Genomic DNA, 55,894 nt, shown 5'->3' on the forward strand with positions numbered 1-55,894 from the left:
CACTCGACTTTGGTGACGCAGGCCAACGCCTACATGAACGCGACCTGGGCGATCTCGGTGGCGAAGGCGGGCGAGGAGGACGGCTCCGGGCTGATCGGCGGCTCCTGCATCGTCGATCCCAATGGGCGTATCGTCGCGCAGACGCAGACGCTCGCCGATGAAGTGATCGTCGCCGACATCGATCTCGATCTGTGCCGCCAGGGCAAGGACAAGATGTTCAACTTCGCCGCTCACCGGCGGCCGGAGCAATACAGGGTGATCACTGAACGTGCCGGCGTCATCGAGCCGGCCGTTCTCGACGCGGATTGATTTCAAACGGCCGGTCGCGGCGCCAGCCAAAGGAGCTGACATGACACGCCTTTCGCATTTCCTCGCCCTTGCAACCCTGGTTGCCGCGACGTCGGCACAGGCGGCCGAGCTTCCGGCGGAGATCAAGCAGGCGGGCACGCTGAAGCTCACGGTCAACTCCACCTACGCGCCGATGGAATACCGCGATCCCGCGACCAATGAGCTCGTCGGGCTCGACATCGATCTGGCCAACGAGCTCGCCAAGCGGCTCGGCGGCCTCAAGATCGTCTGGAGCGAGACGCCGTTCGCCGAGCTGATCCCTTCGCTCCAAACCAAGCGTGCCGATTTCATCATCTCCGGCATCTCGGACCGCGCCTCGCGGCGCGAGACCGCCGATTTCGTCGATTACCTCCAGACCGGCCCGCAGTTCTTCGTGATGGCGGACAATGCGGCCAAGGACGCGACCGATCTCTGCGGCAAGAAGGTCGGCACCACCCGGAGCACCAGCTTCCCGGTCGAGATCGAGAAGTGGAGCAAGCAGAATTGCGAGCCGGCCGGCAAACCTGCCATCCAGTATGTCCCCGGCGAGAACTCGATCGACGTCCGCAACCAGCTCAAGCAAGGCCGCATCGACGCCGCCGTGCAGGGCAGCGAGACGCTGCCTTACGCGCAAACGCAGGAGCCCGGAAAATACCGCGTCGTCGGCGAGCCCTTCGCCAAAGGTTACCAAGGCATCATGTTCCGCAAGGACGATGCCGCCCTGCGCGAAGTCGTGACGGAGAAGCTCGCCGCCATGATCGCCGATGGCGCCTACAAGGCGGTTCTCGATAAATGGGGCTTGGGTGCGAACGCTGTCGCCCAGCCCATGCTCAACGCGGCGCCGCAATGAAGCCGGCGCCGGCACTCGCGGAAGGTTTCCCCGATCTGTCGGGGATGAGGATCGCGCGCGAGCCGCACTGGTTTCGCTGGCTCAGCGCCGCGCTGATCATTCTGGTGCTCGCGGCCATTGCGCGCGCGTTTGCGAACGGGCAGATCGAATGGTCCTATGTCAGCCGCTTCCTGACCGCAAAAGTCATCCTCGAAGGCATCGTCAACACCATGGTGATGGCGGTGCTGGCGATGGCGCTCGGCATCGTGCTCGGCATCGTCGTCGCGATCATGCGGCTGTCGCCCAATCCGGTGCTGAAGACGGTCGCCGCCGGCTACACCTGGCTGTTCCGCGGCACGCCGCTGATCCTGCAACTCTTGCTGTGGTTCAACCTCGCGCTGGTGTTTCCAACCATCGGCATTCCCGGCCTGTGGAGCGCGCGCGCCGTCGACGTCATGACGCCCTTCCTTGCCGCGCTGCTCGGGCTCGGCATCAACCAGGGCGCCTACACGTCCGAGGTGATGCGCGCGGGAATGTTGTCGGTCGACATCGGGCAGTATGAGGCGGCGCAGGCGATCGGCATGGGACGGCTGCGCGCGCTGCGCCGGATCGTGCTGCCGCAGGCGATGCGCGTGGTGATCCCGCCGCTTGGCAACGAGTTCATCGGCATGGTGAAGGCGACCTCGCTTGCGAGCGTCATCCAGTATCCGGAACTGCTGCACAACGCCGAGAACATCTATTACGCCAATTCCCGCGTGATCGAGCTCTTGATTGTCGCCGGGCTCTGGTACCTGCTCGTGGTCTCGATCCTGACGCCGCTCCAGATGCTGCTCGAACGCCGTTTTGCGCGCGGCACATTGCGGCTCGCGCGATGACAAAGCCCCTCGTCGCGATCCGCTCCGTCGCCAAGAATTTTGGCGAATTCCAGGCTCTCAAAAGCGTCTCGCTCGACGTCTGGCCCGGCGAGGTGATGTGCCTGATCGGCGCCTCCGGCTCGGGCAAGACCACGCTGCTCCGCTGCATCAACCAGCTGGCCACGATCGATGCCGGCGGCATCTGGCTCGACGGCGAACTGCTCGGGGTGCGCCAGCAAAGCGGACGGCTGCATCGGCTCACCGAGCGCGAGATCGGGCGGCAGCGGCTGAAGACCGGCATGGTGTTCCAGCGCTTCAATTTGTTTCCGCACAAGACGGCGCTGGAGAACATCACCGAAGGCCCGCTCCAGGTGCAGGGCCGCAAGCTAGATGAGGTACGCACTGAAGCGCTCGAGCTGCTGCGCCGCGTCGGATTGTCTGCGAAGGCGGACTGGTATCCCGCCCAGCTTTCGGGCGGCCAGCAGCAGCGCGTCGCCATTGCCCGCGCGCTGGCGATGAAGCCGATGCTGATGCTGTTCGACGAGCCGACCAGCGCGCTCGATCCCGAGCTTGTCGGCGAGGTGCTTGCCGTCATGAAGGAGCTGGCGCGGAGCGGCATGACCATGATGGTGGTGACGCACGAGCTCGGCTTCGCGCGCGAGGTCGCCGACCGCGTCGTCTACATGGACCAGGGCGCGATCGTCGAACAGGGCCGCGCATCGGACGTGTTGGGCGCCCCGCGCGAGGAGCGCACCAAGGCATTTCTTTCGGCTGTGATCTGAACGGGAGCGTGTTGATGAAAAGATTTTTGGTTGCGGCGGTGTTCCTCGGCGCCATCAGTGTGCCCGCGATGGCGATCGATCTGCCCGCGGAGATCGCCAAGCGGGGCAGCATCAAGGTGGCGCTGGTGCCGAACTATCCGCCGATGGAGTTCCGCGATCCCGCGACCAACGCGCTGTCCGGCTTCGACATCGATCTCGGCGAAGCCATCGGCCGCAAGCTCGGCGTCAAGATCGAATGGACCGAGACGAGCTTTGCCGAGTTCATGCCGTCGATCTCGACCGGGCGCGTGGACGCCATCCTGTCCGGCTTCACCGACTATGCCAGCCGGCACGAGATCGCGTCCTTCGTCGATTATCTGCGCAGCGGTCCGCAGTTCTTCGTGCAGCAGTCGCGCAAGGCGGAGTTCAAGGACGCCGCAGCGCTCTGCGGCAAGAAGGTCGGCGCCAGCCGTCGCACCATGTTCCCGGCGCAGATCGCGGCGTGGAGCGAGAAAAATTGCGGCAGCAGTCCGATTCAGTTCGTCGGCACCGACGGCTCGGCCGACGCCCGCACCCAACTGAGGCAAGGCCGCATCGATGCCGCGGCCCAGGGCAACGAGACGCTGCCCTACATCATGGACCTCGAGCCCGGCACCTATGCAACGGTGGGCGAGCCCATCGCACAGCAATTCACCGGCATCGCCCTGCCGGTCAAGGAAAAGGCCTTGCAGCAGGCGATGCTGGAGGCGGTCGAGGCGCTGATCGCGGACGGCACCTATCGTACCTTGCTTGCCAAGTGGAAACTCACCGACAACGGATTAGAGAAGGCGACCATCAATGCTGGACAGTAAGGCACTCCAGAGCATCCCCCTTGTCCCGGCCAACACCGCAGATCCCGCGCCGGACTATCCCTGGCCAAAGCCGTACACCTCGGCGATGTTCCTGTCGTTCGACGTAGACGCCGAGAGCGCGTGGACCAGCAAGGACGCAGTGCACGCCCAGCGGCTCATCACCATGAGCTATGGCGGCTATGAGGCCCGCGTCGGCACGCCAAAACTGCTGGAGCTGCTCGACCAGCTCGATCTGAAAGCGACCTTCTTTGTCACGGGATGGTCGGTCGATGCGCATCCCGCGATGGCCGAGTCCATCCTTAAGGCCGGTCACGAGATCGGACATCACGGCTATCATCATCTCCTGCCCGATCCCGGCGATCCCTGGATCGAGGAGGAGCTGGAGCGCGGTTTCGAGGCGCTCAAGCGCCGGCTCGGCGTCAAGCCAACCGGCTATCGCGCGCCGTACGGCGAGTTCACCGAGGAGCTGCGCGTCGCGCTGGTGCGCCACGGCATCGTCTACACCTCCTCGTTCCGCGACGACGTCAGGCCCTATCGCCATCGTCTCGCCGACGGCAAGCCCGGCACGATCGAGCTGCCGGTCACCGCGAGCTATGACGACTGGATGCACGGCCTCTCCGCCCGCTTCAGCCCGCGCTCGATCTTCCCCAAGGAACATGTGCTCTCGATCTGGAAGGACGAGCTCGACGAGGTCCGCGACTGGGGCGCGATGGTGACGACGGTGCTGCATCCGCAATGCAGCGGCCGTCCGATGCGGCTGCGGCTGCTGCGCGAGTTCCTGACTTACGCAAAGTCGTGCCCGGACGTCTGGATCACCACCGGCGAGAAGATCGCGGAGAACTTCCTGCGCCACGAGGCCGGTAACCGCTAGGGAGCGCCATGACCCGCATCCTCGTCATCAACCCGAACTCCTCGGCGTCGGTAACGGCGGCGATCGACGAGGCGGTCGCGCCGCTGCGGATCGCCGGCGGGCCTGACATCGAGGTGGTCGGCCTCGCCGAGGGGCCGCCGGGCATCAGCTCGCAGCGCGATGCCGACAGCGTCGTCATGCCGCTGGTGAATCGCGTCGCGCGCGAGGATGCCGATGCCTTCGTGCTCGCCTGCTTCAGCGATCCCGGCCTGCATGCGGTGCGCGAGGCGGCCGGCGGTCGTCCCGTGATGGGCATCGCCGAATGCGGCATCTTTCGCGCGCTGATGCTGGGTGAACGTTTTGGCATCATCGCGCTGTCGCCCTCGAGCATCCGGCGCCAGCAACGGATGGTGCGGCTGATGGGCGTCGACGGCCGCTATGCCGGAAGCTGGTCGGTCGGCGCGAGCGCAGCCGAGACCGCAGCTGCAGATATCCGGGGACGGTTGATCGACGCCGGCCGCGCCCTGGTCACGCAATGCCGCGCCGATGTCGTGGTGATGGGCTGCGCCGGCATGGCCTCGCACCGCACGGCAATTGCGGAGGCGATTGGCGTGCCCGTGGTCGAGCCGACGCAGCACGCGGTCGCCGCTGCGATCGGTGCGGTCTTGCTCAACACGTAGAGCGCAATTATGGGACCCCGCTTTGTGACATCGCTCTGGCCGCGCGCTCGCTGCAACCTCTCCCGCTTGCGGGGGAGGTCGACGCGCGAAGCGCGGCGGGTGGGGGCTCTTTCCTCTCGGGGTCATCGCCTGCGGAGACACCCCCACCCCAGCCCTCCCCCGCAAGCGGGAGAGGGAGCACACCGCGGCCGCGGCTGCATGTCACCGCACTCAGGAGCCTCTCGTAATGTCTATCTCCCGCCGTTCGCTCCTTAGGGCTGCCGCAGCCATGCCGGCGCTGTCGCTGCCGGGTATCGTTCGTGCCGAATCCCAATCCACGCTGCGCTTCATCCCCGTGATCGACCTCGCCTTCGTCGATCCCATCTACTCGACTGCGCAGGTGTCACGGAACCATGGCTTCATGGTCTACGACACACTCTATGGCATGAGCGCCTCGCTCCAGGTTTCGCCGCAGATGCTGTCGGGCCACATCATCTCCGGTGATGGGCTGCAATGGGACCTCAGCTTGCGCGACGGCCTGTTCTGGCACGATGGCGAACGCGTGCTCGCGCGCGACTGCGTGGCGAGCATCCGCCGCTGGGCTGCACGCGATGGTTTTGGCGGTGAGCTGATGGAGGCGACCGACGAGCTGTCCGCCGCCGACGACCGCATCATTCGCTTCCGTCTCAAGCGTCCGTTCCCGCTGCTGCCGCAGGCGCTCGGCAAGGCCGCAATCAATGCCTGCTTCATGATGCCGGAGCGGCTGGCGAGCCAGGATCCGTTCAAGCCGCTGACCGAGGTGATCGGCAGCGGCCCGTTCCGCTATCTCGCCGACGAGCGCGTGCAGGGCGCGCGCAACGCCTACGCCAAATTCGAGCGCTACCAGCCGCGCACCGACGGCAAGCCGGATTGGACCGCGGGTCCGAAGATCGTGCACTATGATCGCGTGGTCTGGACCACCACGCCCGATGCCGGCACCGGCGTTGCCGCGCTGCAGACCGGCGAGCAGGACTGGCAGGAGACCACGCCGCACGATCTGTTGCCGGTGATCAAGGCCGCCGGTGACATCGAGACGCGCGTTCTCGATCCCAGGGGTTACGCCTGCATGCTGCGCCTCAATCACCTGCAGCCTCCGTTCGACAATCCAGCCATCCGCCGCGCACTGCTGGGTGCGATCGACCAGTCCGCGTTCATGACGGCAGTGGCCGGCGTCGATCCCGCCTTCCAAGTCTCGCCGATCGGCTACTTCGCGCCTGGTACCCCGATGGCGAGCGAGGTCGGGCTCGATGTGTTCCGCGGGCCCCGCGACTACGCCAAGGTGAAGGCCGATCTGAAGGCGGCCGGTTATAATGGCGAGAAGATCGTGGTACTCGTGCCCACCAACTCGCTGGCGCAGAAGCCGCTCGGCGAGATCGCGGTCGACAGCTTGCGCAAGGCCGGCATGAACGTCGAATATGCCGGGCTCGACTTCGCCGTCGTGTTGCAGCGCCAGCTCAAGAAGGACCCGATCGGGCAGGGCGGCTGGAGTGCGGCGGTCGGCAATTGGCAGGGCATCGACTGGCTCAACCCGGCCGGCAACACCAACATCCGCGGCGAAGGCAAGGTCGCCGGCTGGTATGCGAGCGAGAAGATGGGGCCCTTGCGCAGCCAATGGCTGGCGGCGTCCGAGCTCGCCGAGCAGCAGCGCATCTGCCGCCAGGTCCAGGCGGTCGCGTTCGAGGAGATTCCCTACATCCCAATCGGCCTGTACAAGCAGCCGACCGCCTATCGCAAGGCCATCACCGGCATTCTCGACGGCACCGCCGTGTTCTGGAACGTACGCCCCGCATGAGCACCATCGCAATCTTCGGCAGCTATGTGCTGTCACGGAAAGACGGCGCGCAGGATGTGCTGCGCGACCATTGGGTCCTGATCGAAGGCAAGAAGATCGCCGCGGTCACGCGCGACAAGCCGCGCGCGGATGAGGTCTACGACCGCCCGGGCCGCTTCGTGCTGCCGGGCCTGCTCAATCTGCACAATCACTGTTTTAGCGAGGCGGTAGCGCGCAGCCACACCGAGGACGGCAACGGCCGCAAGAACAACCAGAGCATCGTCTACACGGTGCTGTTGCCGCTGACCAAGCGTGGCGCCGATATCCTGTCGGCGGAAGAACGTATGGCGGTGGCGCGGCTCGGCATCCTCCAGCTGCTCAAGGGTGGCGCCACCACGGTGATGGAGCCGTTCCGCAATTCGATCCCTGAAATGTTCGACGCCGCCGAGGAGATGGGCATCCGCTTCTACGGCGCGCCCTATCTGTTCTCGACGTCCGATGCCAAGGCTGGCCCGGACGGTGTGGTCCAGTATTCCGGCGATGACGGCGCCGCGGACATGGCGACGTGGGATGCGCTCTACCAGCGCTGGAACAAGCGCGGCGACGGTCGCATCGGCCTCGCCATGAGCCCGCACGCCACCGACACCTGCGGCCCCGATCTCCTGAAAGCCTGCGCCGCGCGAGCGCGCGAGCTCGGCGTGCCCATCACGACGCATATGGCGCAGAGCCGCGCCGAGGTCGAGACCATCGGCACGCGCTATGGCGGCCGCACGCCGGCGGAGTATCTGGATTGGCTCGGCCTGCTCGCGCCCGACCTGATGGCCGCGCATTGCATGCTCAGCAGCGACGACGATCTCAAGTTGATGGCCGCGCGCGGCATGACCGTGCTGAACTGCCCGCGCGTGTTCGCGCGCGCCGGCGTCACCGCGGCCTTCAGCCGGTTCGCCGAGCATGGCGTGCGCACCGTGGTCGGCACCGACGGCTACAACATGGATCTGCTCGGCGAGCTCAATGCGGCGTCACTGATCTCCAAGATCACGTCGCAGCGCGCCGATGTCGCCAATTCGCCCGAGTTGATCGAAGCGAACACGACTGTCGCCGCCGACGTCATCAGGCGGCCTGATCTCGGCCGGATCGAGCCGGGCGCGACCGCCGATCTCACCGTCGTCGATCTCACCCATCCGCATCTCCAGCCGCTGTTCGATCCCCGCCGCGCGCTGATCGCGCTCGCCAACCGCGCCAATATCGATCAGGTCGTGGTCGATGGCCGCGTGCTGATCGATGCCGGCCGCTATCTCGGCGCCGACGAAGCAGCGATCACCGCAGCAGGCAGCGCCGCGATCGGCAAGATCTGGGATCTGCCGGAAGCGCAGGCGGCATTCAACGGCTGACGGCCGCTTCCAGAGCCACAAAAAAGGTGCGTTCCCTCTCCCGCTTGCGGGGGAGGGCCGGGGTGGGGCTCTCTCCATGCGGGGACACTCCCGATGAGGAGGGAGTCCCCACCCGGCCTTCGCCTCGGCGTCTCCTAAGAGACGGCCGCCATAGGCGGCCTACGCCTCCCCCGCAAGCGGGAGAGGTTGCCAGCGAGTCTGTGGCTGCATCGTTCCGACCCATGCCCTAGCCCTCGAACTCCATCAATTTCTTGCGCATGGTCTCCACCAGATCCAGCGCCACCGGCGACGGACTGCGCTGTGCGGGAAATACCGCCGAGAATTCGAAGTCGATGCGCGGCAGGAAGCGCCGCACGACGACGCCGCGCGTGGCAAATTCCTGCGCGGTGAAGGGATCGCAGATCGAGACCCCGAGCCCGGATGACACCATCCCGCACATGATCTCCGACAGCGTGGTCTCCACCCGCAGCACGCGGCGGACGTCGCTGCGGTGAAAGACCTGGTCGACGAGGTGTCGGCTCGACGATCCCGCCGACAGCGAGATGAACGTCTCACCCTCGAAATCGCGTGGCTCCAGCACTTCTTTCTCCGCGAGGCGATGTCCGGTCGGCAGCACCGCGACGCGCGCCAGCGCCGGCAGCCGCAGGCTCGGCAGGCCGGAATGGGCAATCGGCACCTCGGCAAAGCCGATGTCGCATTGATTGTTCAAAACCCAGTCGACCACGATCGGCGAAATCACTCCGAAGAAGGCCAGGTTGAGGTTGGGCCGTTCCATCAGGAAATGCCCGGCAAGCCGCGGCAGATAGCCGTTCGCCAGCGCCGGCAGCGCGGCGATGCGCAGCGAGCCGGTGCGGCGTCCCCGGATTTCTTCGGCTGCAGCCGTGATGCGTTCGAGACCGACGAAGGACCGTTCGACCTCGGTGTAGAGCGCCATTGCCGCGGCGGTCGGCACGAGGCCGGTGCCGCGCCGCTCGAACAGCTCCATCTTCAACAGCGCCTGAAAGTCGCGCAGCAACCGGCTGACAGCCGGCTGCGTCACCACCATCAGCTTCGCGGCCTCGGTGACGCTGCCGGTCAACATCGTCGCGCGGAAGGCCTCCACCTGCCGCGAATTGATCCGCGCCATGCCGAACATCCATAACATTTAGGCATACAGAGGTTGCCATTATTCATTGGACGATGGAAGTATAGGTTGCGATCTTTTTCATCAGGACTGGAGACAGCCCGCTTTTTCGGCAGATTGGAGGGGTTCAAGCCTCCAGATCGCGCCAAAACCCGCCGAATGGGCGCCGGAGCCCTGTTTGGAGCGGGATTGCGCGGAAGGAAATGCGGAAGAGGCTTCAGCCAGCGAGACTCGTCGGCACGTCACCTCATTCCGGTATGGAGATCGGTCCACATGAAGACTCTTCGCCTTCTGACCGCGGTCAGCATCGCAGCGCTCATTGCCGCCCCCTCAGTCGCTTCGGCCCAGCAAAAGACGCTCTACGTCGCCGGCTATGGCGGCTCGTTCGAGAAGACGATCCGCGATGAGGTGATCCCTGCCTTCGAGAAGGAGAACGGCGTCAAGGTCGAATACGTTGCCGGCAACTCCACCGACACGCTGGCAAAACTCCAGGCGCAGAAGGGCAATCAGCAGATCGACGTCGCCATCGTCGATGACGGCCCGATGTACCAGGCGATCCAGCTCGGCTTCTGCGGCAAGCTCGACGGCCTGCCGGCCGATCTCTACGACACCGCGCGCTTCAAGGACGATCGCGCGGTTGCGATCGGCATCGTCGCGACCGGGCTGATGTACAACACCAAGGTGTTCAAGGAGAAAGGCTGGGCGCCGCCGACCTCCTGGAACGACCTGAAGGACACGAAATACGCCAAGCAGCTCGTGATCCCACCGATCAACAACACCTACGGTTTGGAAGCCCTGGTGATGCTGTCGAAGATGAACGGCGGCGGCGAGACCAATGTCGATTCCGGCTTCAAGATCTTCAAGGAACAGATCAATCCGAACGTGCTCGCCTACGAGCCGTCGCCGGGCAAGATGACCGAGCTGTTCCAGTCCGGCCAGGCCGTGATCGCGGTGTGGGGCACCGGCCGCGTGCAGAGCTTTGCCAACACCGGCTTCCCTGTCGACTTCGTCTACCCGAAGGAAGGTGCCGCGACGCTGCTGACGACCGCCTGTCCGATCACCAAGCCCAACGCCTCGCCGCTGGCAGCAAGCTTCGTCAAGATGCTGCTCGACCCCAAGATCCAGCTCGTGATGCTGAAGGATTACGGCTACGGCCCGGTGCTGAAGTCGCTGGTGATCCCGCCCGAGCTCGGAAAGATGGCGCCGATCGGCGAGCGTGCGGCCAAGCTCTATAATCCGGACTGGACCGTCATCAACGAGAAGCGCGAGGAGTGGACCAAGCGCTGGAACCGCGAGGTCGAGCGTTGACCTGATCGTCGCAGCGGAGACAGCGTATGGCCTATCTCGAGCTCGATCGGGTCGCCAAGCAATTCGGGGCGCAGACTGTAGTCGACGACTTCAGTCTCGCCGTGCGGAAGGGGGAGTTCATCTCCTTCCTCGGCCCTTCCGGCTGCGGCAAGACCACGACGTTGCAGATGATCGCGGGTTTCCTCGATCCCACGCGCGGCGCCATCCGCCTCGAGGGCAAGGACCTGACCGCGATCCATCCGGCCAAGCGCGGGCTCGGTATCGTGTTCCAGAGCTACGCGCTGTTTCCGCACATGACGGCGGCGGAGAACGTCGCCTTCGGTCTCGAGATGCGCAACGTGCCGCGCGCTGAACGAGCCGAGCGCGTTCGTGCCGCGCTCGCGATGGTCGGCCTCGCCGGCTTTGAGGACCGTCATCCCCGCCGCATGTCCGGCGGCCAGCAGCAGCGCGTGGCACTCGCCCGCGCGCTGGTGATCAAGCCGAGCGTGCTGCTGCTCGACGAGCCGCTGTCCAACCTCGACGCAAAACTGCGCGAGGAGATGCAGATCGAGCTGCGCCAGATCCAGCGCACTATCGGCACCACGACGATTCTCGTCACGCACGACCAGAACGAGGCGATGTCGTTGTCCGACCGCATCGTGGTGATGAGCCAGGGCAAGATCGAGCAGATCGGCACGCCGCAGGAGACCTATGAGAAGCCGGCCTCGGCTTTCGTCTCGCAGTTCCTGGGCAAGACCAACGATTTTGCCGCGGCGGTCGATCGGACCGCCACGCCAGCGCGGGTGACGGCGGGCTCCTGGAGTGCGCCGGCACCGGCGGGCCTCAGCGGCCCCGTCACTGTCAGCATCCGTCCTGAAAGAATCGGCTTCGGCGATGCCGGCCTCAGCGCAAAGATCGTCACGCGCATCTTCCAGGGCAATCACTGGCTGTTCCAGTGCGACAGCGAATGCGGCCCCGCGATCGTGATCCGCCAGAATGACGGCAAGGCGCAGCCGGCCGAAGGCGAGGCGGTTCGCCTCGCCTGGCGACCCGAGGACATGAGTGTGCGCGCGAGGGCCCTCGCATGAGCGCGGTCGCCGAGGAGCGCAGCGCGCGTGCGCCGTGGGCGCTGACGGCGCCCGCCCTGATGCTGTTCGTCGGCGTGCTGCTGATTCCGCTGGCGATGACGGTGATGCTGTCGTTCCACGATTGGGGCCAATACAAGGGCATCGAGCCGGTCTTCATCCTCAAGAACTGGCACGAGATCGCGACCGACCCCTATTACGCCGAGATGTTCTGGCGCACCTTTCGCATCGCGATCCTGACCACGCTGCTCACCGCGCTGCTCGGGGCGCCCGAAGCCTACATCCTCAATCGCATGAGCGGGCGCTGGAAGAGCTTCTTCCTGCTTGTCATTCTCGGACCGCTCTTGATCTCCGTGGTGGCGCGCACGCTGGGCTGGGCGCTGTTGTTCGGCGGCAACAACGGCCTCGTCAACAAGCTCCTGATGTCGCTTGGGGTGATGCGTTCCCCAATTCCCTTCATGTTTACCGAGACGGGCATGATCATTGCGCTCGCCCATGTGATGATGCCGTTCATGGTGCTGTCGGTGTGGGCTGCGCTGCAGCGGCTTGATCCGCAGATCGAGAATGCCGCGATGTCGCTCGGTGCGGGTCCCGCCACCATCATCCGGCGGATCATCATGCCGCAGATCATGCCGGGTGTGCTGTCGGGTGCGATCATCGTGTTTTCGCTCTCGGCCAGCGCGTTTGCAACGCCCGCAATCATCGGCGGCCGCCGGCTCAAGGTCGCGGCGACGCTCGCCTATGACGAATTTCTCAACACGCTGAACTGGCCGCTGGGTGCGGCGGTCGCCACGCTCCTGCTGGTCGCGCTGGTGCTGATCGTCGTCGGCAGCAACGCGCTGATCGAGCGGCGCTATGCCGAGGTGTTCCGATGAGACGGAACGGCCCGCTGGCGCTGATCTTCCATACCTTCTTCGTCATCGTCATGGTGGCGCCGATCCTGGTGGTCTGCCTCGTGGCTTTCACGCCAGAAGGCTTCCTGTCACTGCCGACCAACGGCTTCTCGCTGCGCTGGTTCAAGACGATCGCGAACTATCCCGAATTCATCCACGCCTTCTGGGTCAGCCTTGGCCTCGGTGCGCTATCATCATTCGTCGCGCTGCTGTTCGCGGTGCCGGCGGCATTGGCGATCGCGCGCTATCGATTCCGCGGCCGTGATGCGCTGGCCGCGCTGTTCCTCTCGCCGCTGATGATCCCGCATGTCGTGCTCGGCATCGCCTTCCTGCGCTTCTTCACCTCGGCCGGCCTCGGCGGCAGTTTTGCCGCGCTGATCATCGCGCATGTCATCATCGTGTTTCCGTTCGCGCTGCGGCTGACGCTTGCGGCCGCGACAGGCATGGACCGCACCGTCGAGATAGCGGCGGTCTCGCTCGGCGCCGGCGGCTGGACGCTGTTTCGCCGCGTGACCCTGCCGTTGATCCTGCCCGGCGTCATCAGCGGCTGGGCGCTCGCCTTCATCCAGTCCTTCGACGATCTCACCATGACCGTCTTCCTTGCAGCACCCGGCACCGAGACGCTGCCGGTGCGCATGTTCCTTTATATCCAGGACAACATCGATCCGCTGGTGACGTCGGTCTCGGCCTGCGTGATCGCTGTGACCATGACCGCTCTCATTCTGCTTGACCGCTTCTACGGGCTCGACCGCGTGCTCGCCGGCAAAGGCGATACGGGGCGATAGGAGAACTTATGCAAACGGATTACGACGTCGCCGTCATCGGCGGCGGGTTGCTCGGCTCCGCGATTGCCTGGGGCCTCGGCCGGCTCGGCAAGAAGGTTGCCGTGCTCGACGAAGGCGACATCACCAAGCGCGCCTCGCGTGCGAACTTTGCGCTGGTCTGGGTGCAGAGCAAGGGCCTCGGCATGCCCGCCTATACGGTCTGGACCGTGCAGGCGTCGCAGGCTTGGGGCCGGCTTGCTTCCGAGCTGAAGCAACAGACCGGCCTTGATGTCTCGCTTCAGCAGAATGGCGGCTTTCACCTCACGCTCGGCGAGGACGAGTTCGGCCAGCGAACCGAGCTGGTCAAGCGGATGCACAACCAGGCCGGTGCTGCCGACTACAAGATGGAGATGCTCTCCGCATCCGAGGTGAAGAAGTCGCTGCCGCTGATCGGACCGGAGGTTTCCGGTGGCAGCTATTGCCCGCTCGACGGCCACGTCAATTCGCTGCGCACGTTCCGCGCCTTCCACACCGGCTTCAGGGCATTCGGCATCGACTATTTCCCGGAGCGTCCGGTCTCAGCGATCAGCAAGAGCGGCGGCGAATTCCGCCTGACCACGCCGCAGGGCGAGCTGCGCGCCGCCAAGATCGTGCTCGCCGCCGGTAATGCCAACCAGACGCTGGCGCCGATGGTCGGCCTCTACGCGCCGATGGGCCCGACCCGCGGCCAGATCGTGGTGACCGAGCGCACCATGCCGTTCCTGCCGCATCCCCTCACCACGATCCGCCAGACCGACGAAGGCACGGTGATGATCGGCGACAGCAAGGAAGACGAGCTCGACGATCGCGCGCTGAAGCATTCGATCAGCGCCGTGATGACCGATCGCGCGCAGCGCATGTTCCCGCATCTGTCGCGGCTCAACGTGGTCAGGAGCTGGGCCGGCATCCGCGTCATGCCGCAGGACGGTTTTCCGATCTATGACCAGTCGGAGACGCATCCCGGCGCATTCGTCGCCTGCTGCCATTCCGGCGTGACGCTGGCCTCCAACCATGCCTTCGAGATCGCGCGCATGGTCGCACAGGGCGCGCTCGAGCCGGAGCTGGTTGGTGCGTTCTCCGCCAGCCGGTTCGGCGACGCGGGGGCTGCGAACAACAGCGGCTATTAGAGAATTTTAAGGAGCCACGAGGCATCCCATGTTTAAGAGATCCGAACAGGACAAACGTCCGCAGGTGCAGATCCTCGTCGATGGCGTTGCCGTTGCCGCGCGCCAGGGCGACACCGTCTCTGCCGCGCTGCTGGCCTCCGGCTTGGACGCGCGGCGTTCGACTGCGGTGAGCGGCGCGCCGCGTCTGCCCTATTGCATGATGGGCGTCTGCTTCGACTGCCTCGTCACCATCGACGGTGTCGGCAACCGCCAGGGCTGCCTCGTGCCTGTCGCCGAGGGCATGCAGATCGAGATTCAGAAGGGCAAGCGGGAGATCGGAAAATGACTGTGGCTCCCAAACGCGAAGCCTATGATGTCGTGGTGATCGGCGCCGGGCCAGCGGGCCTTGCTGCCGCTGCGACCTCCGCCGAAGCCGGCCTCTCGACGTTGCTGCTCGACGAGAACATCGGCCCGGGCGGCCAGGTGTTCCGCGCAATTTCGTCCACACCGGTGACCGATCGCAATCAACTCGGCGCCGATTATTGGGTCGGTGCCGATCTCGTGCAGGCGCTGCGTACGACCAGCGCCGAGGTCATCCATCGTGCCACGGTCTGGAGCCTGGACCGCAACCTCGAGATCGCCGTCTCGGTCGGCGGCGCGTCCGCCTTCGTCAAGGCGCAGCGCGTGATCCTTGCGACCGGCGCACTGGAGCGGCCGTTTCCGATTCCCGGCTGGACGCTGCCGGGCGTGATGACCGCGGGTGCGGCGCAGACCATGCTGAAATCATCGGCGCTGGTGCCTGATGGCCGCACGGTGATCGCAGGGCAGGGGCCGCTGCTGTGGCTGCTCGCCGCGCAGATCCTGCGCCTCGGCGGCCGCATCGACCGCATCCTCGACACCACCGAGCGCGGCAATTACTTCGCAGCGCTGCCGCACGCCTTCGCCTTCCTGACCTCACCCTATTTCACCAAGGGCCTCGCGATGATGCGCGAGGTGAAGGCGAAGGTGCAGGTCGTCTCCGGCGTCACGGAGCTCTCGGCGGCTGGCGAGGGCCAGCTCGCCAGCGTCAGCTATGTTGCCGGCGGCAAGCGCGACACCATTCCCGCGGATTTGCTGCTGCTGCATCAGGGCGTCGTGCCCAACGTCAACCTCGCGATGTCCGCCGGTGTCGAGCATCGCTGGGACGATCTGCAACTCTGCTGGTCGCCGGTGCTGGACGCGAGCGGCAATTCGTCGGTCGCCGGCATTGCGATCGCCGGCGACGGCGCCGGCATTGGCGGTGCCAATGCCGCCGTGGTGCGCGGACGCATCGCGGCGCGCGCGGCAGTCGAAGCGTTGGTACCCGCGGCTGCCGCAAAACTTCCGTCGATGACAGCGTTGCGTACCGATCTCGCCAGGGCCGAGCGCGGCCGCGTCTTCCTCGACACGCTGTTCCGCCCGGCGCCGCAGTTCCGGATTCCCTCGGGCGACACCATCGTCTGTCGCTGCGAAGAGGTGACCGCAAAGGACGTCCTCGATTCCGTCGCGATCGGCGCGACCGGGCCGAACCAGCTTAAGGCCTATCGCCGCACCGGCATGGGTCCGTGCCAGGGTCGGCTCTGCGGCCTCACCGTCACCGAGCTGATGGCGCAGGCGCGCGGCAAGACTCCGCAGGAGATCGGCTATTACCGGCTGCGCGCGCCGGTGAAGCCGATCACGCTCGCCGAGCTCGCGGCCGTTCCGAAGAGCGAGGCTGACGTCAAGGCGGTGGTGCGCGGATGACAAGATGCGTGGATGCGATCGTCGTCGGCGGCGGCATCCACGGATGCTCCACCGCGCTGCATTTGTGCCTCGCCGGCCTCAAGCCGGTGCTGATCGAGAAGGATTATGCCGGACGCCACGCCTCCGGCGTCAATGCTGGCGGCGTCCGCCAGCTCGCGCGACACATCCCGGAGATTCCGCTTTCGATCCGCTCGATGGGAATCTGGGAGAAGATCAGGGATCTGCTCGACGACGATTGCAGCTTCGAGAGCCACGGCCAGGTGCTGGTCGCCGAGAACGAGGAGGAGCTCAGCGTTTGCCGCGCGCGCGTGGCCGAACTCAATGCGCTCGGCTTCACCCACGAAGAACTGATCGACGCGACTGAATTGCGCCGGCTGGTGCCGGCGGTGGCTGAAAGCTGTCCCGGCGGCGTGGTCTCACGCCGCGACGGTGCCGCCAATCCGGCGCAGACGACGACGGCGTTCCGCCGCAGGGCCGGACAGCTCGGCGCGACCGTGCGCGAGGGCGTCGCCGCCAGCAACATCCGCTACAGCGATGGGCTCTGGCACGTCGATGTCGGCACCGAAACCTTTGCTGCGCCGGTGCTGGTCAACGCCGCCGGCGCCTGGGCCGGCAAGATCGCGGCTGCGCTCGGCGAGCCCGTGCCGGTCGAGACCGTGGCGCCGATGCTGATGATCACCTCGCGCGTGCCGCACTTCATCGACCCCGTCGTGATCCTGCGTGGGCGAAAGTTGTCCTTCAAGCAGTTCTCCAACGGCACGGTGCTGATCGGCGGCGGCCATCTGGCAACGCCTGATCAGGATCGCAACGAGACGGTGCTGGACTGGAAGAGCCTCGCCATCAGCGCCCGCACCGTGTTCAAGCTGTTCCCGGTGATGCGCAGCGCCACGATCGTCCGCGCCTGGGCCGGGATCGAAGCGAAGATGAAGGACGATATTCCCGTGTTCGGGCCGAGCAGCCGTCACAAGGGGCTCTATCACCAGTTCGGCTTCTCGCTGCACGGCTTTCAGCTCGGCCCCGGCGCCGGCGCTGTCATGGCCGAGCTGATCGTCAACGGCGGCACCCAGACCCGCGTCGGTGATCTCGGCATCGACCGCTTCCATCCCACTACGCTCTAGCAACAAGAGGACATCATGAGCATCAACCGCAGCATCCGCACGCCCATCATGCACCGGGTCGTCGAGGCCAACGGCTTCGTCTTCCTCGGCGGCACCATTGCCGACGACACCTCGGTCTCGATGGGTGACCAGACTCGCAACATCCTCGGCAAGATCGCCGGCTATCTGAAGGAAGCCGGCACCGACAAGAGCCGCGTCGTCAGCGCCTCGATCTTCGTCACGGATCTCTCCAAGAAGAAGGAGATGGACGCGGCCTGGACCGAATTCTTCGGCGACAATCTGCCGACCCGCGCCACGGTCGGCGTTGCCGATCTCGGCGGCAGCGCGCTGATCGAGGTGGTGGTCACCGCACTGAAGGGCTGAACGCGACAGGGACGTCGGCGCTCTCCGGCGCCGGCGTCCCTCGCGCGGTGCCTTGATCTCGCCCTTGGAAGGTAATACTTAGAGGCTCCCTCAATCAGGACATTCGAGAGCCATGGATTTTACCCCGACCGCAAAGCCCATCCGCCTTGCTCACGGGGAATTCCATGCCTGCTTCAATCATCCTGTCGAATCTGTCGCTGTCCACGCCTGACGGCCGTTCTCTCTTTTCCAACCTCGATCTGACGTTCGGCGCCGAGCGGACCGGCCTCGTCGGCCGCAATGGCGTCGGGAAAACCACGCTGCTTGCATCGATCTCCGGGGAGCACCGTCCCCCCGCGGGACATGTCGCCGTCACCGGATCCGTTGGCTTGCTGCGCCAGGATGTCCAGCTCTCAGCGGGCGCGACGGTGGCCGATCTGTTCGGAGCGCGGGATCAACTCGCGTTGCTTCGCCAGGCTGAGCGCGGCGAAGCTTCGGCCGACGACCTCGCCGAGGTCGATTGGACTCTCGAAGCGCGCTTGCAAGTCGCCCTTGCACGTCTCGGGTTCGATCTCGCTCCCGAGACCGAACTGGAGCGGCTGTCCGGCGGCCAGATCACGCGGATTCGGCTCGCCGCATTGGTCTTTGCCGAGCCGGACTTCCTGCTGCTGGACGAGCCAACCAACAATCTTGACCAGGACGGCCGCAAAGCGGTGATCGATCTCCTCGCGGCCTGGCGCGGCGGCGCGATCGTCGTCAGCCACGATCGGCGCCTGCTCGACACGATGGACGCGATTGTCGAGCTGACGTCGCTCGGAGCCACGCGATACGGCGGCAATTGGAGCCGTTACCGCGAACAGAAAGCCGTCGAGCTCGCTGCCGTCAGGCACGACCTCGCGCATGCCGAGAGACGGCTATTCGAGATCGACGGCAAGGCGCAGGAGGCCGCGGAGAAGAAAGCGCGCAAGGACAGCGGCGGCAGGAAGAAGCGTGCCAAGGGCGACATGCCGCGCATCCTGGCCGGGGCGCGCAAGGATCGCAGCGAGGATACCGGCGGCAAGACCGCACAAATCGCCGAGCGGCAGCGCGCGGAGGCGCTTCAAGCCGTCGACGAGGCGCGCCGGCGCGTCGAAATTCTTCAGCCGCTCTCCGTCAAGCTGCCCGCGACCGGCCTGCCGGCCGGCAGGGAGGTGCTTTGGCTCGACGGCGTCAGCGCCGGCTACCGGCCGGAGCAACCGGTCCTGCGCGATCTCTCATTCGCCGTCGTCGGTCCGGAGCGCGTCGCGCTGGTCGGGCCCAACGGCTCCGGCAAGACGACACTGCTGAAGCTGATCGCGGGCGAGCTGCGTCCGCTCTCGGGCACCCTGCGGGTCAGGCCGGATTTCGCGCTGTTCGATCAGAAGGTCAGCCTGCTCGATCCCGCGTTCTCCATCCTGGACAATTTTCGGCGCCTCAATCCGAAGGCGGGCGCGAACGAATGCCATGCCGCGCTGGCGCGGTTCATGTTTCGCGCCGACGCCGCCTTACAGGCAGCCGGAAGCCTCAGTGGCGGGCAAATGTTTCGGGCGGGCCTCGCTTGCGTGCTGGGCGGGTCATCGCCGCCGTCGCTGCTGATCCTGGATGAGCCGACCAATCATCTCGACATCGAGTCCATCGAAGCGGTCGAAGCAGGCTTGATGGCCTATGACGGCGCGCTGCTCGTCGTCAGTCATGATGAAGCGTTCTTGCAGGCGATCGGGGTCACGCGACGGCTCGATCTCGCCGCCAAGGTCCTGCGCACTCATGGCGGGATCGTCTGATCCCGCCCGGCGGTCCTGATATGGCAGTGATTTTCAAAAACCCGACGCCCTGCCCCCAGCGCGTCGGGTGGAAAAAATGAGTATCAATCCGTGATCCCAACGCAACTGTTGTGACGCGTCCCGCAGCAATTGACCACTCCGGGAAACTACCGCGTCGGAATCGCGCTGAGCCGGCCGGTTTGCAACCTACGATGCTGCACTCCCGCCGGGCTCGAGCGCTTCGCCGATCTCGAGCGGATGGGCCATGGTCTCGTGCAGCGCCTCGCGATCGAGCTCGCCTTCGGAGATGCTGATGACCACGCAGGCGACGCCGTTGCCGATCAGATTGGTCAGCGCGCGGCATTCGCTCATGAACTTGTCGATGCCGACCAGGATCGCGATCGACTGGATCGGGATGTCAGGCACGATCGAGAGCGTAGCGGCGAGCGTGATGAAGCCCGCTCCGGTCACGCCCGAGGCGCCCTTCGAGGTGATCATGGCGATGCCGAGGATGCCGAGCTCCTGCCAGATGGTCAGATGCGTGTTGGTCGCCTGCGCCAGAAACAGCGTCGCCAGCGTCATGTAGATGTTGGTGCCGTCGAGGTTGAAGCTGTAGCCGGTCGGAATCACGAGGCCGACCACCGAGCGCGAGGCGCCGAGATGCTCCATCTTCTGGATCATCTGCGGCAGCACCGTCTCGGAGGACGAGGTGCCGAGCACGATCAGCAGCTCGTCCTTGATGTAGGCGATGAAGCGGAGGATCGAGAAGCCGGCGAGCCGCGCGATCGCCCCTAACACCACGAGCACGAACAGCATGCTGGTGAGATAGAACGTGCCGATCAGGGCGGCGAGATTGAGCAGCGAGCCGAGCCCGTAGGCGCCGACCGTGAACGCCATCGCGCCGAAAGCGCCGATCGGCGCCACGCGCACGATGATGCGGATGATGCCGAAGAACATCTTTGCGGCCTTGTCGATCGCGTCCGCAATGGGCTCGCCGGCTTTGCCGAGGAAGGCGATGGCGAAGCCGGACAGGATCGAGATCAGCAGCACCTGCAAAAGGTCGCCGCGCGCGATCGCGCCCAAATAGCTGTCGGGGATGATCGCCATCAGATGGGCGACGATGCCCTCTTCCTTGGCTTTGGTGACGTAGGTGGCCACCGAGTTCGGATCGATCGTGGCGGGATCGATGTTGAAGCCGTGCCCGGGCTGGAGAATCTCGCCGACCAGGAGGCCGACCGCGAGCGCGACGGTCGAGACCGTCTCGAAATAGATCAGCGACTTCAATCCGACCCGGCCGACCCTCTTGAGATCGCCCATCGAGGAGATGCCGTGCACCACGGTGCAGAAGATCACCGGCGCGATCATCATCTTGATCAGCGCGATGAAGCCGTCGCCGAGCGGCTTCAAGGCCTTGCCGAGATCGGGGTAGAAATAGCCGATCAGCACGCCGAGCACGATTGCGATCAGCACCTGCACGTAGAGGATCTTGTACCAGGGCTGATGCCGGCGATGGATGGCTGGCTGGATCGCGACTTGTGTCATAGAGTGGCCCCGGAACGCATTGATTTTGCGTGATTTCGATCTTGCATGGCTTGCATCATGTGATGGTCGCCGCAGAAGCGACAATCACATTTTTGTCTGTTCGCACGAAGATCGGTCGCTGCAGCGCAACTGGGGGGAACATGTCGACTTCATCAGGCTCCGGCCGGCAACAGCAAGGCTATTTCCCGCGTTGGACGTTGAAGACCTCAGGCGTGATCATGCCGGAGGAGCGGCTGTCATGGGGCCAGACCATCGTCTCCGGTCTCCAGCACTGCGTCGCGATGTCGGGCTCGACGATCATCGCGCCGCTGCTGATGGGCTTCGATCCCAATGTCGCCGTCCTGTTCTCCGGCATCGGCACGCTGATCTTCTTCGTCATCGTCGCCGGGCGCGTGCCGAGCTATCTCGGCTCGAGCTTCGCGTTCATCGCCGTCGTCATCGCCGCCACCGGCTATACCGGACAGGGGGCGAATCCCAATATTTCGATCGCGCTCGGCGGCATCGTCGGAGCCGGAGTGCTCTATGGTGTGATCGCGCTGATCGTGATGTGGTCGGGGGTCGGCTGGATCGAGCGGTTGCTGCCGCCGGCCGTCACCGGTGCTGTGGTCGCGGCGATCGGACTCAACCTCGCGCCCGTGGCGGTCAAGGCGGTGAGCGCGAATGCGTTCGACACCGGAATCGGTCTCGCGACCGTCCTGATTATCGGCGTGGTTGCCGTTGCAGCTCCAGGCCTGTGGCGCCGCCTACCGATCATCCTCGGTGCGATCGGCGGATATCTTCTGTACCTGCTGTTCGCCAACGGCCTCGGTTTCGGCAAGCCGATCGACTTCGCGCAACTCTCAGCCGCGGCATGGTTCGGCATGCCGAGCTTCACCACGCCGACATTCCAGGCCGATGCGATCTTCCTGATCGCGCCGGTTGCGATCATTCTCGTCGCCGAGAATCTCGGTCACATCAAGGCCGTCGGCGCCATGACGGGCCGGAGTCTCGATGCCTATCTCGGCCGCGCCCTGTTCGCCGACAGCTTGGCTACCATCGTGGCGGCCTGCGGCGGCGGCACCGGCGTCACCACCTATGCCGAAAACATCGGCGTGATGGCGGCGACGAAGGTCTATTCGACATTGCTGTTTGCCTTCGCCGCCATCGTGTCGATCCTGCTCGGCTTCTCGCCGAAATTCGGCGCGCTGATCCTGTCGATCCCGGGGCCCGTCATTGGCGGCCTCTCGATCGTGCTGTTCGGGCTGATTGCGGCGATGGCCGGCCGGATCTGGGTCGAGAACAAGGTCGACTTCGCCAACCCTGCAAACCTGATCACCGTCGCTGTGGCGCTGACCGCCGGTGCGGGCGACCTCACGCTCAAATTCGGCGCGTTCACGATCGGCGGGATCGGCACCGCAACTTTTGGCGCCATCATCCTCTATCAGATCCTGACCTCGCCGCTGGCGCGGCGCGCGGAATGAATCCCAGGGATGCACGAAAGGGGATGGAACAAAACGCGCCGTCCGTCGATGATGAGCATCCCCGGAGAAAATCCATGCCGCAAACCGATCGCTCGACCTCCTTTCCCTCGCGCCTGGTTGGCCAATACGCCCTGGTGACCGGCGCCTCGCAAGGCATTGGCCGCGCCGTCGCCATCCGGCTCGCCCAGGAAGGCGCAACCGTCGCCATCAATTATTTCGAGCATGATGAGCGGGCGGAGGAGACGCTCGCGCTCGCGCGGGCCGCTTCGAGTGATCGCGGCCACGGCGCGCCCGATCACTGCATCGTCAAGGCCAATGTCGCCGACGAGCAAGAGATTGCTGCGATGTTCGAGGCGATCCTTTCGCGCTGGAAACGTCTCGATTGTCTCGTCAATAACGCCGGCTTCCAGAAGGAATCGCCGAGCGAGGCGCTCGACATCGAGACCTATCGCCGGATCATCGACGTCAATCTCAACGGCGCCGTGCTCTGCGCGCAGAAGGCGCTCGCGCATTTCGTGGCGCGCGGGGGAGGGGGCTCCATCATCAACTGCTCGAGCGTGCACCAGATCATCCCGAAACCCGGCTATCTCGCTTATTCGATCAGCAAGGGCGGCATGGCCAATCTGACGCGCACGCTGGCGCTGGAATTCGCCGGCCGCGGCATTCGCGTCAACGCGGTCGGGCCTGGCGCGATCGACACGCCGATCAACGCGGCCTGGACCGGCGATCCCGAAAAGCGCGGCGTCGTCACCAGCCACATTCCCATGGGGCGTGTCGGCACGCCGGAGGAGATCGCTGCCGTGTTCGCCTTCCTCGCGTCCGATGATGCGAGCTACATCACCGGGCAGACCCTCTACGCTTGCGGAGGCCTGACGCTATTCCCCGAGTTTCGCGAGAACTGGGCGAGTTGATCTCGGTTTGGGACTGCGAGGATGGCGGTTGGTCCGGGTAGGGGTCTGCGGCGCCGTGTGCTATCGACCGTGGACGACGCTGCCGCTATTGGCAAGCGTCGACACATGAAGGGCTCGTGACCACAAGCATCAACATCAATGCCTACAGCGACGCGCTGGTGGTCCTCGGCACGGCCGGTGTCGTGGTGCCGATCGTCCGCCATTGGGGCATCAATCCCGTGCTGGGCTATCTCGGCGCCGGCGCCATTCTCGGTCCGCTCGGGCTCGGCTCGCTCGTCAAGGACATTCCGTTCCTGTACTGGGTCACCGTCGCGGACGCGCAGAACGTCGAGGGTATCGCCAATCTCGGCATTGTATTCCTGCTGTTCCTGATCGGGCTTGAGCTGTCTTTCAGGCGGCTCGTCACGATGCGACGCCTGGTGTTCGGGCTTGGCGGCCTGCAGGTGCTGGCGACGTCCGCCATTATTTTTGGCGCGGCGCTTCTCACCGGGCAGAGCTCGGATACGGCCGTCATCCTCGGCGCGAGCCTTGCGCTGTCCTCGACGGCGATCGTGCTCGAGCTTTTGTCCACTGAGAAACGACTTGCGACCACTGCCGGCCGCGCGACCTTCTCGGTGCTGCTGGCCCAGGACCTCGCAGTCGTTCCCATTCTGGTTTTCGTCTCGGTGCTCGGCGCCGGCAGCGGCGACTCGGTCTTGACGCACATCTCCAGCGCAATGCTGAAGGCCGCGCTGGCCGTCGCTGTCCTCACTCTGCTCGGGCGGCTGCTGATGCGGCCGCTGTTCCAGATGGTGGCTGGCACCCATTCGACGGAATTGTTCGTCGCCGCGACCTTGTTCGTCATCGTCGGCGCAGGGATTGCCGCGCACCAGGCAGGCCTGTCGATGGCGCTCGGAGCATTCGTTGCGGGACTGATGCTGGCGGAAACGGAGTATGGCAAGGCCATCGAGGCCACCGTCGAGCCGTTCAAGGGCCTGCTGCTGGGCATCTTCTTCTTCACGGTCGGCATGGCCATCGACTTCCGCGTGTTCATGCGCGAGCCTGGTTGGCTGCTGGCCGCGGTCATCGGCATTCTCGTCGGCAAGGCGATCGTGCTCATCCTCCTCGGCCGGCTGTTCAAGCTGTCCTGGGCGACGGCGGTCGAGATCGGCTTCCTGCTGGGTCCCGTCGGTGAATTCGCGTTCGTCAGCATCGGGATGGCGGTGGCCGGCGGTCTGATCGAGCCTCGCGTGTCGAGCTTTGCCGTCGCCGTCACCGCGGTGACGATGGCCTTGACGCCGCTCTTGAGCATGCTCGGACGCCGACTGGCCGCGAAGCTGGGTCCTGAGCGCTCGCCCGATCCCGAACTGGCGGTTCGGCCGCCCGGCGACCGGGCGCAGGCCATCGTGGTCGGCTACGGCCGCGTTGGAAAGGTCGTCTGTTCGCTGCTCACCAGCCACGGCCTGAACTACATCGCGGTCGATCACGAGGCCGTCGCCGTGGCGCGCGACCGCCGCGACGGCCACAAGGTCTATTTTGGTGACGCGACGGAACCGGGTTTCCTCGAAGCTTGCGGCCTGATGCAGACGACCGGTGTGATCATTACCATCCAGTCGCGGCCGGCGATCGATGCTGTCGTCGAGCGGATCCGGGCGGTGCGGCCGGATGTGCTGATCGTTTCACGTGCGCGGGACGCCGACCATGCCCGCCACCTCTATGCGATCGGCGCAACCGATGCGGTGCCGGAAACCATCGAGGCAAGCCTGCAGCTTTCCGAAGCCGCACTGGTCGGCCTCGGAGTTGCGGTCGGGCATGCGATAGCCTCGGTGCACGAGAAGCGGGATGAATTCCGGCTGACGCTGCAGCAAGCCGCCCGCGTTGCCGGACAAGAGAAAGCGCGTCCGCTCGATCTCACCGGCCGCCAATCCCCGCGATAGCCGCCCATCCGGGGTCGCTATGCGCCGCGGACTGCGATGATCTGGCAAAACCGGCCCGCGCAGACTACATCTGCGCCATGGCAAACGCTCCACGGGCAAGCTCCCCGCTCCAGGATTTCGTCGGCCGGCACGAAAAGCTGTTCGTGCTGACCGGCGCCGGCTGCAGCACCAATTCGGGCATTCCCGATTATCGCGACAGCAACGGCGACTGGAAGCGGACCCAGCCGGTCAACTTCCAGTCCTTCATGTCGGACGAGCATACGCGGCGGCGCTATTGGGCGCGCAGCCTGATCGGCTGGCGGCGGTTCGGCCAGGCTCGCCCGAACGATGCGCATCACGCGCTGGCCCGGCTCGAGGCCAACGGCCGGTGCGGGATGCTGCTGACCCAGAATGTCGACCGGCTGCATCAGTCCGCCGGCCATAGGCAGGTGATCGACCTGCACGGCCGGCTCGACCTGGTTCGCTGTATGGACTGCGGCCGCAAGACGCCGCGCGATGAGTTTCAGCACGCGCTTGGTCGCGCGAATGCGGCATGGCTGACGCTCGATGCGGCCGATGCACCCGATGGCGACGCTGATCTGGAGCACGAGGATTTTTCGTCCTTCCAGGTGTCTCCTTGCGAAGCCTGCGGCGGCATCCTCAAGCCCGACGTCGTGTTCTTCGGCGAGAACGTCCCCCGCGACATCGTCGCCACTGCAAAGGATCATCTGGCGCAGGCTGATGCCATGCTCGTCGTCGGATCCTCGCTGATGGTCTATTCCGGCTTCCGCTTCGTGCAGGCTGCCGCGCAGCGCAATATTCCGATTGCGGCGGTCAATCTCGGACGCACCCGCGCCGACGATCTCCTGACGCTGAAGGTCGAGGAGCGCTGCGAGGCGGCGCTTGCATTCCTGCTCTGATCGCGCCAGCGCCGAACACGTCTTGCCTATTGCATAGGTGCCAAGCAGAATGGCCGGGCGCGGCGTTGTCCTCGTCGTCCATGGCACGGAAATTGCTGCGCTTTCGACCCCAGTCTTGACGATCAGCGCGGAGAATTTGGAATGCTTGAGGGAGCCGAGGTGCGGCTTGCCGTTGATATCGGTGGCACGTTCACCGACATCGTGCTGGACGTGGGTCAGGATCGCAGGACGCGCAAGGTGCTGACGACGCCGCAGCGGCCCGAGCAGGCGGTGCTGGATGGGATGCGCCTCATTCTCGCCGATGCGCGCGCGCATATCAGCGACATCGACGTCTTCATTCACGGCACCACGCTGGCGACCAACGCCATCATCGAGCGCCGCGGTGCCAAGACGGCCCTGATCGCGACCGAAGGCTTTCGCGACGTGCTCGATATCGGCACCGAAAGCCGCTACGACCAATATGATCTCGGAATCGACAAGCCGAGGCCGCTGGCGCCGCGCGGTTTGCGTTTCACCGTGCCCGAGCGCGTCGACGCCCACGGCGCGGTCCGTCTCCCGCTCGACGAAGCGTCGGTGCGTGCACTCGCGCCGAAATTGCGTGAGCTGGGCGTCGCGAGCGTTGCGATCGCTTTCCTGCACTCCTATGCCAATCCCGAGCACGAGCGACGTGCGGCCGCGATCCTGGCCGAGGAGATGCCAGGCATCTCCGTGACGGTGTCCTCGGCCGTTTGCCCGGAGATCCGCGAGTATGAGCGCACATCGACAGCGGTCGCGAACGCCTATGTGCAACCCTTGATCGACGGTTATCTCGCCCGCATGGCCGACGCCTTGCAGGTCGAGCAGTTCCGCGGCGCCATCTATCTCGTCACGTCAGGTGGCGGCGTCACCTCGATCGAGACGGCACGGCGCTTTCCGGTGCGCCTCGTCGAGTCCGGGCCTGCCGGCGGCGCAATCTTCGCGGCGCAGATCGCGGCGCGTCTTGGCGAGAGCAAGGTCTTGTCCTTCGATATGGGCGGCACCACGGCAAAGATCTGCCTGATCGAAAAGTACCAGCCCGAGACCTCGCGCGTGTTCGAGGTCGATCGCGCCGCGCGTTTCCTCAAAGGCTCCGGCTTGCCGGTGCGTATTCCCGTGATCGAGATGGTCGAGATTGGCGCCGGCGGCGGCTCGATCGCCCATGTCGATGCGATGAAGCGCGTCACCGTCGGGCCCGAGAGTGCCTCGTCCGAGCCGGGGCCGGCCTGCTACGGCCGCGGCGGCCAGCGTCCCGCGGTGACCGACGCCGACGTAGCGCTCGGCATGATCGATCCCGACGCCTTTGCGGGCGGCACGATCAAGCTCGATCCGGAGCTTTCGAAGAAGGCATTGCTGAGCAGCGTCGGCGAACCGCTCGGCCTGTCGGCGGAAACCGCCGCCTATGCCGTTCACGAGGTCGTCTGCGAAAACATGGCGAGCGCGGCGCGCGTGCACGCGGTCGAGCGCGGCGCGGTGGTCGGCCAGCACACGCTGATCGCCTTCGGCGGCGCGGCGCCGCTGCATGCGGCGCGCGTTGCTGAGAAGATCGGCGTCTCTCGCGTGATCGTGCCGTCCAATGCCGGCGTCGGCTCGGCGGTCGGCTTTTTGGCCGCGCCCATCGCCTATGAGCTGGTGCGCAGCCGTCACGTCCGGCTGGACGATTTCGACACCAAGGCGGTGTCGGATCTCCTGCAGGAGATGGTGACCGAGGCGCGTGCGCTGGTCGAGCCTGGTGCTGCCGGCGCGCCGGTGCGCGAGCGACGTGCCGCCTTCATGCGCTATGTCGGCCAGGGCCATGAGATCTCGGTCGAGCTGCCGAACCGGCGGCTGACCGCGGCCGACCTCGCCGGCCTGCGCCAGAAGTTCGAGGCGGACTATTCCGCGATGTTCGAGCGGCCGATTCCGGGCGCTGCCATCGAAGTGCTGAGCTGGTCGGTGCTCGCGACCACCGAGGCGCGCAATCCGCCCACCGTTGCGGCCGTCACGCGCAAGCCCGCAGGGAAGGCTGTCGGCAGCCGCAAATTCTTCGACGGCCGCGCCGGCGAGCTGATCGAGATCCCGCTCTATCGCCGCGAGGACATGGCGCCGGGCGCGACCATCGCAGGCCCGGCCGTGATCGCGGAGGACGAGACCTCCACCTTCGTCTCCACCAGTTTTGACGCCCATATCGACGGTGCCGGCAGCATCGTCATGGAACGAAAGGCGGCCTGATCATGAGCAAGGCAAGCGGCGCGAGCCTGATCGACCTTCAGATCATGTGGCACCGGCTGATCGCCGTGGTCGAGGAGCAGGCGCAGGTGCTGCTCCGCACCGCCTTCAGCCCGATCGTGCGCGAATGCGGCGACCTCTCGGCCGGCGTGTTCGACCTCAAGGGGCGGATGCTGGCGCAGGCGGTGACCGGCACGCCCGGTCACGTCAATTCGATGGCGGAATCGGTCAAGCACTTCATCAACCACTTCCCGATCGAGACGATGAAGGAGGGCGATGCCTACATCACCAACGATCCCTGGATGGGCACCGGTCATCTCAACGACTTCGTCGTCACCACGCCGTGTTTCAAGGACGGCAAACCGGTCGCGCTGTTCTCCTGCACCAGCCATCTCATGGACATCGGCGGCATTGGCTTCGGCCCCGACGCCACCGACGTGTTCATGGAGGGGCTCTACATCCCCATGCTGAAGTTGATCGACCAGGGCGTCGTCAACGAGACGCTGATGGCGATGATCCGCACCAACACGCGGCTGCCGATCGATACCGAAGGCGACACCTATTCGCTGGCCGGCTGCAACGACGTCGGTTGCGAGCGCCTGGTCGAGATGATGACCGAGTTCGGTATCGACACGCTCGACGAGCTCGGCGACTACATCTGCGACCGTTCGCGCGAGGCCGTGCTGGCCGAGATCGCAAAGCTGCCGAAGGGCAGCTGGCGCAACACCATGGTGGTCGACGGCTATGATGCCCCGGTGACGCTGGCGGCGACGCTGACGATCTCGGATGCGGGCATCCATGTCGATTTCGACGGCACGTCCGCAGCCTCGAAGTTCGGCATCAACGTGCCCTTGTCCTACACCACCGCCTACACCGTGTTCGGCCTCGGCTGCGTGGTGGCGTCGCAGATTCCCAACAATGCCGGCTCGCTGTCGCCGTTGACGGTGTCGGCACCCGCAGGCGCGATCCTCAATGCGCCCAAGCCCGCGCCGGTCGCCTCGCGCCACATCATCGGCCAGATGCTGCCCGACGTCGTGTTCGGCTGCCTGCGTCAGATCATTCCCGAGCGCGTGCCCGCTGAAGGCACCTCGTGCCTGTGGAATCTCAACGTCCGCGGCCAGACCCGCTCCGGCGTCGGCGGCAATTACGGGTTCTCGATGGCGGTGACCTCCAATGGCGGCACCGGTGCGCGCTTCGGCAAGGATGGGCTGTCGGCCACCGCCTATCCCAGCGGCGTGCGCGGCACGCCGGTCGAGATCGCGGAGACGCAGACGCCGCTGATCTTCTGGCGCAAGGAGCTGCGTCCGGATTCCGGCGGGGCAGGGCGCACCCGTGGCGGCCTTGGGCAGATCATCGAGGTCGGCAGCGGCGTCGATGCGCCGTTCGACATCCTGGCGGCGTTCGACCGCATCGATCATCCGCCGCGCGGGCGCGATGGCGGCCAGAACGGCGAGGCCGGCTATGTCGGCCTCAAGTCCGGGAAAAAGCTGCGTGGAAAAGGATTTCAGCAGGTGCCGCCGGACGACCGGCTGGTGGTGCTGACGCCCGGCGGCGCCGGCATCGGTGCTCCCACGACGCGCGATCGTGCGGCGGTCAAGGACGATATCGAAAGCGGGCTCGTGTCCGCCGACAATGCGGCTGCAGTTTATGGGTACGCGCGCTGACTTGTCGGTGCGCTTGGGTCAACGGAGGGGTGCAATGATCACGCGACGGAACTTCACCGCGGGCGCAGCGACGCTGCTTGCCGCCGGCCACATCTCGACCCGCGCGCGGGCGGCGACGACAAGCTGGGACATGTCGACGGTCTGGCCCGACGGCAATTTCCACACTCAGAACGCGATGGCCTTCGCCGAGGAGGTGAAGAAGCAGACCGGCGGCTCGGTCGCGATCACCGTGAAGGCCGGTGGCCAGCTCGGCTTCAAGGGACCCGAGCATTTGCGCGCCGTGCGCGACGGCCTGGTGCCGCTCGCCGACGTCCTCAATATCCAGCAGGTCGGCGACGAGCCCTTCATGGGCGTCGAGAGCATTCCGTTTCTCTGCGGCTCCGTGGACGAGCTGAAGGTGCTGCACAAATATGTGCGGCCCGAATACGAGAAGATCGCGGCGCGCAACAACCAGAAGATCCTCTACATCGTGCCGTGGCCGACGCAGTATCTGCACCTCAAGGCGAAGGTCGCCGACGTCGAGGGCCTGAAGAACATCAAGATCCGCGTGCCCGACAAGAATGCGGTCGATATGCTGAATGCGGTCGGCATGGCCGCCGTGATGATCCCCTGGGGCGAAACGATTCCCGCGCTCGCCTCCGGCGCGGTCGCCGGCGTCTCCACCTCGTCGGTATCAGGCGTCGACGGCAAGTTCTGGGAATTCCTGAAATACGTCTACCCGACCAACCACGTCTGGTCGTCGCAGATGCTCACCGTCAATCTGGATTCCTGGAAGGCGCTTCCCGCGGATCAGCAGAAGCTCGTGGGCGATATCGCTGCAAAGATGGAGCCGGGCTTCTGGGCGAACTCGCTCAAGGCCGACGTCGACAGCCTCAACCGCCTCAAGGAGGGCGGCATGGAGGTGGTGCCGGTCTCGGACGCGATGATGACGGATATCCGCGCCAAGACCGCGCCGCAGCTGGATGCCTTCCTCAAGCGCGTGCCGGCGGCCGACAAACCGGTGCGGTCCTATCTCGCCGAAATGAAGCGCGGCTGAGGGCGGGATCGTGGTGAGCGTTTCTCCCGAAGCACCGCAAAGCCTCAATGCGGCGGCACCAGTGCCGCTGCGCATCCTGCTCGACGGCATCGACCGTCTCGGCCGGCTCGACGGCTGGATCGGCGGCGGTTGCCTGTTGATGCTGACGTTGCTGATGCTGTGCGAGGTCGCAACGCGCTTCCTCTCGAACTTCCTGCCGTTCTTCCCGCCGACAATCTCGATTGCCTGGGAGTACTCGTCTTATCTGATGGCGGCCTCCTTCACCTTCGGCGCCGCCATGACCTTGCGCGTCGGCGGCCACATCCGCGTCGTGCTGCTGCTGAAGAATGCACCAGTGCCGGTGCAGCGCGGGCTCGAGATCCTCTCGGCGTTGGCCGGCTTCGCTTTTATGGCGTTCCTGACGTCAGCGATGGCGAAGTTCGCCTTTGCCGCGTACACGCGCGGCCAGGTCTCGACCTCCAGCGATACGCCGCTGTGGTTTCCGGAAGCCGTCGTCACCTTCGGCATGCTGCTGCTGACGCTCCAGTTCCTCGCGCGAGCGATCCAGGCCGTGCTCGGCCTGCCGCTGGAGGATCACCGCATGAAGGCCTCGCCCGTCGAATGACCACCGCGCCCGCACCCGGATTCAAGATCGCATGACCATCGAAGTCGTCGCCCTGTTCGCGATCCTGTTTGCGCTGCTGGCCTGCGGCGTGTGGATCGGCCTCACGCTAGCGCTCACCGCGACGCTGCTGCTCGCGATGTTCCGCTCGATCCCGCTCGACAAGCTGTTGCCGCAATATGCCTGGAACATCCTGACCACGCAGGAGCTGCTGGCGCTACCGCTGTTCATCCTGATGGGCGAGCTGCTGTTCCGCACCCGTCTGTCGCGCTCGCTGTTTCAGGGGTTGGCGCCCTGGGCGGGGTTGCTGCCCGGTCGATTGCTGCATGTGAACGTGATCGGCTGCACCATCTTCGCGGCGATCTCCGGTTCGTCGGCCGCGACCACGCAGGTGATCGGCCGCATGTCGCTCAACGAGTTGCTGCGCCGCGGCTATTCGCGCGACATCGCGATCGGCTCGCTCGCGGGCGCCGGCACGCTCGGCTTCCTGATCCCGCCGTCCAACATCATGATCATCTACGGCGTACTCGGCGACGTCTCGATCCTGAAGCTGTTCACCGCCGGCGTGCTGCCGGGATTCCTGCTGGCCGCCACCTTCATGGCCTGGGTGATGCTGCACACGAGCCTCGACCGCACCATGGTGCCGGAGACGGAAGCCAAACTCTCGCAGGTGCCGTGGAGCGAGCGCTTCGCCGCGCTGAAGGATCTCGCGCCGGCATTGTTCCTGATCGCCTGCGTGCTCGGCTCGATGTATGGCGGGCTCGCGACGCCGTCGGAAGCCGCCGCCGTCGGCGTGCTCGGCGCGGCGCTGGTGGCCTGGGCGCAGGGCGCGATGTCGCAGCAGGTGATGCGCGACGTGCTGATCGGCTCGGTCGTGACCTGCTCGATGATCGCGCTGATCGTGTTAGGGGCCTCGATCCTCGGTAATGCCGCGGCCTTTCTCGGCATCCCGCAGGCCGTCGCCGCCTTCGTCAAGGGGCTCGGCCTGTCGCCCTTCATGCTGATCGTGGTGTTGATCGTCTTCTACCTGATCCTCGGCTGCTTCCTCGACGGCTTCTCGATGATCGTGATGACCTTGCCGATCGTGCTGCCCATCGTGAAGGGGGCGGGATTCGACGAGATCTGGTTCGGCATCTTCCTCGTGCTCGCGGTCGAGATGGCCCAGATCACGCCGCCCGTCGGCTTCAACCTGTTCGTCATCCAGGGCCTCACCGAGGACGGCCTCGGCTACATCGCGCGCGTCACGATGCCCTATCTCATGATCATGGTTGGCTTCGTGCTGCTGCTGACCCTCTGGCCCGGCATCGTCACGATTTTACCGCGGGTGCTGTACGGATAATCGACATCTCGTCGCCGACTTTCGATAGCTCCCCGGCCAGGCCGCCCGGCTCGTCCCAACTACCATCCGTTGTGTTGCCCGACGGGCAAAACACGCCAGCGCTGGGTCGATATCCCTACGCAAAAATATTCGAATTTACAGAAGTTCGGTTTTGCCGTACAACCCGAAGCATCCCGCCCGCCACAAGGGGCGTTTCGCGATCGTCACGGGACGCGGGCCGGGATGCGGTGGCCGCGACGGCGTCGGCGCGAATGGTGGCTGCAGGGCGGGCAACCGTGAGCAGCGACAGGCGCGATACGACACGGCGCTGACAGCGTCTTCGAATGGCCTCGACGGCGAGCGCACGCCAGCCGTGGAGAATCCAGCTTGGATGCGCGCGGACGGAGAAGTCGTGTGGTCCTGACGCCCGGGGTCTGTGCGTCAAGCCCTGCGGAGATGTCGCGCCAACCGGCGTGCATCGAGCATCCGCAAGGCGACGGGGGCAATAGTGCATCGCTCCCCGGGGAGAGCACGAAGGACACCGTGAAAACCATCCGCGCAGGGAAGGCCGGGATGTCCCGGCGTCACCTGTCGTCCACCCCGTGCGCGCTTCTTTAGCACACGCGGGACTTCGGGTGCCAGCCGGCGCCCGGCCTTCCCTGCGCCCTTGCTTTCAAAGGGCGGAAGAGATCAGCAAAGCTCGGGCGAACAAGCCGCGAGAACGCGAAGGTGTGTGCAGATGGAACGATGCTGTGGGATGGGTAGAGCCCTTGCGAAACCCATCATATTTCAACGTGGAAAAGGCGTTGATGGGTTTCGCTTCGCTCTACCCATCCTGCGAACCATCGCCAACAACGGTCTCGTGCCCCGGATGCAGCGCAGCAGCGTAAGAACGCTGCCGCGCGTCCGGGACACGAGAGAGGCGCGCCAAACGTCGTCCCGGCTTGTCGACCGGGGCGACTTGCGCGAGCAAGAGCGAAGGGGTGTTCAGCTCGGCTTACGCCGCCGCCTTCTTGCGCGCGAGCTCGGCCTTGTACAGCTCGAACTCTTCCGCGACCGCCTTCGCGACTGACGGCCGCTGGCGCAGGCGCTCGTAATAGGCCTTCACGTTCGGCCATTTCGCGAGCTCGATCGGCGGCGTCGCCATGGTCCAGTTGATGACCGTGACCAGATAGGCGTCGGCGACGCTGAAATGGTCGAGCAGGAAGTCGCGCCCCTTCAGGTAGTTGTCGAGATAGTCGAGCCGCGACAAGTTCTTCTCGAGGGCATAGGCCTTGGCCTCCTGCGGCGCCTTGCGGTCGAGCAGCGGGATGAAGAGGCCCTTATGAAGCTCGGTGCCGACGAAGCAGAGCCATTGATGCAGGCGGGTGCGTTCGATGCCCTCTGCGGCGCCCAGCCCGGATTGCGGGAAGCGGTCGGCGACGTATTGCAGGATTGCCGCATTCTCGGTCAGAACCACGCCCTCGTCGGTGCGCAGCGTCGGCACCAGGCCGATCGGATTGACGGCGCGGAAATCGGAGCCGTCGCTCAGCACCGTCTTGGTCGGCGGGTCGACCTCGAGATAGTTCGCCTCGGCACCGGCTTCATACAGCGCGACGCGGGTTGCCATCGAACAGGCGAGCGGCGAGAAATAGAGATCCATCTGTAGCCTCCTTGGGCAATTCCTGGGATTTCGCTCAACCTGGCCAGATTGATTTTTGTACCATCTTGCATAATATGAGGTCGGTCAAGGATTAATTTGCGAAATGGTACAAAAATCGAAGCCGCCAGCTGCTGCCAATGAGCCCGAGGGCCGCGGCCAACCCGAGCGCCGCGGCCAACCTAAGCGCCGCGGCCGTCCGCGCGCCTACGAGCCTGACGTTGCACTCGGCAAGGCGCTCGACCTGTTCCGCAAGCAGGGTTTTGCCGCGACCTCGCTCGATGATCTCAGCGAAGCGACCGGGATGAACCGTCCGAGTCTCTACGGCGCTTTCGGCGACAAGCGCGAGCTCTACATCAAGAGTTATCAGCGCTACCGCGAGGACGCGCGGGCTTCCATGGCCGCGATCTTCCGCGAGGAGATGCCGGTGCGTCAGCGGCTGGAGCGCATCTTCGCCTCCGCGCTGAGCATCTATCTCTCGGGCGAGACCGGCCCGCGCGGCTGCTTCACGGTGGTGACCGCGGCGTCAGAAGCCGTTGGCGATCCCGAGATTCGCGCCATGGTGCTCGACGGTCTCACCGAGCTCGACAAGGCTTTTGCGGGCTGCTTCCGCCGCGCCAAGGAGAACGGCGAGCTGCCGGAGAGCGCCGACCCCCTCGTGCTGGCACAGATCGCATCAGCCACCGTCCACACCATCGCCATCCGCTCGCGCGCGCGCGTATCGCGCAAGGAGCTGGAGGCGATCGTGAAGGGCGCAATCGACGTGATGGTGGGAGGCAAGGAGTAGGCTGTCGTCCCGGACAAGCGCAGCGAAGCGGAGCGCAGATCCGGGATCCATAACCACGGGGAGGAGTTTGGCGAAGACTCGGAGTTACCAGCTCGCCTAACAACTTCTCCCTGGGGTTATGGGTCCCCGCCTTCGCGGGGACGATAGTGAGTATGCTGCGCGATCCTGCGTCCCAACTACGCCGCGCGGATCTGCGCGAGGAAGCGATCCACCTCGTCCCGCAGTCGCTGCGACTGCTTCGACAGCTCGATCGCCGAACCCAGCACTTCCTCGGCCGCCGTGCCCGTCGCGGCGATGCCCGCGGTGACACCGGAGATGTTCTGCGAGACCTCGCCGGTGCGGGCAGCCGCCTGCTGGACGTTCTGGGCGATCTCCTGCGTCGCCGTGCCCTGCTGGCCGACGGCTGCGGCGATCGCGGCGGAAATTTCGTCGACCTGCTGGATCGTCGCGCAGATCGACTGGATGCCGTCCACAGCGCCTGATGTCTCGCCCTGCACCGCGTGGACCTGGGCGCCGATTTCCTCGGTCGCCTTCGCCGTCTGCGTCGCCAGGGCCTTGACCTCGGAAGCGACCACGGCAAAGCCGCGGCCGGCTTCGCCCGCGCGCGCCGCTTCGATCGTCGCGTTCAGCGCCAGCAGGTTGGTCTGGCCCGCGATGCCGTTGATGAAGGAGACGACGTCGCCGATCTTCTGCGCCGCGTCTGCCAGGCTCTGCACGCGCTCGTTCGAGCGCCGGCCGTCGCTCGCGGCCTTGCCCACCACTTCGGTCGCGTGGGCGAGGCGCCGGCTGATCTCGGTCATCGACGAGGACAGCTCTTCCGCCGCCGCCGCGACGGTCTGCACATTCTCCGAGGCCAGTGTCGAGGCCGACGACACCGCGCGCGTCTGCTGTCGGGACTGTTCGACGATGGCCGACATCGACCGCGCCGTATGCTCCATCTCGACCGCAGCTGAGGACACCGTGGTGACGACATCGCGGATGCTGGCCTCGAAATTGTCGGCAAGCGCGGCGAAGGCGCGCCGCTTCTCCGCTTCGGACTGCGCCTTGGCTTCCAGCTGCTCGGCCTGAAGCTTCCCAAAGTTGACGGCGTTGTCGCGGAACACCGCAACCGCCTTCACCATCGCCCCGACTTCGTCGTTCGCCTTGCTGGCGGGGATGGTGACGTCGGTCCGGCCGTCTGCGAGCTCGCGCATGACGGACGTGATGGAGAGGATCGGACGCGAGATGCTGCGGGCGATGAGATAGCCGACGATGGCGGCAAGCACGAGCCCGATCGCGGCGATCGCGATCGCGAGCATCCAGGCGCGGTCGGCCGAGGCCTCGTAATCGGCATTGTCCATCACCAGCTCGACGGCGCCGAGCGGCTTTCCGGAAAAATCCTTGATCGGGCCGAGCAGCGCTGCCACCGGCGTGTTGTCGAGCTTGGCCCGCTTCACCGTGAAGCTGCCTGTGGTAGCGCGGCCGTAATCGGCCGCGTCGAAGAAGCTCTTGCCCTTCAGCGTGCCGCCGAACAGCTTGAAGCCCGAGCCGTCGGCGAGGTGGAAGGCGACGTCGACATGGCGGTTGGTCTTGAAGTCGTCGAGGAAGGACTGGCCGAAGGTCAGGCCGAATTCGACCGAGCCGAGATGCTTAGCCCCTTGCGCGATCGGCACCACGCCGCGGATGCCGAGCCCGGCAACGCCGCCTTCGAGGCCGACCACGACCTTGCGATCCTGGTTGGCGACGACGACGGTCTTGCGGAAGCCGGAGAGATCGTCGCCGAATTTCGCGGGCTGGTGCACACGCAGGAACGAGGTCGCCGGCGCCACATGGAACTGGAATTGCTCGACACCGTATTCCGATTTGGTCGCCGCAAAGACCGGCCCGAACAGGGCTATCAGGGCGTTGCGGTCCTGCTTGGCCATCGCATCCTGCGTCGCCGGCATCGCGGCTACGACCGTGCTCATGGCGGCGGCCCGGTGCGATTCCTCGGCGATGCGCGACTGAAGGGCATCATAATGGCTCTGCAGCTCGCGCTGGTCGGCGCGGTCGATGATCCCCGCGATGATCCACATCGCCCCGAGCACAGCGAACAGAGCGGTTGCCGCCGCCGTCACCGCGAGGGCAACCGTGATCCGCATCCTGAGGCCGAGGCTCGCGCGCATGTCCGACTCGTTGTTTGAGCGTTGGTTAACACCGCTTATCAACTTCTCGCTAAGAGAGAGTGAACGGGATACCTGCGGAACGCGGTGGTTGTGGGGGGAGGCTGTCTGCCCCACAATCAGTGTCGTCCCCGCGTGTGCGGGGACGACACTGAATATGTTGTGACGGTGCTCGCGAAAATCCCGGCGCCTAATACCCCCTGGCCCGGTCCACCACGTTCTCCAACGCGCCGCCGGCCTCGAACCGTGCGATCTGCTCGGCGACATAGGCCGAGATCGCGTCCGCGTCGGTGTCGGCTGCGTTGTGCGGCGTCAGCACCACCTTGGGATGGGTCCAGAACCGGCTGTCCGCCGGCTGCGGCTCCTGTACGAACACGTCGAGCGAGGCGGCGCCCAGCGTGCCGTCGTCGAGGCAGGCGAGAATGTCGGCCTCGTTCTGCAAGCCGCCGCGGCCGGCATTGATCAGCACCGGCGCGCCGAGCGGGCTGTTGCGGTTGAGCTTGGTGAAGACGTCGCGGTTGAGGATGCCGTGCGTCTCCGGCGTCAGCGGCAGCAGGCAGACCAGAATATCGGTCGCGCGCAGGAACGCATCGATCTGGGCCGAGCCATGGAAGCACTCGACGCCGTCGATCGCGCGCGGGCTGCGGCTCCAGCCGGCGACGCGGAAGCCGAGCCGCCGCAGCACGTCGGCCGCGTCCGCACCGAGCGTGCCCAATCCCATGACACCGACCGTGACGGCGCTGGCCGGCCATTGATATTTCGGCTCCCAGCGCTTTGCGCGCTGCGAGTCCCGCAAATAGAGCTCCTGGCGGTGGTGCATCAGCACGTGCAGCACGACATATTCAGTCATGCGGCCGGTCAGGTCGGGTACGGCGACCCGGACCAGCGGCACATCGGGCAGGCTCTTGTCCGCCATCAGCGCATCGACGCCGGCACCGAGATTGAAGATCGCCCGCAGATTGGGGAAGGCGCCGAGATCGCCCGGCACCGGCTTCCACACCGTGGCATAGTGCACCTCGGCCGGATCGAGCGTGGAATCCGGCAGCAACACTACACGGCGGCCGCCGCAGACAGCATCAAACCGGGCCTTCCAGCGCTCCGGCAACCAGTTCTGCTGCGTGCTGTTGATCAGGACGGCCAGTGTGCCCTTGGTCATTCGAATTGCCTCGTCGGGTTCCGCTTACGAAGGCCCTCCTTGGCACGATCTGCCGGATTTTTCTCGCAAATTTTTTCCGCAGTCCTGTCGGGGCGGGGCATATTGGCGCGTCTTTAGAACAGACGAGGAAAGTGTCGCCTATGCTTTATGCCATCCTTTGCTATCACGATGAGGACTTCGTCGGCTCCTGGAGCAAGGAGCAGGACGAGGCCGTGATGAAGAAGCTCGCCGTGGTGCAGGAGAAGCTCACCCAGCAGGGCCGGCTCGGGCCGGTCGCGCGGCTGCTGCCGACCACGGCCGCCGCGACGTTGCGGAAGGAAGATCCTCCGCTGGTGCTGGACGGCCCCTATGCCGAGACCAAGGAGCAGCTGCTCGGCTTCTACATCGTCGACTGCAAGAATCTCGATGAGGCGCTCGACGTCGCCCGCGACCTCGGCGCTGCCAATCCCGGCGGCGCCTATGAGGTGCGTCCCGTCGGCGTGTTCCGGCCCGGAGGAAACCTGACGTGAGCGAGGCCGACACCGGCTGGATCGAGACCGCGCTGACCTCGGCGCGACCCCAGGCGGTCGGCGCGCTGCTGCGTTATTTCCGTGATCTCGACACCGCCGAGGAGGCGTTCCAGAACGCCTCGCTGCGCGCGCTCAAGTCCTGGCCGCAGAACGGGCCGCCGCGCGATCCTGCAGCCTGGCTGATCATGGTCGGCCGCAACGCCGCCATCGACGAGGTGCGCCGGACCCGCAAGCAGCAGCCGCTGCCTGAGGACGACCAGGCGATCTCCGATCTCGACGACGCCGAAGGCGCGCTGGCCGAACGGCTCGACGGTTCGCACTACCGCGACGACATCCTGCGGTTGATGTTCATCTGCTGCCATCCGCAATTGCCGGCGACGCAGCAGATCGCGCTGGCGCTGCGCATCGTCTCGGGGCTTACCGTGAAGCAGATCGCGCGCGCCTTCCTGGTCTCGGACGCGGCGATGGAGCAGCGCATCACCCGCGCCAAGGCGAAGGTCGCCGAAGCCGGGACGCCGTTCGAAGCGCCCGGCGCAATCGAGCGCTCCGAGCGGCTCGCCGGCGTCGCGGCGATGATCTACCTGATCTTCAACGAGGGCTATTCGGCGAGCGGCGACACCGCGGAGATCCGCAAGCCGCTTTGCGAGGAGGCGATTCGGCTGGGGCGCCTGCTGCTCAGGCTGTTTCCGAGCGAGCCGGAGATCATGGGGCTCACGGCGCTCATCTTGCTGCAGCATGCGCGCAGTGCCGCGCGCTTTGCCGCCGACGGCTCGCTGATCCTGCTGGACGACCAGGACCGTTCGCTGTGGAATGGCACCATGATCGCGGAGGGGCTGGCGCTGATCGACAAGGCGATGCGCCACCGCCGCAGCGGGCCCTATCAGATTCAGGCCGCGATCGCTGCATTGCATGCCCGCGCGGCGACGCCGGAGGAGACCGACTGGGCGCAGATCGACCTGCTCTACGGCGCGCTCGAGGTCGTGCAGCCGTCTCCCGTGGTGACGCTCAACCGCGCGGTCGCGGTCTCCAAGGTGCGGGGGCCGCAAGCCGCGCTCGATCTGATCGAGCCGCTTGCGCCGAAGCTCGCCAACTACTTCCATTTCTACGGCGTGCGCGGCGCCTTCCTGATGCAGCTCGGCCGCAACGACGAGGCACGTGTCGCCTTCGACCGCGCCATCGCGCTTGCCAACACGTCCGCAGAAGCGGCCCACATTCGCATGCACATCGATCGCCTGATCCGGGACAGCCAGCCGAAGGCGGGCGCGCGGCAGGGCGCGAAAGTGAAGTAGACCCGTCTGTCTCCACATCATCATGTCGGGACAAGCCCGGCCATGACGTGGGGTGGGTAGCGTGCAAAATTTCATTCCGGCAATTGTCGGCTCCTGCCGTTCCCGTTCGTCCTAAGCCCGTACCCACGGAGCCCCTTCATGCTGAAAGCCATTGCCGTCATCGCCGTCGTGCTCGCCGTTGGAATCGCGGGCGTCCTCGCCTTTGCCCTGACAAAATCTGACACCTTCCGCATCGAGCGGAGCCTCGCGGTGAAGGCGCCAGCCGGAGCGATCTATCCACAGGTCGCCGATTTCCGCCGTTGGACCAACTGGTCCCCCTATGAGACCCGCGATCCCGCCATGAAGCGCACCTTCGGTGGATCTGAGGGAGGCAAGGGCGCGACCTATGCTTGGGATGGCAACAACAATGTCGGCGCCGGCCGCATGGAGATCCTCGAGGCGACCGGGCCGTCCAAGCTTCGCATCAAGCTCGATTTCGAGCGGCCGTTCGAAGGTCACAACACCGCCGAGTTCACCTTTGTGCCGCAAGGCGATGCTACTCTGGTCACATGGGCGATGTACGGTCCGGCTCCGTTCATGTCCAAGATCATGCAGGTGTTCATCAACATGGACAGCATGATCGGCAAGGATTTCGATGCCGGCCTCGCCAGCCTGAAGAAGCTGGCCGAGAAGCAATAAGCCTCACTGCAAACGAAGAGGAGAGAAACGATGCTCAACGCTTATCTGTTCTATCAGGACACCTGCGAAGCTGCGTTCAACTTCTACGTCAAGGTCCTGGGCGGCAAGATCGACGCCATGATGCGGTCATCGGACGCGCCGCCGGACATGCCCGCCGCGCCCGGCCGCGAAAAGATGATCATGCATGCGCGGATGTCGCTGCCCGACGGCAGCGTGCTGATGGCTTCCGACGCGCCGCCGGAGCATTTCGCCAAGCCGCAAGGCTTTTCGATCTCGCTCACCGTCAAGGACCCTGCGGACGGCGAGCGTAAGTTCAATGCACTCGCCGATGGCGGCACCGTCACCATGCCGTTCAGCAAGACGTTCTGGGCCAAGGGCTTTGGCATGTGCGTCGACAAGTTCGGCATTCCCTGGATGGTGAACTGCCCGGCCGAAGGAATGTGACAGGCGCGAGCCTGCACGATCTGTGGAATTGCGATCCCCTCTCTCCACTGTCGCGGGAGAGGGGACGCCTGGATTTATCGCGTCATACCCGGATCGGTCGTGAGCTCGCTCAACGGATCGATCCGGTCACGTCCTCGCTTTGCTGCGGCGACTGAACGCAGCGAGGGCAGATCACGAGCTTGGTGCCGAGCTGCTTGTCGTTCTCGGCTTCGATCTCGTCATGGACCGCCCACCACGCATCCGAATATGGCCGCAAGGTGCCGAGCACTCGTTCCCGCTCCTGATTGGGATCAGCTGCCGCGGGCGCGGGGTTCGTCGCGCGCCGCTTCGCGACATGCGGGCGATGCGAGGCTTTGTTGGGGTCCTGGCCGAGGCCATCCCATGCGATCGGACGACGCTCCTGCGCCGATGCGACTGCACATCCAAGCAGCGCTGTGCAGAAAGTAAGCAAGATGAAGCCGCGTCGTATCATGCCGGACCCAAAGTTCGATGCGCAATGCGCAGACTTCCACACGGGAAACTTGCATGGCATCGGTCAAATGGAACTTAAGGCAAACGACTGGCGGGCGTGGCCGAGGAATGAACTCACGATTCGCATCACTTTGCGGGAGCAGTGAGGCCGCTTCGTGAAACCATGCGGACTGCATCGCACAACAATTGACGCAATATTGGGCTGTAATCTGCACGTCAGAATCGCTATTGGTGAATCACAAAATCTAAAAAGCTGGGGTGGACGTCACTTGGAAGGGGAGCGACCGATGGCGGCGGCGCTACAGATCAATTTTGCCCTGTGGGGGATGCTTATCTGCGTCAGCATGAAGCTGGGGCCGGTGATCCAGACTCTTTATTGACGGCAGCCAAAGTGTGATGGCGTGGAGACCCCGGTGCGCACATTGGGTGCGACACAGGGAACCTGCCGTGTGGCCTCGGGCCGGCCAAGCCAAACGCCTTTGATGTGACGCGACGCGGTTCACAGAACTCATTCACGTCACATCCGTGGCGGCTGCCACATTCGTCAGCGGCAGCGCGGATAGATCGCGGCGAGATCGCGCCCCTTGAGCAAGAGCAGCCGCGAGGTGAGGCCGCCACGGCGGCTGATCCAGTCGCGCACTGGGCCGGGATAGGCGGCAAGCACCGCGACCGATGCTTCCGGCTCGGCATAAAAGCGCCCGCGCCGGTCGACCGAACGTGCCGCATGGAAGCCGAGCACGGCGCGCTTGGTGACGCAGATGCGCTCGCCCGGTACGATGCTCAGCACCAGCGTGCAGGCCGACAGACAGGGGCCGTCTATCACCACGCGCTCGCCGCTCTCGCGCACCTTCTCGAACAAATCGAGGAACGGCCCCACCTGTCCGCCGGGAGACTGGATGATGCGGATTTCGGCGGACGCCGGCGCGGTGGCGAGCAGCGCGAATGCAAGCATCAGGGCGTTGAGCAAAGAGATGCGTCGCATGAAGTCTCCACCTAAATCGGTTCCGTAGGGTGGGTTACGCCCAGCGGCCCGCGCAGCGGCAGTGCTAACCCACCCTACAATTTCCGGACCTATCCGTTGCGGCGCTGGCCGCGCAGCGTGGGCAGGCCGATACCTGCCGCATCGAAGCCGCCATCAACGGCCAAAATTTGGCCGGTGATGTAGCTCGCATTTGCCGAGCACAGGAAGTAGATCGCTTCCGCAAGCTCCTCCTCCAGGCCGTAGCGATTGAGCGGAATGGCGTCGTGATAGTCGGCGCGGATCTCCTTGGTGTGCACCTGCTTCGCCATCGCCGTGTCGACCGGCCCCGGCGCAACCGCGTTGACGCGGATGTTGAGCGAGGCGAGCTCGACAGCGAGCTGCTTGGTCAGGTGCGCGAGCCCGGCCTTGCTGGTGCCGTAGGCCGAGCGCAGCGTCGAGGCGCGCACCGCCGAGATCGAGGTGATGTTGACGATGGCGCCGCCATGGCCCTCGCGCATCAAGGGAACCGCGGCCTTGGTGCAGAGGAACGGGCCGGTGAGATTGACCTCGAGCACGCGGCGCCAATCGGTCTCGGACGTCTCCATCAGCGGTGCGAACACCGCGATGCCGGCATTGTTGACCAGTGCATCCAGTCGGCCGAACCGGCGCTCGACCGCCTCCATTGCATTGCTCACCGCGGCGGCGTCCGAGACGTCGCAGGTCAGCGCCAGCGTCGCCTCGCCTTGGTCGATTTCGGCGACCGCCCGGCCGAGCAACTCGCCCTCGATGTCGAGCAGCGCCACGCGCCAACCCTCGGCCAGGAACTTCTTCGCGGTCGCAAGCCCGATGCCGCGGGCGGCTCCGGTGACGAGAGCGATTTTTTGCGGGGCTTGCGGCATGGGAGAATTGTCCTCGAGTAGCATATGGGCGCAGGAATGCAGGCTCCTTTTACTGCGCTTTTGTGCTGGCGAGGAAGGGGCAGGCGAGGGCTGGAGGGGACGTCGTCCTTACGCCAGCTCTGCCGAGGCACGCTGCATGTTGGCCGACATGTCCGCGGTCACGATGCTCTGCTCCTCGACCGCGGCTGCGGTGGAGGCGATGAACTCGTTGACGCCTGCGATCGCGGCCTTGATCGCGGTGAGGGAGCTCGCGACGTCGCCGGAGATGGTGTTCAGCGCGTCGATTTCGGACGTGATCGTGTCGGTCGCCTGCTTGGCCTGGCTCGCGAGATTCTTCACCTCGGAGGCGACCACCGCAAAGCCGCGTCCCGCTTCGCCGGCGCGGGCCGATTCAATCGTGGCGTTGAGCGCGAGCAGATTGATCTGGCTGGTGATGCCCGAGATCATCTCGACGATGCCGCTCATGGCCTGTGCGGCGGCCGTCAGCTTCTGGGCCTGGAGGTCGGCGGACTCGACCCTTGTGGTCGCGACCTTGGACGTCTCGCGCGACTTCGTCATGGTCTCGGAGATCTCGCGGATCGAGGCGCTCATCTCTTCGCTGCCGGCCGCGACCGCATCGATCAGCCCGCGCGCGTTGTCGGCCTTCTTGCGGCCGATCGCCTGCGCGGTGATGTCGGTGGCGTATTTCACCACCTTGTACGGTTTGCCGTTGAGATCGAAGATCGGGTTGTAGGACGCCTGGATCCAGATCTCGCGGCCGCCCTTGGCGATGCGCTTGTATTCGGCGGCCTGGTATTCGCCGCGATTGAGTGCTTCCCAGAACTGGCGGTAGGCGGCCGAATTCTTCTCGTTCGGCTCGACGAACATGGAATGGTGCTGGCCCTTGATCTCGGCCAGCGCATAGCCCATCGCCTTCAGGAAGTTCTCGTTGGCAGTGCGGATCGTGCCGTCCATGTTGAACTCGATCACCGCTTGCGACTTCTGGATCGCGGCGAGCTGACCGTCATTGTCGGCCGCCTTCATCTTTTGCGCGGTGACGTCGGTGGCGAACTTCACCACCTTGAACGGCTTGCCGTTCTCATCGAGAATCGGATTGTAGGTGGCCAGAATCCAGATTTCCTTAGCCCCCTTGCCGAGCCGCTTGTATTCGCCAGCCTCGAACTCGCCACGGTTCAGCTTGGCCCAGAACGCGGCATAGGCCGGGCTCGCACGGTCCTCTGGTGTCACGAACATGGAGTGGTGCTTGCCCTCGATCTCATCGAGCGAATAGCCCATCGCGCCAAGGAAATTCTCGTTGGCGGTGACGATGGTACCGTCCATGTTGAACTCGATCACGGCCTGCGCGCGGTTGATCGCGGCGATCTTGCCGGACTCTTCCATGGCCTTGATCTTATAGGCCGTGATGTCGGTGGCGAACTTGATGAAGCTGACCACCTTGCCGCTTTCGTCGCGTAGCGGGGCGTAGGACGCGTGGACCCAGACTTCCCTGCCGCCCTTGCCGAAACGCTTGTATTGCGTGGTCTGGAATTCCCCGCGGTTCAGGCTGGCCCAAAAATCGCGGTAGCGAGTGCTCTCGCGCTCGGCCGGGTTGACGAAGATGCTGTGATGCTTTCCCTTGATCTCGGCAAGCGTATAGCCGCTCATTTTGAGAAGGTTTTCGTTGGCGTCGAGGATGGTGCCGTCGAGACCGAATTCGATCACGGCTTGCGACCGGTCGAGCGCCTCGACCTCCGCGATGGCGTGCCTGACCTTCTTGCTCAGGAAATTGAACACGTAAGCCCCGCAATGCTCGAAAGCGATCCGACAGGATCGCCATACCGTTTCCCCTGAGCTGAAAGTTGCATGCTATCCTTGAGCATCGGTAAATTCCGGAACACGCCGCGACGAGCTCCGCGACTCCACGTGCGACGGCCAACTACTTCAACTGACAGCTGCTCTTGGTTTATATGCACGGTGGAGTTCACAATGCGGAGCCGTACTTGTACGGGGGCGCAGCCGAGATATTTTTTCGCGTCGCCTCGCATGGCGGTGTCGGCGCGGTCGAGGGCGAACCGTCTTCAACAAGATGCTCGCTGCGGAGACCATTGATGCCCGACGACCGCGAACGCCTGATCCGAGACCTCTTCGCCGCCTATCTCGCCAACAACCGGCAGCGGGTCGCCGACGCACTGGCCGACGATTTCCGCTTCACCAGCCCGTTCGACGACGACCTCGACAAGGCGACCTATTTCGAACGCTGCTGGAGCGACAGCGGCTGGATCGCACGGCATGACATCGAGCGCATCTTCGTCCGGGGCGAGGAAGCGTTCGTCACTTATCTCTGCCTTGCGACAGATGGCAGGAGTTTTCGCAACACGGAGTTCTTCACCTTCGCAGGCGGCAAGGTCCGGCGCATCGATGTCTATTTCGGCGCTGCCCGGCGGGATGGTCGTTTCCTGCCGCAGCCGCGCTAGGGCCGGGGCCCTCCAGATTATTTCCGCGGGCGTGTCGGTTCCGTGAGGGTTCGTTCGTCTTGAAGGCGAGCGGGCCTGCGCCTCACGGCGCATCCCGGAACCACCGCAGAAGCCAGGATACGACCCATGCGATTCATGATGTTGATGATCCCGCTCGGCTACGAGGCCGCGCCGCCGGACGTCCAGCTCGATCCCGAACGCGTCGCGGCGATGATGCGCTATAACGAGGCGCTGAAGGACGCGGGCGTGCTGATCACGCTCGATGGCCTGCATCCGCCGTCGATGGGCGCGCGGGTTTCATTTGCGACCGGCGAGCCTGTCGTGACCGACGGCCCATTCGCTGAAGCCAAGGAAGTCCTTGGCGGCTATTGGATGATCGAGGTCGCCTCGCGCGCAGAGGCGATCGCCTGGGCGAAGAAATGTCCGGCTTCGGCCAACGAGATCATCGAGATCCGGCAAGCCCAGGAGATGAGCGACTTTCCGCCCGACGTGCAGGAGGCCGCGGCCGGTTTCGGCGACCTGAAGAGGTAGCCACAGCGATCGCGATGAAATCGCGTCTGTCGTCAGTCAATCAACAAGGAGAGAACCGATGAGCACCGAACATAAATTCCTCGCCGTCTATCTCGGCAGCATGAGCGGCGAAAAGATGAAGGCCTGGCATGCGATGCCCGAGGCGGAACGGAAGGCAAAAGAGCGCGAGGGCATGGCCGCCTGGCACGGCTGGGTCGAGAAGCATAAGGACGTCATCGTCGAGATGGGCGGCCCGCTCGGCAAGACCCGCCGGATCGACGGACGCGGCATTACCGAGATCAGCAATGCGCTGACCGGCTTCACGGTGGTGCGGGCTGCCTCGCAGGAGGAAGCTGCAAAATTGTTCGAGAACCATCCGCATTTTGCGATCTTCCCGGGCGAGGCGATCGAGGTCATGCCCGTGCTGCCGATTCCGCAGATGTAGCTGCGGACGAGGCCAATTCCGGGTGCGATGCCGTCGCTCAGGCCCGGCATCGCCCGTGAAAGTACGGGGTTAATCACGCCCGATTCCTGCTAGTGACCTTCACCGCCGGCTCATGTAAAGATCGTTCACATGAGCTGGCGCAAGGAGCAGCGCCGCGCCGAGCGCGGCTATCACCACGGAAATCTGAAGGAAGCCCTGTTGCAGGCCGCCCTCGGGCTGATCGCCGAGAAGGGAGCGGCCGGCTTCACCTTCGCCGATGCCGCACGCATGGCCGGCGTCAGCGCAGCGGCGCCCTATCGGCATTTCCGCGACCGTGACGAGCTGTTGTCCTCGATCGCCCAGCGCGGCTTCGAGCAGTTCGAGCAGCGCCTGGCCGCGGCCTGGGACGACGGACGCCCCGACACGGTCACCGCGTTCGAGCGCGTCGGCAAAGCCTATCTCGCCTTCGCCCGTGAGGAGCCCGCGTTCTACAACGCGATGTTCGAATCGGGCGTGCCGGTCGATGCCAATCCCGCGCTTCAGGCCGCCAGCGAACGCGCCTTCAACATCATTCGTGCTGCAGCCGAGCGGCTCGCGGCGCTGACGCCGCCGGGTACGCCGCGGCCGCCGGCGATGATGATGGCGCTGCACATCTGGTCGATGGCGCATGGCGTGGCTTCGCTGTTCTCCCGTGGCGACGCCGCGCGACGAAAACTGCCGATGTCGCCGGACGAGCTGCTCGAGGCCGAGGTGCTGATCTATCTGCGCGGCCTCGGCTTCCCGACCGACCGTCGTCCTGCAGGCAAGGGCGCCGAGCCGCCGCCGGTGCCCCCGGAGGCGCCCTCCGGTTCAGGCGTGCCGCCCGGCGGCACTCCAGGTGGTCCTTGGGGCAAGCCGAAATAAAATTACGCAAATGATCACGCGGGCGTGTCTGGCGGCCAGCTTGACAAAATCGCGGGATGGTCTAGCTATGTAAATGTTATTTACATTCACAACGGCGCTGGTGCCGTGATGGAGATGGGAAATGGCCTACACCGCTGACGTTAATCGCTGGCGCGGCCCTTCGGACCAATACCAACAGTACGAACGTCCCCGCATGCTCGATACGCCCTGGCATCCCGGCTGGATCGCCGTGACCATCCTCGGCTTCATCATCTGGTGGCCGATCGGACTTGCCCTTCTCTTTTTCACACTCGGGAGCAGAAGAATGTCGTGCTGGAGCCACCAAGATCGCTGGCAGAACAAGATGGAAAAGATGCAGTACAAGATGGACCGCATGCGCGGCCGCATGGAGCGCCGCGGCTTCGGCTTTGGCTTCGGCCCCCCGTCCTCCGGCAACCGCGCCTTCGACGAGTACCGCACCGAGACGCTGCAGCGGCTCGAGGAGGAGCAGGTCGAGTTCAAGAACTTCCTCGACCGTCTGCGTCACGCCAAGGACAAGGAAGAGTTCGACCAGTTCATGGCGCAGCACAAGACGCGTCCGACCCCGCCGCCGACCGACCAGCAGCAGGGCTGACCTTCAAGGCTGACTGACACCTCTCAAAGCCTTCAGGCGCATGCCCCCAAAGTCCTGATGGCCCCGAGCCGCCCGTCTGCGCAACCCGCAGGCGGGCGGTTTGGTTTTTGGGTTCAATCTCTCGCGCGCGCGAGAGCAGGCATCGGCCGGTTTCGGCCGCCATCATTGTTCGCATTGCTCGTCGTGCCGGGCCTAGCCCTGTCGCGAGATGCGGGTTGCAATTGATGGCAGCGACAACTGGCAGTCACTAAACCGGACGTTGCCGCAAAATGCCTCCTGACTGGTGCAATGCGGCCTGTCCAGAAATCGAATCTCCTCTTGCAACCACAGGGTGCTGTGCATAGTCTAAGTACGTTTTCACTCGATGATATTTGGCTGAATATTATTAGGGAGTATTTTCGTGCGGATCGTAACGATCGTTCGGAAGGTAGCCCCTCGCTGCTATCCCAATTACCTCAAGGCTTTTGAAGACGGCGACGAAATCTTCGACCGCTTCAAGATCAACACGCCGCTTCGCATCGCGCACTTCCTCGCTCAGGCGCTATATGAAACCGGCCGCGGTACGGTTCTTTTCGAGAGCCTCAAATACAAAACCACGGCGCGACTTCTCGAGATTTTCGGCATCGGCCATCATAGCGCGGCCATCCGGCCCGACGAGGTCGATCAATATCTCAACAATGATCGTGCCTTGGCCGAGCGCGTCTACGGACTGGGTAATCCGAAGAAGGCGAAGGAGCTCGGCAACAGCAAGCCCGGAGACGGATACAAATATCGCGGCGGCGGCCTGTTGCAGACGACGGGCGGCGCCAACTACCTGCGCATGGGCAAGCTCGCAGGCGTGGACTTCTACAATAATCCGGATCTGATTGTTGCACCCGAAGCGGCTCTGCTTCCCGCCCTGCACGAATGGAATGAGGGAGGCCTGAACGCGTATGCGGATCGGAACGACATCCGTACGATCACGCGGCTCATCAACGGTGGTTACAACGGCCTGAGCGGACGCACGGAGCTCTTCGATATCGTGTGGAGCGCAGTAGGCAAGAGCGGCGCGAACCAGGTGGCCTGGAAAGCCGCAACCACGTCGGATGAAACGCGCGAGCTTCAGGAGGCCCTGAACGATCTCGGGGCTGAGCCGGCGCTCGTCGTGGATGGACGATATGGGCCCGCCACGGCGCAGGCGGTCGAGTGGTTTCAAAACCACGCCAAGATCCCGGTCGATGGAAATGCAGGCGTGGTGACGCAGGCGGCGTTGAATCTCCGCCTGAATTCCCGGACGGCTTCAGAGCGCCCCTGAGAGCGTGCCGCCTTTTGACGCGCGAAGTTCGCCGGAGCTTCGCGAATAGATGTCTCGATTATTGAGGGCCGAATTTTAGCAAGTTCATTGCGCAGAAGGAATTGAGCATGACCGACGGCGAAAAGATGCTGAAGCTGGCCGAGTCCCGCATCGGCGAGAAATACGTCAATGTCTGCGTTCCCAAGAACAACAAGAACTGGCACGGTCCATGGGACTGCGCGGAGTTCATGTCCTGGCTGGTGTATCAGGTCGGTGGAATCCTGTACGGATGCGTCGACGACAACGGCAATCCTGCAACGGTCGAAGCCTATACGGGCGCCTGGAAGAGCGATTCACAAAAACTCGGAAAGCGCGTGCCGTGGCGGCAGGCAGCTTCAACGGTGGGAGGCATTCTTCTCCGCTACCCGCCCGGACCGGGCATGATGGGGCACATCGTCGTTTGTGACGGCGAGGGCGGCACCGTGGAGGCGATGGGCACCGCCTATGGCGTTCGTCGCGGCAAGGTGTCGGGCCGGAATTGGGATACCGGCGTCTTGCTGCCGAACTTTACGTATGGGGCGGCGGGTGGAGCACTCGACCTGGCTGAGCCGAGCCAGCTGTATGCGCTTGGGCAGCCGAACATGAAGGCGTCCGTCATTCGGGACATTCAACGCGCTTTGAAAGAGCTGGGATTCAATCCGGGGACGATCGACGGTGAATACAATGACCTGACGGTGGCGGCGGTCGCAGCGTTTCAGGCGACCAAGGGACTCATTGTCGACGGACAGGTCGGACCGCAGACCGCAAAACGGTTGAAGATCGAACTCTAGGGATCGGCGGGATTCTCACCTGCCGCGCGCGCGACGGAAGCGTCCCGGCGCCATGACACGCGCCGGGCTGCATCGCATGGCCGCCGGCTTCAGCGCGCGGTGGCGAGCTGCGCGTGAACCGAAGCCAGGAAGTGTTCGTAGGCGTGATCCACGATCTCGTTGAGCGATCGCGTTCGTGCGAACATCGCCTTGGCCTCGGCGAGAAACTCCTCGCGGGTCGGTATCTTCGGCAGATGCAGGTGTGTCAGCGCGTCGACGCCGTCATGCGCGCGATTGAGGATGTCGTGCAGCGTTGGCAGCTGCAGCTGGGTCGGGTCGGCGCGGTGCAGCGCCGAAGAGATCGCATGGGCAAGCTTCGGCGCGTCGAACCGCCCGGCAAGCTCGCGGGCGGCCCGATTGATGACGCGGGCGCCGAGCGGCTGCTCGTTGCGCAGCACCTGTTCGGGCGGCGCCTTCATGTTCCAGACGATTCCGAACCAGGACAACACCTTCAGCACGTAATAGGTGACGTCGATCTCCCACCAGCGAAAACCCTGCCGCACGCTGCTCTGATAGGCGTGGTGATTGTTGTGCCAGCCCTCGCCCATAGTGAGCAGCGCCAGCAGCCAGTTGTTGCGGGAGTCGTCGCCTGTCACGTAGCGCTTGCGTCCGTGCACATGGGCCAGCGAATTGATGCAGAAGGTCGCGTGATAGACCAGCACCGTGCTCCAGAGGAAGCCGACGATCAGACCCGACCACCCCGCCGCCAGAAAGCAGAGCGCTGCAAGCACGAAGGCCGGCAGCAGCTCCAGCCGATGCAGCCACATCAGCTCGGGAAAGACCGTGAGATCGCCGACTTTCACGAGATCAGTCCCGTCGTGCTCCCGGTAAAAGATCCAGCCGAGATGGCTGTACAGAAAACCGCGCTGACGCGGCGAATGCACATCCAGTTCGGTGTCGGAATGCAGATGATGATGCCGGTGCTTGGCCGCCCACCACAACACGCTCTTCTGTGCGGTGCTTTGCGCAAGGCAGGCCAGGATGAACTGAAACACGCGGCCGGTGGCGAAAGCCCGATGCGAAAAATAGCGGTGATAGCCCGCCCCGATCGCAAACATCCGCACGACATACAGCGCCCCACAGATCGCGACGGCCTGCCACGTGACGCCTGACCAGATCGCCGCAAAGCAACCGAGATGGACCAGCACGAACGGTATGGCGGAGGGGTACATGACGTCGTCGTGGTGGTCGTCGGCGGGCGCGTTGGGCAACATGTTTCAGCGTGACCTCAGGTAACGGGGATCCGGGATTTTGCATCGGCAGCATTGAGGGCTGCCGGGTACGAAAAACCCGCGGGTGGCGGACCACCGCGGGGCTTGAGCGAGCTGCTTTGCGTGATCATCCCGGCCAAAGCAGCGTCGGCCGAAAATTCGACTGACTATATGGTCGCGGATGGCTGGCATGCAAGCTCGTAGCCCCACGGGGAGCTGCGGCATGGTGCTCAGGTAGTCATTGCGGCCGCCGCGTGGCGCGCGGGTTGCCCGCAGCCTATATTCGACACGTGAAGGAAGCACCAAAGCACCGGAGGCGGCCTTGATGGCAGCTGCGACCGCAACGAATGATCGCCTCTGGCAGAATATACGCGCGGAGGCGCAGCGTGCGTGCGCATCCGATCCCGTCTTCGGCAAGTCGCTTGCCGATGCGGTGCTGGCGCATGATAGTTTTGCCGCGGCTCTGGCCGATCTGATCGGGCGCAGGCTTGGCGGCAACGCCGCCGAACAGGCACGCTTCACGGCCTTTTCTATCGACGCCTTTCGTGGCGCGCCGGAATTGATCGAAGCGGCCGGCCGCGACTTGCAGGCGATCGTGCTCCGCGATCCCGCCGTCGCCGGCCTATTGCCGCCGCTGCTGCATTTCAAGGGCTATTTGGCGCTCCAAGCCTGGCGCGTCTCGCACCGGCTCTGGCGTCATGACCATCGCGATGCGGCGCTGCTGTTTCAGAACGAGGCGTCAAACGTCCTGCAGGTCAGCATTCATCCGGCAGTCAGCATCGGCTCGTCCGTGTATCTCGACCACGCCACCGGGATCGTGATCGGCGCCAATGTGGTGATCGGCGACGAGGTCACCATCCTTCAGAACGTCAGCATCGGGCGCCATGGCGACTTGCCGATGCGCTCGCCTCGCATCGGCCGCGGCGTCTTCATCGGCTCCGGCGCGACCATCCTCGGCGACATCGAGGTCGGCGATTTCGCCAAGATCGGCGCCGGGACGGTCGTGATCAGTGACGTGCCCGCCGGCTGCACGGCAATCGGCAATCCCGCGCGTCTGACCAACTGTCCCGAACCCGCTTCCGCGGCCTGACGCTCACCGAGAGCGCGACGTTCTAATCCATGCGCCCGCGCAAAAAGACAGGCGCCTTAGAACCGAATCGCGATGAGGCCCGACCAAGCCCCGACGGCGCCTTTTCGCCTGCGCCGACGGGTACGACCATGAGCACTATTGTATGTAAGGAGACCAGGCAGCGCATCGCGCTGCTTGCGCGTGCCTCGGACCTGTTCGAACGGTTCGGATGCTTGCTGCCGGTCGCGATCGCGTTCCTCAATGGTTGGCCGACCGAGGTCAAGACCTATCAGGAGTTCGTGGAAAGCGGTGCGTGGCACGTCTTTCTCAGCGGCGCCCTCTATCAGCTTGCCGCCTTCGCGCTTGGGCGCGCTGTTTCGTTTGCGGAAGCGGGGCTGGACCCATGATCCTGCTCCGCGACTTTGCGCTCTTTGTTCTGCCTGTGCTGATCGCGGCAGGCGGCTGGCTCTATGTGCTCAGCTTGCGCCGGCGAGCTCGCCCGTAACGCGATCGCTGGTTTCAGGCGGCGCGACGATGGCTCTCGCCGCCATGCTGGGGCGTGACCGGCTCCGAGCTGGTCTGGCCCGGCGCATCCAGCACCGCGACGTGATGACGGTAGACCATCTCCCAGCCCTTCCATCCCGTGAACAGGAGGATGCCGACCACGATCAGGGAGAGCACCACGCCCCACGGCTTGATCGCAGCCTCGGCGCCTTGGGCGTAGCGCAGGTAGAAATTGATCAGGGCCAGCACGACCGCCCCGAGATTGCCGACCATGTGGTACCAGGCATCGTTGAGGCGGCGGATGCGGGGCTCGCTGAAGAAGTCCGTAAAGCCGGCCACGGCCGCGACGAGCGCCATGACGATGCCAGCCCCGATCAGCCACATCGCGGCTCTGGCCCAGAAATTGTCGCCGGTTCCGATGAAGGCGAGATCGGCGATGGGCGCGCCGACCAGACATGCGACCGGGAACGGGATGAGCATGGGGTGGAGCGGGTGATCGCCGATCGCGGCGGTCGTCTTGGGGTTGATGGTCATGGCAGGACCTCGCGGAAAGTGATTTTTGGGACAATTTTTCGGGCGAGGGCTGGTTCCTCCGGACCAGGTGTCCGGACCCAAGCCGATCCAACTGCCTGCGCGGTCTACCTTTCCCGCAGCCAAATTTGCCTGCGGTAACCTCGCATTAACCAACGCCGGGCTCTGGTAAGGGCGGACAGTCGCGCCCAAAGCCCGAAGCCGAGACCCGTCAAGGCCCGGGGCCAAAGGCCCATAGTTTTGACATCTTGGCAGGGAATGCAGACGGCCGGCTTTGGACGAGCCCCTGCACCCAGAATGACAAGGCTTTGAGCGGGCTTGCCGGCCGCGCCGGTTCTAGCGCGGCTATTGGGGAACCGGCAGCCATTTGCTGGCCGGCACATCGGGTAACGATCGCCTTGAGAGGATACTGCTTATGAATCCGGCCGACGTGGCTCAGTCAGCCCTTCCGGTTGCCGCTTCCGCGGACGTGTCGCTGATCGCGCTGTTCTGGCAGGCTCACTGGATCGTGAAAGCGGTGATGCTGGGACTTCTGTCCTGCTCGGTCTGGGTCTGGGCGATCGCCATCGACAAGATCTTCCTGTTTGCCCGTACCCGCCGCTCGATGGACCGTTTCGAGCAGGCCTTCTGGTCCGGCGAATCGATCGAGGAGCTCTATCGCACCCTCTCGGCCAAGCCGACGCATTCGATGGCGGCGTGTTTCGTCGCCGCGATGCGCGAGTGGAAGCGCTCGTTCGAGAACCAGGCCCGCTCGGTCGCGGGCCTGCAGATGCGCATCGACAAGGTGATGAACGTCTCGATCGCGCGCGAGGTCGAGCGGCTGGAACGCCGTTTGCTGGTGCTTGCGACCGTCGGCTCCGCCGGCCCCTTCGTCGGCCTGTTCGGCACGGTCTGGGGCATCATGTCGAGCTTCCAGTCGATCGCGGCGTCGAAAAATACCTCTCTGGCGGTGGTGGCGCCGGGCATCGCGGAGGCGCTGTTTGCGACCGCGGTCGGCCTTATCGCCGCCATTCCTGCCACTATTTTCTACAATAAGTTCACCTCCGAGGTGAACCGGCAGGCCCAGCGGCTCGAGGGCTTCGCTGATGAATTTTCCGCCATCCTGTCGCGTCAGATCGACGAGCGGGGCTGACGGACGGCATGTATAGTGTGAAGGGCAATTTGGGCACGCGATCATGGCGATGAACGTTGCGAGTTCGTCCGGAGGCGGCGGCCGCCGTGGCCGGCGCAAGCCCGTCGTGGCCGAGATCAACGTCACGCCGATGGTCGACGTGATGCTGGTGCTGCTCATCATCTTCATGGTGTCGGCGCCGATGCTGACGGTCGGCGTGCCGCTCGACCTGCCGCAGACCCAGGCCAAGA

At 64.9% G+C, this 55,894-nt stretch carries 55 protein-coding genes (2 of these 55 only partly in view); 44 read left to right on the forward strand and 11 right to left on the reverse strand.

All coding sequences use genetic code 11. The features are described 5' to 3' along the window. From BM190_RS11870 to BM190_RS11910, 9 genes are all read left to right on the forward strand, one after another. Window positions 1–309: the end of an N-carbamoyl-D-amino-acid hydrolase gene (locus tag BM190_RS11870; RefSeq protein WP_092254550.1), read on the forward strand. The gene continues 648 nt to the left of window position 1, outside the view; 309 of the gene's 957 nt are visible here — the last part of the coding sequence; its start codon lies off the left edge, out of view; its stop codon occupies window positions 307–309. Between the two features lie 40 nt (window positions 310–349). After that, complete coding sequence (locus tag BM190_RS11875; protein WP_092254553.1) at window positions 350–1,177, forward strand: ABC transporter substrate-binding protein; 828 nt, start codon at window positions 350–352, stop codon at window positions 1,175–1,177. After that, window positions 1,174–2,031 (forward strand): amino acid ABC transporter permease, encoded by an 858-nt coding sequence (locus BM190_RS11880; protein ID WP_177237041.1) that lies wholly within the window; start codon window positions 1,174–1,176, stop codon window positions 2,029–2,031. Before BM190_RS11875 ends, BM190_RS11880 begins: the two co-directional genes overlap by 4 nt. After that, a complete protein-coding gene (locus tag BM190_RS11885) occupies window positions 2,028–2,792 on the forward strand; it encodes an amino acid ABC transporter ATP-binding protein (protein ID WP_092254559.1) in 765 nt (254 codons plus the stop codon). Before BM190_RS11880 ends, BM190_RS11885 begins: the two co-directional genes overlap by 4 nt. A gap of 14 nt (window positions 2,793–2,806) precedes the next feature. Next, window positions 2,807–3,622 carry an ABC transporter substrate-binding protein gene (locus BM190_RS11890; protein ID WP_177237042.1) on the forward strand — a complete coding sequence of 272 codons (816 nt, stop codon included), beginning with the start codon at window positions 2,807–2,809 and terminating at the stop codon, window positions 3,620–3,622. After that, window positions 3,609–4,493, forward strand: coding sequence for a polysaccharide deacetylase family protein (locus BM190_RS11895; RefSeq protein ID WP_092254564.1), 885 nt, complete (start codon window positions 3,609–3,611; stop codon window positions 4,491–4,493). Before BM190_RS11890 ends, BM190_RS11895 begins: the two co-directional genes overlap by 14 nt. A gap of 8 nt (window positions 4,494–4,501) precedes the next feature. After that, on the forward strand, window positions 4,502–5,152 hold the full coding sequence (locus tag BM190_RS11900; protein WP_092254567.1) for an aspartate/glutamate racemase family protein: 651 nt from the start codon (window positions 4,502–4,504) through the stop codon (window positions 5,150–5,152). A gap of 226 nt (window positions 5,153–5,378) precedes the next feature. Then, the gene (locus BM190_RS11905) at window positions 5,379–6,962 is read left to right on the forward strand and encodes an ABC transporter substrate-binding protein (protein WP_092254570.1); all 1,584 of its coding nucleotides are present in this window, start codon (window positions 5,379–5,381) and stop codon (window positions 6,960–6,962) included. Next, window positions 6,959–8,332 carry an amidohydrolase family protein gene (locus tag BM190_RS11910; RefSeq protein WP_092254573.1) on the forward strand — a complete coding sequence of 458 codons (1,374 nt, stop codon included), beginning with the start codon at window positions 6,959–6,961 and terminating at the stop codon, window positions 8,330–8,332. The genes BM190_RS11905 and BM190_RS11910 overlap by 4 nt, the downstream gene beginning before the upstream one ends. Window positions 8,333–8,558: 226 nt before the next feature. Here the strand turns inward: BM190_RS11910 and BM190_RS11915 are convergent, their stop codons facing one another. Continuing rightward, window positions 8,559–9,458, reverse strand: a complete 900-nt coding sequence (locus tag BM190_RS11915; RefSeq protein ID WP_092254916.1) for a LysR substrate-binding domain-containing protein — start codon at window positions 9,456–9,458, stop codon at window positions 8,559–8,561. Between the two features lie 270 nt (window positions 9,459–9,728). Here BM190_RS11915 and BM190_RS11920 point away from each other — a divergent pair, with 270 nt between their 5' ends. The 10 genes from BM190_RS11920 (at window position 9,729) to BM190_RS11965 (ending at window position 19,649) form a co-directional block, all read left to right on the forward strand. Further along, a complete protein-coding gene (locus BM190_RS11920; protein ID WP_092254576.1) occupies window positions 9,729–10,763 on the forward strand; it encodes an ABC transporter substrate-binding protein in 1,035 nt (344 codons plus the stop codon). A gap of 26 nt (window positions 10,764–10,789) precedes the next feature. After that, window positions 10,790–11,830, forward strand: coding sequence for an ABC transporter ATP-binding protein (locus BM190_RS11925; RefSeq protein ID WP_092254579.1), 1,041 nt, complete (start codon window positions 10,790–10,792; stop codon window positions 11,828–11,830). After that, window positions 11,827–12,702, forward strand: a complete 876-nt coding sequence (locus BM190_RS11930) for an ABC transporter permease (RefSeq protein WP_092254582.1) — start codon at window positions 11,827–11,829, stop codon at window positions 12,700–12,702. Before BM190_RS11925 ends, BM190_RS11930 begins: the two co-directional genes overlap by 4 nt. Beyond that, window positions 12,699–13,505 carry an ABC transporter permease gene (locus BM190_RS11935; protein ID WP_092254585.1) on the forward strand — a complete coding sequence of 269 codons (807 nt, stop codon included), beginning with the start codon at window positions 12,699–12,701 and terminating at the stop codon, window positions 13,503–13,505. Before BM190_RS11930 ends, BM190_RS11935 begins: the two co-directional genes overlap by 4 nt. A gap of 8 nt (window positions 13,506–13,513) precedes the next feature. Then, complete coding sequence (locus tag BM190_RS11940) at window positions 13,514–14,650, forward strand: NAD(P)/FAD-dependent oxidoreductase (RefSeq protein WP_092254588.1); 1,137 nt, start codon at window positions 13,514–13,516, stop codon at window positions 14,648–14,650. A gap of 28 nt (window positions 14,651–14,678) precedes the next feature. Continuing rightward, window positions 14,679–14,975, forward strand: coding sequence for a (2Fe-2S)-binding protein (locus BM190_RS11945; RefSeq protein WP_018317731.1), 297 nt, complete (start codon window positions 14,679–14,681; stop codon window positions 14,973–14,975). Further along, window positions 14,972–16,390, forward strand: coding sequence for a (2Fe-2S)-binding protein (locus BM190_RS11950; RefSeq protein WP_092254592.1), 1,419 nt, complete (start codon window positions 14,972–14,974; stop codon window positions 16,388–16,390). Before BM190_RS11945 ends, BM190_RS11950 begins: the two co-directional genes overlap by 4 nt. After that, window positions 16,387–17,508: an NAD(P)/FAD-dependent oxidoreductase gene (locus BM190_RS11955; protein WP_092254596.1), complete on the forward strand. Its 1,122-nt coding sequence runs from the start codon at window positions 16,387–16,389 to the stop codon at window positions 17,506–17,508. The genes BM190_RS11950 and BM190_RS11955 overlap by 4 nt, the downstream gene beginning before the upstream one ends. Window positions 17,509–17,523: 15 nt before the next feature. Continuing rightward, a complete protein-coding gene (locus BM190_RS11960) occupies window positions 17,524–17,871 on the forward strand; it encodes a RidA family protein (protein WP_092254599.1) in 348 nt (115 codons plus the stop codon). Window positions 17,872–18,035: 164 nt separating this feature from the next. Further along, complete coding sequence (locus tag BM190_RS11965; protein WP_092254602.1) at window positions 18,036–19,649, forward strand: ABC-F family ATP-binding cassette domain-containing protein; 1,614 nt, start codon at window positions 18,036–18,038, stop codon at window positions 19,647–19,649. A gap of 186 nt (window positions 19,650–19,835) precedes the next feature. Here BM190_RS11965 and BM190_RS11970 read toward each other — a convergent pair whose 3' ends face one another. Beyond that, on the reverse strand, window positions 19,836–21,170 hold the full coding sequence (locus BM190_RS11970; protein WP_092254605.1) for a dicarboxylate/amino acid:cation symporter: 1,335 nt from the start codon (window positions 21,168–21,170) through the stop codon (window positions 19,836–19,838). 140 nt (window positions 21,171–21,310) lie between these two features. On the opposite strand from BM190_RS11970, the gene BM190_RS11975 reads away from it, so the two are divergent. The 9 genes from BM190_RS11975 (at window position 21,311) to BM190_RS12015 (ending at window position 33,219) form a co-directional block, all read left to right on the forward strand. Further along, the gene (locus BM190_RS11975) at window positions 21,311–22,630 is read left to right on the forward strand and encodes a solute carrier family 23 protein (protein WP_092254608.1); all 1,320 of its coding nucleotides are present in this window, start codon (window positions 21,311–21,313) and stop codon (window positions 22,628–22,630) included. A gap of 74 nt (window positions 22,631–22,704) precedes the next feature. Beyond that, window positions 22,705–23,541, forward strand: a complete 837-nt coding sequence (locus BM190_RS11980; protein WP_092254919.1) for an SDR family oxidoreductase — start codon at window positions 22,705–22,707, stop codon at window positions 23,539–23,541. 116 nt (window positions 23,542–23,657) lie between these two features. Continuing rightward, complete coding sequence (locus BM190_RS11985; RefSeq protein ID WP_092254611.1) at window positions 23,658–25,457, forward strand: cation:proton antiporter domain-containing protein; 1,800 nt, start codon at window positions 23,658–23,660, stop codon at window positions 25,455–25,457. A gap of 77 nt (window positions 25,458–25,534) precedes the next feature. Next, window positions 25,535–26,356 carry an NAD-dependent protein deacetylase gene (locus BM190_RS11990; protein WP_092254614.1) on the forward strand — a complete coding sequence of 274 codons (822 nt, stop codon included), beginning with the start codon at window positions 25,535–25,537 and terminating at the stop codon, window positions 26,354–26,356. A gap of 141 nt (window positions 26,357–26,497) precedes the next feature. Then, entirely contained in the window at window positions 26,498–28,582 is a 2,085-nt protein-coding gene (locus tag BM190_RS11995) for a hydantoinase/oxoprolinase family protein (RefSeq protein WP_092254618.1), read from the forward strand. 2 nt (window positions 28,583–28,584) lie between these two features. Beyond that, window positions 28,585–30,243, forward strand: coding sequence for a hydantoinase B/oxoprolinase family protein (locus BM190_RS12000; RefSeq protein ID WP_092254621.1), 1,659 nt, complete (start codon window positions 28,585–28,587; stop codon window positions 30,241–30,243). Window positions 30,244–30,277: 34 nt separating this feature from the next. Continuing rightward, complete coding sequence (locus BM190_RS12005; protein WP_092254625.1) at window positions 30,278–31,279, forward strand: TRAP transporter substrate-binding protein; 1,002 nt, start codon at window positions 30,278–30,280, stop codon at window positions 31,277–31,279. Between the two features lie 10 nt (window positions 31,280–31,289). Beyond that, window positions 31,290–31,883: a TRAP transporter small permease subunit gene (locus tag BM190_RS12010; RefSeq protein WP_092254628.1), complete on the forward strand. Its 594-nt coding sequence runs from the start codon at window positions 31,290–31,292 to the stop codon at window positions 31,881–31,883. A gap of 31 nt (window positions 31,884–31,914) precedes the next feature. Further along, window positions 31,915–33,219, forward strand: a complete 1,305-nt coding sequence (locus BM190_RS12015; protein ID WP_092254631.1) for a TRAP transporter large permease — start codon at window positions 31,915–31,917, stop codon at window positions 33,217–33,219. Window positions 33,220–34,195: 976 nt separating this feature from the next. Here the strand turns inward: BM190_RS12015 and BM190_RS12030 are convergent. Further along, on the reverse strand, window positions 34,196–34,840 hold the full coding sequence (locus BM190_RS12030) for a glutathione binding-like protein (RefSeq protein WP_092254634.1): 645 nt from the start codon (window positions 34,838–34,840) through the stop codon (window positions 34,196–34,198). A 103-nt stretch (window positions 34,841–34,943) separates the two neighbouring features. Here BM190_RS12030 and BM190_RS12035 point away from each other — a divergent pair, with 103 nt between their 5' ends. Next, window positions 34,944–35,624, forward strand: coding sequence for a TetR/AcrR family transcriptional regulator (locus BM190_RS12035; protein WP_092254637.1), 681 nt, complete (start codon window positions 34,944–34,946; stop codon window positions 35,622–35,624). A gap of 176 nt (window positions 35,625–35,800) precedes the next feature. On the opposite strand, the gene BM190_RS12040 is transcribed toward BM190_RS12035, so the two are convergent. Together BM190_RS12040 and BM190_RS12045 are read right to left on the reverse strand one after the other, a co-directional pair. Next, a complete protein-coding gene (locus BM190_RS12040; RefSeq protein WP_177237043.1) occupies window positions 35,801–37,768 on the reverse strand; it encodes a methyl-accepting chemotaxis protein in 1,968 nt (655 codons plus the stop codon). A 187-nt stretch (window positions 37,769–37,955) separates the two neighbouring features. Further along, window positions 37,956–38,921 carry a 2-hydroxyacid dehydrogenase gene (locus tag BM190_RS12045; protein WP_018317749.1) on the reverse strand — a complete coding sequence of 322 codons (966 nt, stop codon included), beginning with the start codon at window positions 38,919–38,921 and terminating at the stop codon, window positions 37,956–37,958. Window positions 38,922–39,061: 140 nt separating this feature from the next. Here BM190_RS12045 and BM190_RS12050 point away from each other — a divergent pair, with 140 nt between their 5' ends. From BM190_RS12050 to BM190_RS12065, 4 genes are all read left to right on the forward strand, one after another. Further along, entirely contained in the window at window positions 39,062–39,430 is a 369-nt protein-coding gene (locus BM190_RS12050; protein WP_028140339.1) for a YciI family protein, read from the forward strand. Next, window positions 39,427–40,719 carry an RNA polymerase sigma factor gene (locus tag BM190_RS12055; RefSeq protein WP_092254640.1) on the forward strand — a complete coding sequence of 431 codons (1,293 nt, stop codon included), beginning with the start codon at window positions 39,427–39,429 and terminating at the stop codon, window positions 40,717–40,719. Before BM190_RS12050 ends, BM190_RS12055 begins: the two co-directional genes overlap by 4 nt. Before the next feature lie 138 nt (window positions 40,720–40,857). Beyond that, window positions 40,858–41,397 (forward strand): SRPBCC family protein, encoded by a 540-nt coding sequence (locus BM190_RS12060; RefSeq protein ID WP_092254644.1) that lies wholly within the window; start codon window positions 40,858–40,860, stop codon window positions 41,395–41,397. 30 nt (window positions 41,398–41,427) lie between these two features. Continuing rightward, on the forward strand, window positions 41,428–41,841 hold the full coding sequence (locus BM190_RS12065; protein ID WP_092254648.1) for a VOC family protein: 414 nt from the start codon (window positions 41,428–41,430) through the stop codon (window positions 41,839–41,841). Window positions 41,842–41,950: 109 nt separating this feature from the next. Here BM190_RS12065 and BM190_RS12070 read toward each other — a convergent pair whose 3' ends face one another. The 4 genes from BM190_RS12070 to BM190_RS12085 all read right to left on the reverse strand — a co-directional run bounded on the left by BM190_RS12070 (window position 41,951) and on the right by BM190_RS12085 (window position 45,945). After that, window positions 41,951–42,313: a hypothetical protein gene (locus BM190_RS12070; RefSeq protein WP_092254651.1), complete on the reverse strand. Its 363-nt coding sequence runs from the start codon at window positions 42,311–42,313 to the stop codon at window positions 41,951–41,953. Window positions 42,314–42,856: 543 nt separating this feature from the next. Next, window positions 42,857–43,294 (reverse strand): hypothetical protein, encoded by a 438-nt coding sequence (locus BM190_RS12075; RefSeq protein ID WP_018317756.1) that lies wholly within the window; start codon window positions 43,292–43,294, stop codon window positions 42,857–42,859. An 89-nt stretch (window positions 43,295–43,383) separates the two neighbouring features. Continuing rightward, window positions 43,384–44,172: an SDR family NAD(P)-dependent oxidoreductase gene (locus BM190_RS12080; protein ID WP_092254655.1), complete on the reverse strand. Its 789-nt coding sequence runs from the start codon at window positions 44,170–44,172 to the stop codon at window positions 43,384–43,386. Between the two features lie 108 nt (window positions 44,173–44,280). Further along, window positions 44,281–45,945, reverse strand: a complete 1,665-nt coding sequence (locus tag BM190_RS12085) for a methyl-accepting chemotaxis protein (RefSeq protein ID WP_092254658.1) — start codon at window positions 45,943–45,945, stop codon at window positions 44,281–44,283. Between the two features lie 314 nt (window positions 45,946–46,259). On the opposite strand from BM190_RS12085, the gene BM190_RS12090 reads away from it, so the two are divergent. The 7 genes from BM190_RS12090 (at window position 46,260) to BM190_RS12120 (ending at window position 51,178) form a co-directional block, all read left to right on the forward strand. Further along, a complete protein-coding gene (locus tag BM190_RS12090) occupies window positions 46,260–46,625 on the forward strand; it encodes a nuclear transport factor 2 family protein (protein WP_092254661.1) in 366 nt (121 codons plus the stop codon). A 126-nt stretch (window positions 46,626–46,751) separates the two neighbouring features. Beyond that, window positions 46,752–47,156 (forward strand): YciI family protein, encoded by a 405-nt coding sequence (locus BM190_RS12095; protein WP_092254662.1) that lies wholly within the window; start codon window positions 46,752–46,754, stop codon window positions 47,154–47,156. Window positions 47,157–47,214: 58 nt separating this feature from the next. Then, window positions 47,215–47,580, forward strand: coding sequence for a YciI family protein (locus BM190_RS12100; protein ID WP_018317761.1), 366 nt, complete (start codon window positions 47,215–47,217; stop codon window positions 47,578–47,580). A 129-nt stretch (window positions 47,581–47,709) separates the two neighbouring features. After that, window positions 47,710–48,462: a TetR/AcrR family transcriptional regulator gene (locus BM190_RS12105; RefSeq protein ID WP_092254665.1), complete on the forward strand. Its 753-nt coding sequence runs from the start codon at window positions 47,710–47,712 to the stop codon at window positions 48,460–48,462. 121 nt (window positions 48,463–48,583) lie between these two features. Further along, window positions 48,584–49,075 carry a DUF2852 domain-containing protein gene (locus tag BM190_RS12110; RefSeq protein ID WP_018317763.1) on the forward strand — a complete coding sequence of 164 codons (492 nt, stop codon included), beginning with the start codon at window positions 48,584–48,586 and terminating at the stop codon, window positions 49,073–49,075. A gap of 400 nt (window positions 49,076–49,475) precedes the next feature. Beyond that, window positions 49,476–50,369: a peptidoglycan-binding protein gene (locus BM190_RS12115; RefSeq protein ID WP_092254668.1), complete on the forward strand. Its 894-nt coding sequence runs from the start codon at window positions 49,476–49,478 to the stop codon at window positions 50,367–50,369. A gap of 107 nt (window positions 50,370–50,476) precedes the next feature. Further along, a complete protein-coding gene (locus BM190_RS12120; protein ID WP_092254671.1) occupies window positions 50,477–51,178 on the forward strand; it encodes a peptidoglycan-binding domain-containing protein in 702 nt (233 codons plus the stop codon). 89 nt (window positions 51,179–51,267) lie between these two features. Here BM190_RS12120 and BM190_RS12125 read toward each other — a convergent pair whose 3' ends face one another. After that, a complete protein-coding gene (locus BM190_RS12125) occupies window positions 51,268–52,431 on the reverse strand; it encodes an acyl-CoA desaturase (RefSeq protein ID WP_092254674.1) in 1,164 nt (387 codons plus the stop codon). A 322-nt stretch (window positions 52,432–52,753) separates the two neighbouring features. Here BM190_RS12125 and BM190_RS12130 point away from each other — a divergent pair, with 322 nt between their 5' ends. Further along, window positions 52,754–53,518: a serine acetyltransferase domain-containing protein gene (locus BM190_RS12130; RefSeq protein ID WP_092254677.1), complete on the forward strand. Its 765-nt coding sequence runs from the start codon at window positions 52,754–52,756 to the stop codon at window positions 53,516–53,518. A gap of 128 nt (window positions 53,519–53,646) precedes the next feature. Next, window positions 53,647–53,904 (forward strand): hypothetical protein, encoded by a 258-nt coding sequence (locus BM190_RS12135; protein ID WP_092254680.1) that lies wholly within the window; start codon window positions 53,647–53,649, stop codon window positions 53,902–53,904. A gap of 112 nt (window positions 53,905–54,016) precedes the next feature. Here the strand turns inward: BM190_RS12135 and BM190_RS12140 are convergent, their stop codons facing one another. After that, entirely contained in the window at window positions 54,017–54,535 is a 519-nt protein-coding gene (locus BM190_RS12140) for a DUF2231 domain-containing protein (RefSeq protein WP_092254683.1), read from the reverse strand. A gap of 412 nt (window positions 54,536–54,947) precedes the next feature. Between BM190_RS12140 and tolQ the strand changes: the two genes are divergently transcribed. After that, entirely contained in the window at window positions 54,948–55,664 is a 717-nt protein-coding gene (gene tolQ, locus BM190_RS12145) for a protein TolQ (RefSeq protein ID WP_018317771.1), read from the forward strand. Between the two features lie 43 nt (window positions 55,665–55,707). Beyond that, window positions 55,708–55,894, forward strand: the start of a protein-coding gene (tolR, locus tag BM190_RS12150) for a protein TolR (protein WP_092254686.1). Its footprint extends 263 nt past the window's final position; only the first 187 of its 450 coding nucleotides appear in the window; the start codon lies at window positions 55,708–55,710; its stop codon lies beyond the right edge, outside the window.

The sequence above is a fragment of the Bradyrhizobium sp. Rc3b genome (assembly GCF_900114915.1).
GTDB lineage: Bacteria > Pseudomonadota > Alphaproteobacteria > Rhizobiales > Xanthobacteraceae > Bradyrhizobium.

What these genes read in the sequence shown, in the direction of transcription:
- BM190_RS11875 (WP_092254553.1), top strand. Translation starts at nt 350, where the DNA reads ATGACACGCCTTTCGCATTTCCTCGCCCTTGCAACCCTGGTTGCCGCG.
- BM190_RS11880 (WP_177237041.1), top strand. Translation starts at nt 1,174, where the DNA reads ATGAAGCCGGCGCCGGCACTCGCGGAAGGTTTCCCCGATCTGTCGGGG.
- BM190_RS11885 (WP_092254559.1), top strand. Translation starts at nt 2,028, where the DNA reads ATGACAAAGCCCCTCGTCGCGATCCGCTCCGTCGCCAAGAATTTTGGC.
- BM190_RS11890 (WP_177237042.1), top strand. Translation starts at nt 2,807, where the DNA reads ATGAAAAGATTTTTGGTTGCGGCGGTGTTCCTCGGCGCCATCAGTGTG.
- BM190_RS11895 (WP_092254564.1), top strand. Translation starts at nt 3,609, where the DNA reads ATGCTGGACAGTAAGGCACTCCAGAGCATCCCCCTTGTCCCGGCCAAC.
- BM190_RS11900 (WP_092254567.1), top strand. Translation starts at nt 4,502, where the DNA reads ATGACCCGCATCCTCGTCATCAACCCGAACTCCTCGGCGTCGGTAACG.
- BM190_RS11905 (WP_092254570.1), top strand. Translation starts at nt 5,379, where the DNA reads ATGTCTATCTCCCGCCGTTCGCTCCTTAGGGCTGCCGCAGCCATGCCG.
- BM190_RS11910 (WP_092254573.1), top strand. Translation starts at nt 6,959, where the DNA reads ATGAGCACCATCGCAATCTTCGGCAGCTATGTGCTGTCACGGAAAGAC.
- BM190_RS11915 (WP_092254916.1), bottom strand. Translation starts at nt 9,458, where the DNA reads ATGGCGCGGATCAATTCGCGGCAGGTGGAGGCCTTCCGCGCGACGATG.
- BM190_RS11920 (WP_092254576.1), top strand. Translation starts at nt 9,729, where the DNA reads ATGAAGACTCTTCGCCTTCTGACCGCGGTCAGCATCGCAGCGCTCATT.
- BM190_RS11925 (WP_092254579.1), top strand. Translation starts at nt 10,790, where the DNA reads ATGGCCTATCTCGAGCTCGATCGGGTCGCCAAGCAATTCGGGGCGCAG.
- BM190_RS11930 (WP_092254582.1), top strand. Translation starts at nt 11,827, where the DNA reads ATGAGCGCGGTCGCCGAGGAGCGCAGCGCGCGTGCGCCGTGGGCGCTG.
- BM190_RS11935 (WP_092254585.1), top strand. Translation starts at nt 12,699, where the DNA reads ATGAGACGGAACGGCCCGCTGGCGCTGATCTTCCATACCTTCTTCGTC.
- BM190_RS11940 (WP_092254588.1), top strand. Translation starts at nt 13,514, where the DNA reads ATGCAAACGGATTACGACGTCGCCGTCATCGGCGGCGGGTTGCTCGGC.
- BM190_RS11945 (WP_018317731.1), top strand. Translation starts at nt 14,679, where the DNA reads ATGTTTAAGAGATCCGAACAGGACAAACGTCCGCAGGTGCAGATCCTC.
- BM190_RS11950 (WP_092254592.1), top strand. Translation starts at nt 14,972, where the DNA reads ATGACTGTGGCTCCCAAACGCGAAGCCTATGATGTCGTGGTGATCGGC.
- BM190_RS11955 (WP_092254596.1), top strand. Translation starts at nt 16,387, where the DNA reads ATGACAAGATGCGTGGATGCGATCGTCGTCGGCGGCGGCATCCACGGA.
- BM190_RS11960 (WP_092254599.1), top strand. Translation starts at nt 17,524, where the DNA reads ATGAGCATCAACCGCAGCATCCGCACGCCCATCATGCACCGGGTCGTC.
- BM190_RS11965 (WP_092254602.1), top strand. Translation starts at nt 18,036, where the DNA reads ATGCCTGCTTCAATCATCCTGTCGAATCTGTCGCTGTCCACGCCTGAC.
- BM190_RS11970 (WP_092254605.1), bottom strand. Translation starts at nt 21,170, where the DNA reads ATGACACAAGTCGCGATCCAGCCAGCCATCCATCGCCGGCATCAGCCC.
- BM190_RS11975 (WP_092254608.1), top strand. Translation starts at nt 21,311, where the DNA reads ATGTCGACTTCATCAGGCTCCGGCCGGCAACAGCAAGGCTATTTCCCG.
- BM190_RS11980 (WP_092254919.1), top strand. Translation starts at nt 22,705, where the DNA reads ATGCCGCAAACCGATCGCTCGACCTCCTTTCCCTCGCGCCTGGTTGGC.
- BM190_RS11990 (WP_092254614.1), top strand. Translation starts at nt 25,535, where the DNA reads ATGGCAAACGCTCCACGGGCAAGCTCCCCGCTCCAGGATTTCGTCGGC.
- BM190_RS11995 (WP_092254618.1), top strand. Translation starts at nt 26,498, where the DNA reads ATGCTTGAGGGAGCCGAGGTGCGGCTTGCCGTTGATATCGGTGGCACG.
- BM190_RS12000 (WP_092254621.1), top strand. Translation starts at nt 28,585, where the DNA reads ATGAGCAAGGCAAGCGGCGCGAGCCTGATCGACCTTCAGATCATGTGG.
- BM190_RS12005 (WP_092254625.1), top strand. Translation starts at nt 30,278, where the DNA reads ATGATCACGCGACGGAACTTCACCGCGGGCGCAGCGACGCTGCTTGCC.
- BM190_RS12015 (WP_092254631.1), top strand. Translation starts at nt 31,915, where the DNA reads ATGACCATCGAAGTCGTCGCCCTGTTCGCGATCCTGTTTGCGCTGCTG.
- BM190_RS12030 (WP_092254634.1), bottom strand. Translation starts at nt 34,840, where the DNA reads ATGGATCTCTATTTCTCGCCGCTCGCCTGTTCGATGGCAACCCGCGTC.
- BM190_RS12035 (WP_092254637.1), top strand. Translation starts at nt 34,944, where the DNA reads ATGGTACAAAAATCGAAGCCGCCAGCTGCTGCCAATGAGCCCGAGGGC.
- BM190_RS12040 (WP_177237043.1), bottom strand. Translation starts at nt 37,768, where the DNA reads ATGCGCGCGAGCCTCGGCCTCAGGATGCGGATCACGGTTGCCCTCGCG.
- BM190_RS12045 (WP_018317749.1), bottom strand. Translation starts at nt 38,921, where the DNA reads ATGACCAAGGGCACACTGGCCGTCCTGATCAACAGCACGCAGCAGAAC.
- BM190_RS12050 (WP_028140339.1), top strand. Translation starts at nt 39,062, where the DNA reads ATGCTTTATGCCATCCTTTGCTATCACGATGAGGACTTCGTCGGCTCC.
- BM190_RS12060 (WP_092254644.1), top strand. Translation starts at nt 40,858, where the DNA reads ATGCTGAAAGCCATTGCCGTCATCGCCGTCGTGCTCGCCGTTGGAATC.
- BM190_RS12065 (WP_092254648.1), top strand. Translation starts at nt 41,428, where the DNA reads ATGCTCAACGCTTATCTGTTCTATCAGGACACCTGCGAAGCTGCGTTC.
- BM190_RS12070 (WP_092254651.1), bottom strand. Translation starts at nt 42,313, where the DNA reads ATGATACGACGCGGCTTCATCTTGCTTACTTTCTGCACAGCGCTGCTT.
- BM190_RS12075 (WP_018317756.1), bottom strand. Translation starts at nt 43,294, where the DNA reads ATGCGACGCATCTCTTTGCTCAACGCCCTGATGCTTGCATTCGCGCTG.
- BM190_RS12080 (WP_092254655.1), bottom strand. Translation starts at nt 44,172, where the DNA reads ATGCCGCAAGCCCCGCAAAAAATCGCTCTCGTCACCGGAGCCGCCCGC.
- BM190_RS12090 (WP_092254661.1), top strand. Translation starts at nt 46,260, where the DNA reads ATGCCCGACGACCGCGAACGCCTGATCCGAGACCTCTTCGCCGCCTAT.
- BM190_RS12095 (WP_092254662.1), top strand. Translation starts at nt 46,752, where the DNA reads ATGCGATTCATGATGTTGATGATCCCGCTCGGCTACGAGGCCGCGCCG.
- BM190_RS12100 (WP_018317761.1), top strand. Translation starts at nt 47,215, where the DNA reads ATGAGCACCGAACATAAATTCCTCGCCGTCTATCTCGGCAGCATGAGC.
- BM190_RS12105 (WP_092254665.1), top strand. Translation starts at nt 47,710, where the DNA reads ATGAGCTGGCGCAAGGAGCAGCGCCGCGCCGAGCGCGGCTATCACCAC.
- BM190_RS12110 (WP_018317763.1), top strand. Translation starts at nt 48,584, where the DNA reads ATGGCCTACACCGCTGACGTTAATCGCTGGCGCGGCCCTTCGGACCAA.
- BM190_RS12120 (WP_092254671.1), top strand. Translation starts at nt 50,477, where the DNA reads ATGACCGACGGCGAAAAGATGCTGAAGCTGGCCGAGTCCCGCATCGGC.
- BM190_RS12125 (WP_092254674.1), bottom strand. Translation starts at nt 52,431, where the DNA reads ATGTTGCCCAACGCGCCCGCCGACGACCACCACGACGACGTCATGTAC.
- BM190_RS12130 (WP_092254677.1), top strand. Translation starts at nt 52,754, where the DNA reads ATGGCAGCTGCGACCGCAACGAATGATCGCCTCTGGCAGAATATACGC.
- BM190_RS12135 (WP_092254680.1), top strand. Translation starts at nt 53,647, where the DNA reads ATGAGCACTATTGTATGTAAGGAGACCAGGCAGCGCATCGCGCTGCTT.
- BM190_RS12140 (WP_092254683.1), bottom strand. Translation starts at nt 54,535, where the DNA reads ATGACCATCAACCCCAAGACGACCGCCGCGATCGGCGATCACCCGCTC.
- tolQ (WP_018317771.1), top strand. Translation starts at nt 54,948, where the DNA reads ATGAATCCGGCCGACGTGGCTCAGTCAGCCCTTCCGGTTGCCGCTTCC.